Genomic DNA, 56,220 nt, shown 5'->3' on the forward strand with positions numbered 1-56,220 from the left:
GAGCGCCAGCGAGGGGGTGCGCCTCACCCCCTCGCTGGCGCTCAGGGTTCGCCACCAAGTCCGGTTGGGCTAGCCCGGATCGCCGATTTGTGCGAAGGGAGAGGCTCGGGCGGTTTACGCAGTCGGCCAGGATGCCACCATGAAGCTGTTCTTGAGCGCCGGCGAACCCAGCGGCGACCTGCACGGGGCGAACCTCATCCGCGCGCTCCGCCGGCGCGACCCGGAGATCGAGGTGGCCGGGTTCGGCGGCCCCAAGATGGCCGCCGCGGGCGCGAGCCTGCACTACCCGCTCACCGAGCTGTCGGTGATGGGCCTCCGCCGCGTGCTGGAGCACCTGCCCACGTTCTTCCGCCTCGCCGCCGACTCCGAGCGGTTGTTCCGCGACGACCGGCCCGACGCGGTCGTGCTCATCGATTACCCCGGGTTCAACTTCGAGCTGGCCAAGCGCGCCCGCGCCGCCGGCATCCCCGTGTACTACTTCGTCCCCCCGCAGCTCTGGGCGTGGCGACGCGGCCGGGCGCGGCAGGTCCGCAAGTGGTGCGCCGGCGTGCTCTCGGCGCTGCCGTTCGAGGACGACTGGTACCGCGCCCGCGGGGTCCGCACGCACTACGTCGGGCACCCGTACTTCGACGAACTCGCGAACCAGCGGCTCGACCCCGCGTTCCTCGCCGACGAGCGGGTGAAGGGCGGGGCGGTCGTCGCGTTGCTCCCCGGGTCGCGGAACCAGGAGGTCGCCGCGAACTTCGAGATGATGCTCGCCGCGGCCAGGAAGGTGAAGGCCGCACGGCCCGACGCCCGGTTCCTCGTCGCGGCGTTCAACGACCGCCACGCGGCCCAGGTCCGCGAGGCCGCCGCGCGGGCCGCGTTCCCCGTCTCGGTCCACGTCGGCCGCACCCCCGAGGTCATCGAACTGGCCGACGCGTGCGTCGCCGTGTCCGGGTCGGTGAGCCTCGAACTCATGTACCGGGCCAAGCCGTCGGTGGTCGTGTACCGCATGGCCCCGCTCTCGCTGTGGCTGGCCCGGCGGCTCGTGAAGCTCCCGTACTTCACCCTCGTGAACCTGCTCGCCGGCGAGGCGCTGTTCCCCGAGATCGCCACCGCCCGCGACGAGTCGGAGCGGATCGCCGGGCACGTCCTGGGGTGGCTGAACAACCCCGCCGCCCGCGACGCCGCGGTGGCCCGCCTGGCGGCCCTCCGGGACCGCGTCGCCGTTCCCGGCGCGTGCGAGCGGGCCGCGGACTTTCTCCTCGGCGAGCCGGCGGCCCTTCGCCGCGCGGCCTGACCGCCTCTTGGCGTCCGCGTCGAGCGTCTCGGTCGCGGCGGCGACCAGCGCCAGCGCGGCCGCGGTGCGGGCGGCGACCGTGTCGGCGCTCCGCATCCGCCCCCGCAGCGTGCGGAACGCCCGCGCCTCTTCCTCTTCTTCCCGCTCCTTCACCAGAACCTTGACCCGCCGCTTGAAGGACTTGCCCGCGGCGCGGACCTGCGCCGCGAGGTCCCCGGGGTCGCACCCCAGGTGCGCGGCGACGACGGCCCACGCGCAGCCGATCGCACGGTACTCCGCGGCGCTGGTGAGCAGTTCGGCGGTGTCGGCGGGGGCGGGCATGGGAAACTCACGGGGAGGTGTCGGGGCGGACCGCGAAATTGCAGGTACCGCGATTTGACTCGCGGTCCGCGGTCGCCATATATACAGATGTGCATCAGTCGGCGGGAAGTCAAATCGCGGCGCGCGAAAATCTTGCCGGATTCACACGGCGTGGCGCTTCTGGAGGTAGGCGGCGAGGTCGCGGCCGAGGTCGGCGTCGGTGCGGAGCCGGACGCAGTCGATCTCCATCGCCCGGCACCCGGCCTCGATCGCCGCGACGTGGTCGTTGAACGCCTTCAGGTAGCTGTCGCGGATGCCGGGCGGGTCGGTGAGGATCTCGGGCAGCCCCTCTAGGCCGCGGAACAGCGTCGTGTTGCGGAACGGGAAGTCGATCTCGGCCGCGTCGAGCGTGTGGAACAGCACGACCTCGTGCTTCTGGTACCGCAGGTGCTGCAGCCCGGCGAGGATGTCGGGCACGTCGTCGAGCAGGTCGCTGAACACGAACGCGACCCCGCGGCGGCCGGTGCGGCCGGCGAGTTCGTTCAGCACGGTGCCGAGTTCCGCGGGTCCGGCGAACGGGCCATCGGTCATCACCCGGCACGCCTCGCGGAGCTGCGTGATCTGCCCGGACGGCCGCAGGAACCCGCGGGTGCCGCCCGCGAGCGTGGCGACGCCGACGCTGTCGGTCTGCGTCAGCACGAGGTACGCCATCGCGGCGGCCGCCCCGCACGCCAGGTCGTACTTCGTGCGGGCGCCCGAGCCGTACCCCATCGACTCGCTCGCGTCGATGAGCAGCCACGCGACGAGGTTCGTTTCCTGCTCGTACTGCTTGAGGTGGTACCGCTCGGTGCGGCCGTACACCTTCCAGTCGATGTGCTTGATGTCGTCGCCGGGGGCGTACTCGCGGTGCTGGGCGAACTCGACCGCGAACCCGTGCCGCGGGCTCCGGTGCCGCCCGGACAGGTAACCCTCGACGACCTGCCGGGCCTCCAGTTCGAGGCGGTCGATGCGGGCGAGAACGGCGGGATCGGGAAGGGGGGGCATGGCGCTCGGTGGCCGTGATGGTTAATGGCGTTCGGGGTAGGGTGCGCCGAGTGGCGCTTCGCCACGAGTCGCACCGTGGGGCGAGAGCGTATCCTGGGTCTTTCGAGCCACGGGGCTTGTCCCCGTGATGCTCGAGAACGCGGCAGCCCACGGGGACAAGCCCCGTGGCTCGAAAACGCGGCGCACACCGCACCACAACCCCGCGACGCTCTCACGGTGCGGATCGGCCGCAGAGCCGGCCTCGACGCACCCTACCGCCGACGCGGATTCACACCTCTCGGGCCGGGATTTCCTTCACCAAGCGGCGGACGATCTCGTCGGGGGTGACGTTGTCGGCCTTTGCGGCGTAGTTGGTGATGACGCGGTGCCGCAGGACCGGCAGGGCGACGGCCTTCACGTCCTCGACGGCGACGTAGGCGCGGCCGCGGAGCAGGGCGCGGGCTTTTGCCGCGAGGATCAGGTTCTGCCCGGCCCGCGGCCCGGCCCCCCAGGTGACGTACTTCTTCACGAAGTCGGGGACGTTCGGGTCGGCCGGCTCGCCGTCCTGGGCGTGCGGCCGGGTGTACCGCGACAGCCGCAGTGCGTACCGGATGATGTACCCCGCGGCCGGCACCTTCCGCACCAGCGCCTGCATCGCCATGAGCTCGTCGCCGGTCACCACGCGGTCCACCCGCGGCCGCGCCGCCGAGGTGGTCGACTCGATGATGCGGTACTCGTCTTCCTCGTTGGGGTAGCCGACCGTGATCGTGAACATGAACCGGTCCTGCTGCGCTTCCGGCAGCGGGTAGGTTCCCTCCTGCTCGATCGGGTTCTGCGTGGCGAGGACGAAGAACGGGTCGGGGAGCTTGTGCCGCGTGCCGGCGACCGTGACCTGCCGCTCCTGCATCGCTTCGAGGAGCGCCGCCTGCGTCTTCGGCGGGGTGCGGTTGATCTCGTCGGCGAGGACGACGTTGGCGAAGATCGGCCCGTGGAGGAACCGGAACGCCCGCTGCCCGGTCGCGCGGTCCTCTTGCAGCATCTCGGTGCCGGTGATGTCCGAGGGCATCAGGTCCGGGGTGAACTGCACCCGGTTGAACGTGAGCGCCATGCTGTCCGCGAGCGTGCGGATCATGAGCGTCTTGGCGAGCCCGGGGACGCCGACGAGCAGCGCGTGCCCCTGGCCCAGGAGCGCGATGAGGAGCAGTTCGAGAACGTCCTGCTGGCCGACGATGGCCTTGCCGCACTCGGCCAGGATGCGGTCGCTGGCGACGCGGAGGAGTTCCGCCGCGTGGGCCTCGTCCTCGGTCAAGCTCGCTGGTTCACCACGCACGGCCACGGGGGGACTCCGGAGTCGGGGATCGGGGGTCGGGAGCCGGGGATCAGGGATCGGCAGTCACGGGGGCGCGTTCGGGATGCTTCGTGCCGGACTCCTGATTCCCGACTCCCGATCCCCGGCTAACGCAGCCAGCACACGCGGTCGCCGGTCGCGACGACGGCGAGGTCGCGCTCGAACCACGCGGTCACGGTCGGCCCGAGCGCCGGCACGTCGAAGCGGTTCAGCCGCCGGCCCGTCTCCGGGTCGAACAGGAGCACCGGGACCGACCGCGCGACCCACGCATCATACAGCGTCGCGAACAGTCCGGGGAGGCGCGTCGCGTCGGGGCTGTTGCGGAACGAGCGGGCGACGCGGGCGAGGACGGTCGCGACCGGCTCCCGGGGGACGGCGTTCGCGGGGTACGCGATGACGCACTGCTGCCCGGCCCGCACGACCCACCCACCGGCCGCCCGCGTGTCGGGGAGTTCCGCCTCCCACGCGGACTTGCCGTCCTTGAGGCACACGGCCGTCAGGTGCTTCCCCGCGGGAACGTAGACCCGCACGTCGTCCGCGTCGGCGTTCTCGAGGCTGACGGTTGGGGCGTCGATGAACGCGGCGTCGCCGCCCCACGCCGAGCGACCGGTAGTTGGGTCGAGGCGATCGAGTTCGATGCCGTGGTTGCGGCTCACCGCGACGAGGAGCGCCGGCCCCCAGGCGCGGACCTGCGGGGGCGTGCCGCTCAGGCTGGTGTCGCGGCCCTCGTGGTGGGTCCAGCGCACGCGGCCGCTGCCCAGGTTGAGGAGCCGCACGGTGCCGGGGCCGTCGGACACCGCGAGCCGGTTGCCTTCGACCTCGGCGGGCGGCACCGGCCACCACGACTTCGCGGTTGGCTGGTCGAACCCGGGAACGTCGAGCACCTTGCCGCTTTCGAGCCGCACGAACCACCGCCGGCCGTCCGAGAGTTGTGCCACGACCAGCCCGCTCGCGAGCGCGAACGACGGGCCGAGCCGCACCGCGTCTTGGAGTGCGTGCGGCGTGTAGCCCAGGCGCCCGCTCGTGCCGAGCACCCACGCGACGCGGCGGCACTTCAGGTCGAACGCGATGAGGTGCCGGTCGCCGAGCCGCGCGACGAGCCACGCGCCGCTGAGCCGAAACGCGGTCATCTCCGGCGGTGCGAGGAACGCGGCGGGGCTCACGCGGTACTGGCCGGGCTCGCGGGGCAGCGGTTCGGTCGCGGGGACGCGGAACACCCATACGGGGGCGCGCTCGCTGCCGTACACCGCGACCGCGAGCGGCCCCGCGACCACGAACCCGTCCGCGAGGTCGGCGGCGTGCGTGAAGTGGTCGGTGGCGTCGTGCCGCGAGTCGCCGCCGTCGCCGAGTGCGAGCGTGAAGAGGTGCTCAGCGGTCGCGGTATAGACCCGCTTCGGCACGCCCGGCGTTCCGGGGAGCCACCGCAGCGGGACCGAGTTCGGCGGGAGCCGCGCCGTGCGGGTGATCTCGGCGTCGGGCGCGAGCCACGCCTGCTCGGCCGTTCGCGGTTCGCACGCCGCCGGTGCAGGCGACGGCCGAACGGTCGGCTCGCGGTTCGTGTGCCGCGCCACGAGCGCGCCGAGCGTCGCGAGCCCGCCGTCGGGGGTGAAGACCCACTCGCCGCGGAGTTCCGGCGCGAGCGCCGCACGAACCGTCGCGGAGAGGTTCGCCTCGCCGTCAACGACTGGGGACATGAGCAGCACCCGAGCGGCCGCCCACGCTCGTAGGGGGGCCGGGAACTCCGGTCGCGTTGCCGCGAGCAGCGCCTCGCTTGCGTCAACTGTGTGGCTCGAAGCGAGCGCGTCGTCGGCCCGCTCGACGAGCGCCTCGTACCTCGCCCGCACCGGGTCACGGTTCGAGCGCTCTTTCGGGAGGCCGAACTGCCGCGATTCGGTGACGTAGCCCCAGACTTGCATGGGCGTGACGACCACCAGCACGCCGTCGGCGAAGGCCAGGTTGCCGAAGAAGCCCCGCTGGTCGCCCGCGAGGTGGTTCAGGAACGGCGGCGCGAGCAGAGCCCCTGTCCGCGGGTTCACGAGGCACAGCCCGTGGCGCGTCGGCCACGCGACGGCCCCCTCGGTGACGAACCCGCGGCCGTAGCCGAGCAGGCCGCCGGTGTCGCTCAGCACCCAGCCGTCCGGCTCGCGGCTCGACCCGTTCGCGACGCTCAGCCCCCGCAGCCCGCGGACCGGGCCGGTCACGCTTACGACGAGTTTGCCGGCCGCGACGCCCAGAACCTGCGCGCCCTCGGCGGTGCCGGACTCCCACACGACGCTGCCGGTTTCGGGGTCGAGGGCGTACACGCGGTCCGCGTCGGTTGGGGCGACGAACAGGCGACCGCCCGCGTACACCGCAGGGGCCGGGTCGGGCGAGCGAGTCGCATCGGCCTTCCGCGAGCGGGGGTAGCGGAACCCCCAGGCCCGCCGGCCGGTGACCGCGTCGAGCGCGACGACCGCACCGGTGTTCGAGCAGAACACGACGTTCCGCCCGGCGAGCGTGAGCAACTCCTGCCGCGACCGCGGGTCGCCGCTCGTTGACAGCGGGCTGTCACAGACGTCGCTCGCCCAGGCGAGCCGCGGGGCGGTCGCGGCGTCGGCCGGGTCGTAGCAGTCGATCCCGTGGACGACGCGGCCGCCCTCGAACCGGGCGTGTGCCGCCCACAGCCGCCGCCCGGCGACTAGAGGCGCGCCCTCCCACGCGGTCGGCGTCTTCCCGTCGCCCGGTGCCGGGAGTCGCCACCGCACCCTGAGCCGCCCCGTCGCGGCGTCCGGCCCGATGCAGACGAGTGAAGTCTCCTCGGGAGCCTTCCCGGTCTTCGAGCCGTCCGCCGGGCGAACGAGCGGCGGGCCGGTGCGGACGTAGAGCCGGTCGCCCGCGGCGGTGAGGGTCGGGCTCGGGTCGGGCGGCGGCGGCTTGGTCGGGTCGAAGGACGCGGGCTCCCCGAACACCCGCGGCACCGCGACCGCCTTGCCGGTGAGCAGGTCGAACCCGTGGAGACTGGTGCCGTCGCTGACGAACACGCACCCTGCGGCGATCACCGGGTGGCCGAACGGGGGCCGCGCCGGCGGGCCGAGCGGCGCGGCCGGGTGCCGGGGCGCGACCGAGAGCAGCGGCTCGGCCCAGCTCGGGCGGCCCGTCGGCCAGAACTTCGGGAGCCGCGCCCCGACGCGACCGGAGCGGTCGGGGCCGCCGCCGAACGTGGGCCAGTCGGCGCTGCGGCCCGGGGGCGGCACCGCCGGCGGTCGCTCGAGGACGGCCTGGAGCGTCGCGGCGAGGTTCCCGTCGCGGCCGGCGAGCGCGCCCTTCGCGTCCGGGTGCTTCGCCTTGAACAGGGCGAGCGCCGCTCGGGCGCGTTCGAGGTCGCCCGCGAACGCCGCCGCGAGCACCAGCCGCGCCCGCACGCTCGCGGGGTCGGTCCTCGGGTTCGGGTACACGAGGTCGGCCCCGGCGTCGGGGAGGAGCCGCCGCCAGGCGTGCTCGGCCGCGAGGAACTCGCCGTCCTCGAACAGCAGGTCGCCGAGGAGGAGCAGGCCCTCTTCGGCCGGCCGCGAAACGAAGTAGCGGTCGAGGAGCTGCCACAGCGGGGCCGGGTCGCGGGCCTGCTTCGCGGCGTCGAGGAGCTTGCGGGCCGGGCCGTCGAGCCGGTCCTGGTAGCCCTTCAGCGCGTCGGCCGGGAGCCGCGCGAGGATCTGGTGAACGAACCGGCGGGCGGGCTGGTACTGCTTGCCGTCGGCGGTCACGAGGTCGTCGCCCGCGTCGTCGAGGACGCGCTGGAGCGCGTCGATCGCGTCGGCCGGCTGGTTGTTCGCGAGCCGCTGCTCGGCCTCGGTGAGCCGCTTGCGGGTCTGGGCCGAGTCGCCGCGCAGGTTCGCGGGCTCCGGGGCCGGCGGCTGGGCCGGCGCTCGGAGGGGCAGGGCGAGGATCAGCAGTGCGGCGGCGCGACCGGCCGAAGTCATGAGGTGCTGCTCGTCGGGTCGGCGGTGCCCTGGTGCGGTGTTGTGGCGCGGCGGGCGCACCGGTTCTTATTCTTGACGATCCCGGGCCGGACACAAGCGCCAGGCGCATAAAATGAGTAACAACCCGCCCGAACTGGGCACCCGAACCACGGTCCCCCGCCGCACGGCGCCACCCATGCGAACCACCGCACGATTGTTCCCGGTTCTGGCCCTCGTCGCGGTCGGGTGCGGCCGCGCCACGCCCGCGGTGCCGGCCGCGATCACGCCCTCGGCCGGCACCGCGGGCGAGTACGCCCCCCGCACCGACTTCCTGGCCGTCAAGCTCCTCGACGGCGCTCCGAAGACGTGGCCCGCGGCCGGGTTCCCGCCCATGCGGAGCGCCCGCAACCCCGCGGCGACCCCCGACCGCGAGATCGCCGAGGACCTCCGCAAGCAACTCGGCAAGAACATCCTCGACCCCAGCGACCTGAACCCGGCGGCCGCGGCGCAACTCGCCCGCCTCCTCGGGTCGGGCTTCGGCACCCCGGCCGAGCCGCGGGTCCGCGTCCCCGACTGGAACGAGGTGACCATCGCCGCGAACGTGCGGTTGAACCCCGAGAAGGGCGTGTTCGCCAACCTCGGGGCCGCGGCGGCCGCGATCAAGAAGTGGAAGCCGTCTGCGGCGCAGGCGACGCGCGCCGACTGGGACGCCGCGAACGCCGCGAAGGACGAACTGAAGCTCGACGACGCCTCGCTGGCCCGCGGCTCGGTCGTGTACCGCCGGTGGTGCCTCCAGTGCCACGGGCCGACCGGGGCCGGCGACGGTTCGCACGCCATCGAACTCGCCGCCATGCCCCGGGACTACCGGCAGGGGGTGTTCAAGTTCGTCACCGCGTTCGCCCAGCCGGACCCGAAGCAGCCGAAGAAGGGGCTCGGGGCCGCCGGGAAGCCGCGCCGCGCCGACCTCGCCCGCACGATCCGCAAGGGGCTCGACGGGTCCATGATGCCCGCGTTCCCGACCCTCACGGGCGCGGAACTCGAAGACCTCGTGAGCTACGTCATCCACCTCTCGGTGCGCGGCGAGACCGAGTATTCGACGATCGCCCGGGCGATGCAGCCGACCGAGGACGACCCGGACTTCACCGGCGGCGAACTCACCTGGCTGTTCGACCAGAACCTGATGTTCGTGCTGTACAACTGGGGGCTCGCGGCGAGGAGCCCGATCCCGGTCCCGCCCGAGTACACCCGGACCGACGACGACCGGCTGCTCTCGGCGGTGCGGGGGTACAAGCTGTACAACTCGGCCGAGTTCGGGTGCGCCGCGTGCCACGTGAACTACGGCCGCGAGCCGCAACTGAAGTGGGACGTGTGGGGCGGGGCGGTGCAGCCGCGGAACCTGCCGATCGGCGTGTTCCGCGGGGGCCGCCGCGGCGAGGACCTGTACGCCCGGCTGTACGGCGGCATCCACCCGAGCGGCATGACCGCGTTCTTCCCGACGCTGGCGACCGGCCCGGCGTACCTGGAGCGGCCGGACAAGATCTGGAACATCGTCCACTTCCTGCAAGCGCTGGCCGACCCCTACGCCCGGCAGCAGCTCCAGAACCCCGCGACCCTCGCCCGCTTCAAGGAGCGGCTGAGGGCCGACAACGACACGTCCCTCGACGACCTCAACGGCGTGAAGATCGACCCGTAACACCCGCGGCTGCCTCACCCGAGGAAGCCGACCGCGTCTCCGAAGCGCGCCGTCAATCTCTCCTTGCCCTGGGCGCCGATCCGCTCCTCGGTCACCCACAGCCGCGTGAGCTTCGGGAGGGTCGCGGCACAGAGTGCCGCGACCCCGACCGGCCCGACCTCGACCCCAGTCAGGTGAAGTTCTTCCAGCGCCGGCATCTCGGACGCCGCGAGGGCCTTGACTCCGTCCGGTCCGAACGGGTGCCCCGACAGGTCCAAAACTGCGACCTTGTTCAGGGCCTTCGATCCGGCGAGTGCGACCACGCCGGTGTCCGTGATGTGGCCCGTGGCAACCCGGAACTGGCGGAGGGACGTGAACCCGGCGGCGGCAACCGCTGTGGCGAACCCGTCGCCGGCGTCGCATCCGCTCGCGTGCAGGTCTTCGAGCGTGTGGAAGTACGGGGCTGTTGCGAGTTGGGCCAGGGCGTCGCCGGCGTCGGCCCCGCTGACGTTCAACGCCCTGAGCGGGGCGAACGGGGCCGAGAACAAGGTTCGCATCGCGTCCGGGCCGGCGTGTGAGTTTTCGATGGCGAGGGAGCGAAGCTGCGGCACGAACGCCGCGCCCGCAAGCGCGCGGACCCCTTCCGCACCGAACGCATTGTCCCCCAGGTTCAAGGTCGTCAACCGGCCCAGGTGCGGTGACCTCGCAACAGCCGCGACGCCGGCGTCCCCGAGGCTGTTGTCGCCGAGGTGGAGGGTGACCACGTTCGACACCGAGGGCGACGCGGCCAGTGCCTCCATCCCCCCGTCGCCGAGGTCGCAGGACTGCAGGTTGAGGTACCGGAGCCCGTCGAGCCACCGCGCGTTGGCGAGTGTCGCGGCCCCGTCGGGGCCGATGCGGTTCCGCGAGACGTCGAGTTCTCGCAACCCGCTGAGGTGCGGTGACTCGGCAAACGTCAGGAGGTCCCTCGGCGACGGGCTCCCGCCCGTCGCGTGCAGCACCTCGATGTGGGCCATTTCCGGCGCCGTGCCCAGCGCCACCGCTGTCGCATCGAGCCCCCCCACCTTCAAGACCCGAAGGAACGGCGCGGCGGCAAGGAGGTGGGGGAGGTGGTCGGGGAAGACGCGGGAGTCCCCGGGAACGTCGAGTTCTTCGATCACCCCCTTGGATGTAAACCACATGTCCGGGAGAAAGCCGTCGAGGTCGTCCATGTAGACGCCGGGGAACAGCCCGAGGTCGGTCAGAGTTCGAACCCACGTGGCTCCGTGCCGGTTAACCAGGGTCTGCTGCTGGTGGTAGAGGTGGTCCCTCCGGGGGCTGCCCTCCGGGGCCGCTTCCAGATCCCACGTCAAGCGGATGTAGTCGCCGTAGGTGTCCCCCCGTCGCGTGAGGGCCGCCGCGTACTCGCGGTACGCGCGCTCGTTCGCGCGGTCGGCGCAGGCGGCCTCCACGAGCCGCCGCTCCTCGGCCGTGCGGGCGGGCGGCGCGGCGCTCACCTTCAGGTCCCGACAGACCTCGTGCAGCCTCCGCGCTTCGATCTGCTCTTCGGCGGTCGCGGGGTGCCAGGAGGAGGTCTTGTACCCGCCCTCGGGCTTGGCCTCGACCCAGTAGAGGAAAAAGTAATCGCCGAAGTCGACCATCTCCGGGCGGATCAGGAAGTCGCGGGACGGCGTGTCGGGGTTCGGCAGGAAGTCGGCCGGTGGGAGGTGGAAGCGCCCGACGGGCTTGCCCGCCACCATCACCCGGTACCACTTGCGCCGTTGGTGCGGGAGAAGCCCGGCCCATCCGGCGACCGTGACCAAGATCGTTTTGAAGATGCCCACGTTCGCTCCAGCCACGGGACAAATCGTGCGAAGCGATTGTATCCACCCGTGTGACGCCCACCGCAACCGCGGGTCGCGAAGAGAAGCACCCACTACGGCAGCGGGACGTTCTTCAGCACGAACGGCACCGTCACCTCGGTGAGGGGGCCGGGGGTGTCGCACACCAGCGACCAGCCCTGTTCGAGCGGGTTAGCGGCGGCCGGGAGCTTGAAGCGGTAGGTCGCGGACACGCGGCGGCCGGCGGCGGTCACGTCGTCGTTGTCGGGCTCGAACGCGGCCGCCTTCGGGTCGATCAGTCGGAGCCGGGTGTCCCGGAGCCACTTCTGCTCCTCGAAGCTCTCGAACGCCGGGTGCCCCTCGGGGTAGGTCAGTTCGAGCTGCGCCTCCCACAGGCCGCCGACCTTCTCGAAGGACCGCAGCGCGACCGACACGCCGCCCTCGTTCTGAACGATCGGGTACTTGGCCGCGAGGTTCTTGAACGGCACCGCCAGCATCCGCTCGGCGGCGGTCGCGCGGAACTCGCCGGCGAGCGTCGCGATCTGCTTGCTGTCGCGCGTCAGTCCCGTGATCCGGACCTTCAGATCTGTAAGCGAGCCGGTGGGGTAGTGCCGCGAGCCGGCCGCCTCGGCGGTCAGGACGGTCCCGCGGTCGTCCTCGGCTCGGGTGATCCGCGGCGCGCTGTCGATGCGGTACACCCGCGCCCGCGGCTCCCAGTGAACGTCGAGGTCGATCTCGTGGACCGCCGTGCCCTGGTCGAGCAGCAACCGGCCGGTCACCGTTCGCGGCACGATGCGGAACGCGCCCGACACCGCCGACACCTCGCGGGGACCGGGGCGGGGGGCGAGGACCACGGTCCGGCCGCCGTCGCGGACCGTGAGCCGCGACTTCGACTGGTCCGCGACCGCTTCGAGGGCGTCCCAGAACGGCACCTGATCGGCCCCGGCCGCGAGCCTTGCCTTTGCTCGGTCGCCGGGTTCGACCCCCACCGCCGCGCCGGCGGGGGACTTGCTCAGCTCCGCGGCGGCGTCGGCGAGGGCGGCGTCCTTGGCGACCGACACAATCGTCGGTTTGATTGCCGGGGCGGCCGGTCGTGCGGCGACCGCGGCGTATAGAATGAGAGCAAGCAAGGGGCGCATGCGACGCTCACCGAAAGGTTGGTTCGTTCGCGGCTAAACGGGCGTCCTGTACTCGTATAGACGAGCCCGAAGCCCGGAACTATCCTAACCCTGCGACCCGGGTGGAACCACGCCTGAGCCCCCGCCCCGTTACCGCCCGCGGCCCCGCTCCCGGAGATGTCGATGCACGCGACCCCCGACGTGTTGGCCAACCGGAACTCCCGACTGCCCGAGGACGTCGACCCGCAAGAGACCGGCGAGTGGCTCGACGCGATGGAGGCGGTGGTCAAGTACGGCGGGCCGGACCGGGCCCGGTTCCTGCTCGAGTCGCTCGTCGCCAAGGTGGCCAAGCTCGGCCAGTCCCGCATCCCGACCGGCATCACCACCCCCTACGTCAACACGATCCCGATCGAGGACCAGCCGCTGTTCCCGGGCGAGCGGGGCATCGAGCGGAAGATCAAGAGCATCGTCCGCTGGAACGCGATGGCGATGGTCCTGAAGGCGAACAAGGACACGAACGTCGGCGGCCACATCTCGACGTTCGCCAGCGCCGCCACCCTCTACGAGATCGGGTTCAACCACTTCTTCCACGGGCGGTCCGACGGGCACCCCGGCGACGTGGTGTTCTTCCAGGGCCACGCCAGCCCCGGCATGTACTCGCGGGCGTTCGTCGAGGGCCGGCTCTCTGAGGAGAAGCTCGCGAACTTCCGCCAGGAGCTGAAGCCGGGCGGCGGCCTGAGCAGCTACCCGCACCCGTGGCTCATGCCGGACTTCTGGCAGTACCCGACCGTGAGCATGGGCCTCGGCCCGATCATGAGCATCTACCACGCGAGGTACAACCGCTACCTCCGCGACCGCAAGTTGTCGGTGCCCGCGAACGAGGCCCGCGTGTGGGCGTTCCTCGGCGACGGCGAGTGCGACGAGCCCGAGAGCCTCGGGGCCATCAGCCTCGCGGGCCGCGAGAAGCTCGACAACCTCACCTGGGTCATCAACTGCAACCTCCAGCGGCTCGACGGCCCGGTCCGCGGCAACGGCAAGATCATCCAGGAACTCGAGGGCGTGTTCCGCGGGGCCGGGTGGAACGTCATCAAGGTCATCTGGGGCACCGACTGGGACCGCATCCTCAAGAACGACCACACCGGCGCGCTCGCCCGCCGCATGATGGAGGTCGTCGACGGCGAGTACACCGAGTACATCGGCCGCGACCTGCGGACGAAGGACGAGATCGGCGCCAAGAAGCTCCTGAGCGAGGAGGAGGACCGCGAGCGCCGCGGCCAGTTCATCCGCGACACGTTCTTCAACACGCCGGAACTCAAGTCGCTCGTCGAGGACCTGTCGAACCACCAGATCGCGGCGCTCAAGCGCGGCGGGCACGACCCGCTCAAGGTGTACGCCGGGTACAAGGCGGCCGTCGAGCACAAGGGCCAGCCGACGGTCATCCTCGTCAAGACGGTCAAGGGGTACGGCATCCCGGGCGACGGCGGGCAGGGCAAGTTCACCACGCACCAGTTGAAGAAGCTCACCGTCCAGATCGAGGCCGAGCCGAACCTCAGCCCCGAGGAGTACGCCAAGAAGCAGACGCTCGCCGGCCTCCGCCAGTTCCGCGACCGGTTCGAGTTGCCCTTCACCGACGCCCAGCTCAGTGACATCCCGTTCTACCGCCCGGCCGAAGACAGCCCCGAGATGAAGTACATCCGCGAGCGCCGCAAGGCGCTCGGCGGGCCGCAGCCGTTCCGCAACAACAAGTTCGTGCCCTGCACGCCGCCGGACCGGAACAACTTCGAGCGGCTGTACTCCGCGACCGTGCCCGGGAAGGGTGCGTCGACCACACTGATGTGGGTCAACCTGATGTACCAGGTGATGCGGGACGCGAACGTCGGCAAACTGATCGTCCCGATCGTCCCCGACGAGGGGCAAACGTTCGGTATGCCGCCGTTGTATGGGAAGTACGGCATGTACTCGTCGGTCGGGCAGACCTACACCCCGGTCGACAAGGGGTCGGCGACCGAGTACCGCGAGAGCACCACCGGCCAGATCCTCCAGGAGGGGATCAACGAAGCGGGCAGCATGTGCAGCTTCATCGCCGCCGGCACCGCGTACAGCACCCACGGCGTCAACACGATCCCGTTCTACATCTACTACTCGATGTTCGGGTTCCAGCGGATCGGCGACCTGGCCTGGGCCGCCGCCGACGCCCGGTGCCGCGGGTTCATGATGGGCGCGACCGCCGGCCGCACCACCATCAACGGCGAGGGGCTCCAGCACGAGGACGGGCACAGCCCCCTGATCGCGATGACGATCCCGACGTGCCGGGCCTACGACCCCGCGTTCGGGTACGAACTCGCCGTCATCATCGAAGAGGGCATCAACGCGATGTACGTGCGCGGCGAGGAGTGCTTCTACTACCTCACCGTTTACAACGAGAGCTACGACATGCCGGCGATGCCCGGCGAGCAGGTCCGCGACGGCATCATCAAGGGGCTGTACGCGGTCAAAACCGTCAAGCCCGACGGCGCGAAGCACGAGGTCCAGCTGCTCGGTAGCGGGGTGATCCTCAACGAGGCGCTGCGGGCGCAGAAGATCCTCGCCGAGAAGTACGGGATCGCCAGCACCGTCTACAGCGCCACCAGCTATCAGATGCTCCGCAAGGACGCCATCGAGTGCGAGCGGCACAACCGCCTGCACCCCGACGCCGCCCCGAAGGTGCCGTACGTCACGCAGGTGCTCGGCAAGACCGCCGGGCCGATCGTCGCGACCAGCGACTACATGCGGACGCTCGCCGAGCAGGTGGGCCCGTACCTCGGCGGCCGGTTGCTCGCCCTCGGCACCGACGGCTTCGGCCGCTCCGAGACCCGCAAGGCGCTACGGCGGTTCTTCGAGATCGACGCCGAGCACGTCGCCGTCGCGGCCCTGTACGCACTGGCCGAGCGGAAGGAACTCGACCGCGGGGTGGTCGCGAAGGCGGTGAAGGATCTGGGCATCAACCCCGACGCGCCGCACCCGTGGACCGTCTGACCGCGTTGCGGTCGCCGCTTTTGGATTTCACCTCCCCCCTTGTGGGGGAGGTCGCCGCGAGTCTTCGAGCGGCGGGTGGGGGGTAAGCTGTGCCGACCGTCGCCGCTGACCCCCCACCCGGCTCGCAGGGCCTCGCCACCCTCCCCCACAAGGGGGGAGGGCAAGATAAGAAGACTGGCGCGCGGCGGAGCGCGTGACACGAGGTACGCATGGAATTTCGTCTTCAGAATCTCGGCGAGGGGATCGACTCGGCCACCATCACGAACGTCCTCGTGAAGGCCGGCGACGTGGTGAAGGCCGGGCAACCCGTGGTGTCGGTCGAGACCGACAAGGCCGGGATGGAGATTGAGGCCGAGGCCGCCGGCACCGTCGGGCAGGTCCACGTCAAGCCCGGTGACAAGGTGCCCGTCGGCGGCTTGATCCTGACGCTCAGCGGCGAGAAGGCCGCCCCCGCCGCGGCCCCGCAGCAGCCGAAGGCGCACGTGCCGGCAGCGGCCCAACCGAAGGCCGCCGCAAGTCCGCCCGCCCCGGCCCCGCAAGCGGCCGCCGCGCCGACCGGCGGCAGCGTCGAGATGACGCTCGCCAACCTCGGCGAGGGGATCGAGGGCGGCACCGTTACCGGCGTGCTCGTCAAGGTCGGCGACGCGATCAAGGTCGGGCAGCCGCTCGTGTCGGTCGAGACCGACAAGGCCGGTGTCGAACTCGAAGCCGAGACCGAGGGCGTCGTCGAGGCGGTCCACGTCAAGCCCGGCGACAAGGTGACCATCGGCGGCAAGCTCCTCACGATCAAGGGGGCCGGGGCACCCGCTCCTTCCGCGCCCGCGGCACCGCAACCGGCCGCGCCCCAGAACCAACAGGCCGCGGCGCCCGTGAAGCGCCCGTCCGAGAACGGCTCGCTGGCCCCCACGACCACGGCCGTCGCGACCAAGGCGGGCGCGATCGTCGCCGCCGGTCCCGCGACCCGGCGGCTCGCCCGCAAGCTCGGCGTCGCGCTCAACGAGGTGAAGGGCTCGGGCCGCGGCGACCGCGTCACCCTCGAAGACGTGATGGGGTTCGTGAAGACCGAGCGCGACCGGGCCAAGCAGGGCGGCGGAGGTGGTGCCGCGTTCACCGGCAGCATCGTCAACACCTTCACCCTGCCGCCGCTCCCGGACTTCACCAAGTTCGGCGCGGTCGAGATCAAGGACGTCGCCACGATCCGGCAGACGATCGCGAAGAACCTAACCGCCGGCTGGCGGACCATGCCGATGGTCACCCAGCACGACCTCGCCGACATCACCGACCTGGAAGCCGGCCGCAAGCGCATCGTCGACGCGCTGCCCAAGGGGTCGCCGAAGATCACGATGACGGTGCTGGCCGTCAAGGCGTGCGTCGCGGCGCTGAAGGAGTTCCCGACCTTCAACAGCAGCTACGACATGAACGCCGGGAAGCTGATCCTGAAGAAGTACTTCGGCATCGGCATCGCGGTGGACACCGAGCGCGGGCTCGTCGTGCCGGTCATCAAGGACGCGGACAAGAAGAGCATCCGCGACCTGGCCGCGGAGGTCGCCGGGATGGCCGAGAAGGCCCGCACCAACAAGCTCACCATCGACGAGATGCGCGGCGGCACGTTCACCATCACCAACCTCGGCGGCATCGGTGGCACCGCGTTCACCCCGCTCGTGAACTACCCCGAGGTCGCGATCCTCGGCCTGTCGCGGTCGAGCCTGCAGCCGGTCGTGCGGGACGGCGCGATCGTCCCGCGGCTGATGATGCCGGTGAGCCTGACCTACGACCACCGGGTCATCGACGGGGCCGACGGGTGCCGGTTCACCGTGCGGCTCGCCCAACTCTTCAGCGACCCGCTCCGGCTGTTGATGGAAACGTGACACCGCTCTGGCCCACCCGACGCAACCGGGTGGGCCTTCTGCTTGGGGCCCACACATGTCGCCCGGAACCCGCTCCCTCTCCGCGGTCGTCCTGTCGGCCGCCGCGTTCGCGCTGGCCCTCTCCGTGCGGACCCCCGGCGGCGACGGCGCCGCGCCCCGCCCGGCGGCCGAGATCCCGGCCCCGTCCCCCGCCCCGGCGTACTGGAAGGGGAACCTCCACACGCACACGCTGTGGAGCGACGGCGACGACTTCCCCGAGATGGTCACCGACTGGTACAAGGCGCACGGCTACCACTTCCTGGCCCTCACCGAGCACAACGTCCTCGCCGAGGGCGAGAAGTGGAGCGACGCGGAGAGCACCCCCACCCGCACGCTCGCCGTCAAGAAGTACGCCGAGCGGTTCGGGCCGCGGTGGGCCGAGTTCCGCACGCTCGGCGACAAGAAGCAGGTCCGCCTCAAGCCGCTGTCCGAGTTCCGCAGCCACTTCGAGGAGCCCGGCAAGTTCCTGCTGGTCCCGAGCGAGGAGATCACGCACAGCTTCGCGAAGCGGCCGATCCACATGAACGGGATCAACATTCGCGACCCGCTCAAGCCGCTCGACGGGAAGGACGCCGTCGAGACGATCACCGTGAACCTGCGGCAGGTCGGCGACCAGCGGAAGCGGACGGCCCGGGCGATGATCGCGTTCCTGAACCACCCGAACTTCGGCTGGGGCGTGCGGGCCGAGGAGATGCTGACGGTCCCCGAACTCGGGTACTTCGAGGTGTTCAACGGGCACCCCGGGGTCCGCAACTACGGCGACGCGACGCACGCCTCGTGTGAGCGGGTGTGGGACGTCACCAACGCGCTGCGGCTCGGCAAGCACGGGCTCGGGGTCGTCTACGGCCTGGCGACCGACGACGCCCACGGGTACCACGAGTTCGGCGTCGGCAAGGTGAACCCCGGCCGCGGGTGGGTCATGGTCAAGAGCCCGCACCTCACCGGCGAGGGGGTCGTGAAGGGGATCGAGGCCGGCGACTTCTACGCCACTACCGGCGTCGTGCTCGACGAGGTGACCCGCGACGGGAACGCGCTGCGGCTCGCGATCCGGGCCGAACCGGGGGTGACGTACAAGACGCAGTTCGTCGCGACGATGACCGACGCCAAGTTCGGCGCCGCACCGAAGCTCGACAAGGACGGCAAGCCGCTCGCGGTCACTTCGGACTACTCGCCCGAAATTGGCAAGGTGGTCGCGGAGTCGAACGAGTTGCGGCCGAGCTACACGCTGACCGGGAAGGAGCTGTACGTCCGGGCGAAGGTGACCTCCAGCAAGCCGCACCCGAACCCGTACGAGAAGGGCGACGTCGAGGTCGCGTGGACGCAGCCGGTTCAGCCGTGACGGTGTAGGGCCGGCTGTGCCGGCCGAACCGGAGGTGACCGCGTTGCTTCGGCCGGCACAGCCGGCCCTACGATCGGTAGCGGAAGTTGCAGTGCGGCGCGCCGTCCATGATGGTCTGCGTGCGGGTGAAGGCGATGGCCGGGTTGAACCCCTCGATCATCGCCGCGTCGCGGTTGCACGACAGGACCGGCCCGAGGTCCGCCAGCCCGAGCCGGTGGTACATCTCCGCGAACCGGCACCGCGTCACGTCGAACTCGAACGCCTCGGCGTCGTCGCGCAGGACCGTGAGTTCGAGCGCGCCGTTCTCGGTCCACTTCTCGACGGCACCCTTCAGGTGAGCGAGGTCGTTCCCGCCCGCGGCCGCGGCGCACCCGCCGGTGCGGGCGAGGTCGCGGACGACGCCGGCCACGATCTCGCGTGCCCGCGGCTCGCCGACCTCCCGTGCGAAGGCGCGGAACAGCGGCGCGATGACCTCGGCCTCGACCTCCCGCTGCTGGAGCAGCGGGAGGGGTACGCGTGCGGGAGCGTCCATCAGAAGTGCCCGGGGTGCGAACGCGGTCAGTCGTCGACGTCGATCGGCCGCGGCTGGCGGGTCGGGAGGTCGAGTTCCGGCGGCCGGCACGCCAGCTTCACCTTGAAGGTCTTCCGCTCGCCGCCCCGCTGCACCTCGATCTCGACCACGGCCCCGGGCCGGAACGAGCAGATGTGCGACACGACCTGGTCGAACTCGCGGGGCTCCAGGGTGCCGACCCGCACAAGTACGTCGCCGCCCTGGAGCCCCGCCTTCGCGGCGGGCATCCCCGGCTGCACGCTCTCGATGGCCAGCGCGCCGCTCTGCACGGTGATCCCCATGTAGCCGCGGGCCATCGGGTCCGGCGCCGGCTCGGGCGGCACCGGGGCGAGGGTGAGCAGCAGGTTCCCGAACAGGCAGGCGGTGAGTCCCGTGATCGCGGTCATGGCCCGGCTCCTGGCGTTGCCGCCGCGGCCGCGAGGGGCGGCGGCCTACCGATCAGTCATTGCCGAAGTCGGTAGGTATTGCAAGAGAGAACTTCGCGCCCGTCGCGGTCGCGGCGCGCCGGTCACAGCCCGTAGAACGTCACCGCGTTGTCGTGGAACAGCTTCTTCTGCTGCTCCTCGGGGCGGTCCTTCACGACGGTCTTGAGGGCGGTGGGCCAGTCGGCGTACTTCTCGACGCCGAGCAGGCACACGGGCCAGTCGCCGCCGAACATGACGCGGTCCGGGCCGAACACGTCGAGGGTGTGGTTCACCACCGGGGCCAGGTCGTCGACCGTCCACTTCCCGCGGGCCGGGGCGCTGGCGATGAACCCGCTCACCTTGCCCACCACGTTCTTCTTCTTCGCGATCTCGGCCATGTCCCGCTTCCACTGGTCCCGCTCGGCCGGCGTGTGCTTCAGGTTCGCGTTCCCGCAGTGATCCAGGATGAACCGCGTGTTCGGGCACTGGTCCACGAGCTTCACGAAGTCCGGCAACTCGGCCGGCCGCACGCACAGGTCGAAGCTCAGCCCGAGGTCGCCCAGGAGCTTGATCCCCTTGACGAACTTCTCCTCGAGCGCGTACCCCGCGGGCGTCTCCTTGACGTGCAGCACCTGCCGGACGCCCTTCACGTACTTGTGGCCCTTGAACTGCTTCGCGTACTTCTCGAACCCGTCGGAGTTCGGGCGGCCGGAGACGACCGCGGCGCACGTCGGCGTCTTCTTGCTCTCGCACAGTTCGACGATGTAGTCGGCCTCGGCCTGCTGCTGCTCGGGGACGACGTCCACCTCCATGTACACGGCCTTCACGACGCCGACGCCCTTCGTCGCCTCGGCGTACTCCGTCGGGGTGAAGCTGTGGCCGAGGACCTTCCCCTCGGGGGTCTTCGGGTCGAACCACGCGAGCTTGAGCTTCTCGAGGTCCCAGAGGTGCTGGTGCGTGTCGACGATCGGGAGCATTGGCTTGTCCTCGGCAGAAGCGGGGGCGAGCGGGAGAGTGGCAGCGGCCGCGGAGGCGGCCAGGAAGTCGCGACGGTTCATGAATGCGTCCGGGGTGAGGGTTCGCCGCAGTATACCGGCCCGGCGGGGCCGGGGAAACCGTTCGTTGGCACGCGGGTGGCATACAACATCGGCATGAAAACCGCACAACGCATTCTGGTGACGGGGTCGGCGGGCCGCATCGGTCGGGCGGCCGTTGCGGCGCTCGTCGCCCGCGGGCACACGGTCGTCGGCTTCGACGTTCGCCCCACCCCGGGCGTGCCGGCGGAGCAGTCGGTCGTCGGGACGCTCACGGACGTTGCCGCGCTCCGGGCCGCCGCAACGGGGGCCGACGCGATCATCCACCTGGCCGCGACGCCCGACGACGCGCAGTACCCCCGCGGCACGCCGCCGAACGACGGCGACAACTTCGTTTCCGAACTGGTGCCGAACAACATCGTCGGGCCGTACCAGGTGATGGAGGCGGCCCGCACGCTGGGCGTTCGACGGGTCGTTCTCGCGAGCACCGGGCAGGTGATCGCCGGGCACCTGCTCGACGGGAACACGCCGGTGACCGTCGACTCGCCGCCGCGGCCGCGGTACCTCTACGCCTGCACCAAGGTGTTCCTCGAAGCGCTCGGGCAGGTGTACGCGAAGGAGCACGGGCTCGAGGTGCTGGCGGTGCGGATCGGGTGGTGCCCGCGGGACGCGGGTCAGGTCGCCGAGATCCGCGGGAGCGAGCTGTTCCAGGACGTGTTCATAAGCCCCGGCGACGCGGGCCGGTTCTTCGCGGCGACCGTCGAGACCGACGCGCTGCCGCCGTTCGCGGTGCTTTACGCGACGAGCCGGCACACGCACTCGCTGCGCTACGACCTGTCGGAAAGCACGCGGCTGCTCGGCTGGGAGCCGACCGAGAGCTGGCCGACCGGAGCGGAGTGAAAGAGGGGCACCGGCCTCCGGCCTGCGGCCGCGCAACACAGGCCGGAGGCCGGTGCCACCAGCCCTAAGGTGTCACGCCGGTGGCTTGTTGCGGGCCATCTCGATCGCCTTGGTGGTGATGTAGTACTTCCCGAGCGTGTTCGGGCGCTCCCACGCGGGGACCGCTCGGGGGTTGTGGAAGTACCGCACGAACTCGTCCATCACGGTCGCGAAGTGGTCCTCGTGCGTCGTCCGCAGCCGGTCCGGGATCTCCAGTTTCACCTCGGTGCCGCGGTCCGTCGCCGCGAGCCCCGGGAGGCGGCCCCGCATCAGCTCGCACTTCGCCGCCAACCTTCTGAACAGTTCGGCGTGATCGGCCGGGTTGGTCGCCGCGAGGTACACCTCGGGCACGCCGGTCGGGTCGTGCCGCACCTCGATCTTCGCGTGCGTCCCGAGTGCGGTCACGGCGTGCGTGTCGGCTCCGCCGGCGGGGGCCTCGAACTCCCAGGTCGTGGCCAGCTTGACGTGGACCCCCGCGAGGGCGAGCGTCACGGTGTTGTTGCCGGCGTAGTAGAGCTGTTCGTTCACCACCCGGGCCGCGAGCGCCTCGGGGTAGCGGGGGAGGCCGGTCAGCGCGCAGAACTCGTCCTCGGAGAGCAGCAGCGGCCACGCCTCGGCCGCGAGGTGGTGGACGTCGGACCGGTAGTTGATCATGCGGTCCGGCGAGACGAACCACAGCGCCAGGTCCGCGAGGTGGGTGCCGACGTCGGCGAGCGACTCGCCGGCAACTTTTGGGTCGAACCACCACCAGGGCCGCACCAGCGGCCGGCTCGCCACGGTCTTCCGCAGGAAGTGCCGGCTCTCAAGGTTGAGGGCCGGCTGCGAAGCGGTGCCCGCCTGCCACTTCCCGAAGATGTACCCGTCGCGGATGAACTCGCGAACGAGCTGGTTCGTGACCTCGTGCCGCTCGGTCATCACGTCCCACACCAGCACGTCCCGCAAGTCGGTCTCGCGGTACAGTTCCTCGACCTTCGGGAAGTCGGCGTACTCGATCACCCACGGCTTGTCGGCGATCACGTGGAGGTTGTTCCGGACCGCGAGCCGCATCAGGTCGATCTTCGGTCTGTTCCGGCCCGAGAGGAACACGACGTTCCCCGGCTGCTCCCGCTCGAACCTCTCCCGCCAGCCGTCGCTCGCGCGGAGGTCCACCTCCCACGCCGTCGGGTTCTCGGCCCGGGCGTTGAACGCCGCGAGCCGCTCCAGGTACGCGACCGTGTCCGCGTCGAGCGGGGCGTACACGTAGTTCCGGGCTGTGACCCCGGGGACCATGCGCTTCTGCACGAGCGCGGCGTGGAAGTGCCCCGGTGCCAGGGTCATCAGGCGAATCGGCTTCATGTCGGTGACCACCGTGAGCCGCGGGGCTAGACTGACTCCCCACCGGAACGTTCGGAGATTCTACACATGGCGGTACGATTCGTAATGATCGGCGGGTTCCTGGGGGCCGGGAAGACCACCACGCTCGGCCGGCTCGCGCGCCACTATGCGGCCCAGGGCAAGCGGGTCGGCGTCGTCACCAACGACCAGGCGCACGACCTCGTGGACACGAACACGTTCCGGAACCAGGGGCTCGCGGTCGAGGAGGTGCCCGGCGCGTGCTTCTGCTGCCGGTTCGACGACCTCGTGTCGCGGGTCGGGGCGCTGCAGGCGTCCGAGCGGCCCGACGTGATCCTCGCCGAGCCGGTCGGGAGCTGCACCGACCTCGTCGCCACCGTCGTGCAGCCGCTGAAGGACCTGTACGCGGGGCAGTTCGAGGTCGCGCCGTATGCGGTGCTGTTCAAGCCGAGCCACGGCACCCGCATCCTCAAGAACCAGCAGGCCGGCGGGTTCAGCCCGAAGGCCGCGTACATCTTCAAGAAGCAACTCGAAGAGGCCGACGCGATCCTCATCAACCGGGCCGACGAACTCACCCCGCAGCAACAAACCGACCTGCTGAAGCTCGTGGGCGAGCAGTTCCCCGGCACGCCGGTGCTGAAGGTGAGTGCCGCGACCGGCGAGGGCTTCGATGCGCTCACGGAACTCTTGTCGCAGACCGGCGGGTTCGGCCGCAAGATCCTCGACATCGACTACGACACCTACGCCGAAGGCGAGGCCGAACTCGGTTGGCTCAACGCGACCGCCCGGCTCACCGCCGCCGCGCCGTTCGACCTCGACGCGCTCCTGGCCGCAGTTCTGGCCGACCTCGCGAGCGTGTGCCGCGACCTCGGCGGGGAGGTGGCGCACCTCAAGCTCATCGGGATGGACGACGCGGGCGCGTTCGCCGTCGGGAACGTCGTGAGCAACGACACCGCGGCGAAGCTCTCGCTGCCGTCGAACATCTCCCCGCGGGAAGCCGACCTGATCGTGAACGCCCGCGTGGCGATCGACCCCGCGGTGCTCGAAGCCGAGGTGCAGAAGGTGGTGACCGCGGCGTGTTCGCATGCGGGCGTGAGCGCCGAGTTCCGCACGAGCCAGAGCCTCCGCCCCGGCCGCCCGGTCCCGACCCACCGCTACGCGAAGGCGAAGGATTAGCCGTACCGATTGCGAAGGCGAAGAACGAGCCGCACGATCGAAAACCGATCAGGCACGATCGGGACCGAAAGCCGTATTGAAGCGCGGCCTTCGGTCCCGATCGTGGCTTCAGCTTCTGAAATCGTGCGGCTACTTTGCTTCTTGGTTGGGCAGCGGGTTGCGGGCGAAGACCCAGTCCTCGATCGGCTTGCCGTCGACGAGGTGCTCTTGCACGAAGCGGGGGATGCGGTCAGCGGTCATCCCCATGTACCACGTCCCCTCGGGGTACACGACCAGGATCGGCCCGCCGGCGCACACGCGCAGGCACCCGACCTTGGTGCGGTAGCACGCTGCGGGGCCGGTTGCGAGCGACAGGTTCCGGGCCTTCAACTCTGTCTTGAGCACCTCCCAGGCGGCGGTCCCGACCGCGCCCGAGCAGCACTCCTCGCCGATGCACAGGAAGACGTGGCGGTGGAACTGCCCGATGAGCAACTTCCCCGCCACCGCCGCGAGCTTGTCCTTGGTCGCGTCTACTGGAGACATGTTTGGTAGGGCCGGCTGTGCCGGCCGCTCCTGAAGTGCGAACCTCGGCCGGCACAGCCGGCCCTACGATTCGACACTACTCCATCACTTCCTTTTCCTTCGCGTTCGCCAGCGCGTCGACCTTGTTCTCGTAGGTCTTGAGTAGGTCCTGCATCTTGGCCTTGCCCTTGTCGCGGTCGTCCTCGGTCATCGTCTTGGCCTTCTCGGCGTCGTCGTAGTGCTTGTTGCCGTCGCGGCGGATGTTGCGGCACGACACCTTCGCGGCCTCGGCCGACTTCTTCACCTGCGCGACGATCTTCTTCCGCTGGTCGCCGCTCATCGGCGGCACGCTCAGGCGGATCACCTTGCCGTCGTTGTTGGGCGCGAGGCCGAGGTCGCTCGACCGGATCGCCTTCTCGATCTCCTTGAGGCTGTCGGCCGCGTACGGCTTGATGACGATGCTCGCCGCGTCCGGGCACGTCACGGAGGCGACGTCGCGGATCGGGGACATGGTGCCGTAGTTGTCGACCCGCAGCGCGTCGAGCATCTGCGGCGACGCGCGGCCGGTCCGGGCCGACTTCAGGTCGTTGCGGAACACGTCGAGCGCCTTCTCCATCCGGGCCTCGGCGTCCTTCAAAATTTCTTGAGCGTTCATGCGTCGTCACGGGTTAGGGGTCCGGGGTCACCGACACCCAGATTCTAGCGAATGACACCGGAAGTCTCGACCGGAACCCGGTCACCCGCGGTCGCCGACCACGGTGCCGATCGAGTGCCCGGCGATGGCCTTCTCGATGGCGTTCTCCCGCTTGTAGTCGAACACCATGATCGGGAGCCGGGCCTGCTTGCACATCTCGAACGCGCCGATGTCCATGACCCGGAGCCCGTCGCGGATCACCTGGTCGTAGGTGAGCCGGTCGTACCGCACCGCGTGGGCGTTCCGCTCCGGGTCCGAGTCGTACACGCCGTCCACCTTGGTGGCCTTCAGCACCACCTCGACCTCGAGTTCGGTGCCGCGGAGCGCGGCGGCGGTGTCGGTCGTCACGAACGGGTTCCCGGTGCCGCCGGCGAGGATCACGACCCGGCCCTTTTCCAGGTGCCGGATCGCGCGGCGGCGGATGTACGGCTCGGCGACCGTCTCCATGCGGACGGCCGACTGGAGCCGGGTCTCGACGCCAAGCGTCTCCAGCGTGTCCTGGAGGGCCAGGCCGTTCATGACCGTCGCGAGCATCCCCATGTAGTCGGCCGTGGCCGGCTTGATCCGCTCGTCCCCGCCGCTGAACTGCGCCCCGCGGAGGATGTTCCCGCCGCCGATCACCACCGCGAGCTGCACCCCGCGGGCGTGGACCCGCTTGAGCTGCTCGGCGATGGCCTTGGTCTCGTCGAGGCTGATGCCCGACTTGCCGCCGTGCCCGAGCGACTCGCCGCTCAGCTTCAACAGGACGCGGCGGTACTTCGGGGCGAGCGGGTCGGGGGCTGAAGGCATGCGGGGCACTCCTGCGGGCGGTCAACGGGTCCGGGTCAGAGTACGGACCCGCCGCCCCCGCGGCGCGGTCACCCGCGGCACCCGCTGAACTTCCCGAAGATGACCAGGAACAGCAGCGTCAGGATGGTCCCGGCCACGATCCGGAGGACGAGGTTGCCCTCGCCCCGCACGTACGCGGTGCAGCCGAACGCCAGGAACAGGAACCCGAACATGAGCCCGTACTGGTCCCACCACTGGCCCTTGGCGCTGCTGATCTGGGTGCGGGCGTAGTCGTCGTTCGCGTCGTTGAGCTTCGGCTTGTACTTCTTCTCGATCTCCTTGCGCTTCTTCAGCGCGCCCTTGTCGAACTCGCGCTTCTTGTTCGCGTAGTCCTCCATGGCCTTCGCGTCCTCGCCCTCGGGCTGCTCGGGCGCGCCGTCCTCGAGCTTGCGGACCTCCTGGTCCATGTCCAGTTTGACGCGAGCCGCGCTCGCCTTCGCGCTGTTGTCCGACGCGCCGTTCGGCGCCGAGATCGACTGCTGGAAGAAGAACCAGATGGTGAGGAACACGCCCAGGCCGAACAGCGCCGCGGGCACGCCCCCGATCCTGTCGAGCAGCCCGGCGAGCTTCGCCCGGTCCTCGGGGGTGAACCGCCGCTTCTTGGCCCGCGGGGCGGCCTCGTCGGCTTCATTCTCGGCCGCAGCGGCCTCGTCCTCGACCAGGCCGGTGTCGTCGACCCGCAGCCCGGCGCTGCACTTCTTGCACCGGATCGTTCGGCCGATGTCTTTGGCGGCGACGGCGTACACCGCGCCGCAACTCGGGCAGGCGTTGTTCATGTCTCGTGCGTCCGAAAATGCGATTGGGCGACTCAAGCGGGATTATGGGAGTTTGGTGCGGGAGCGGAAAGTGAAAAGCCGCCGATCCGTGCGGACCCGTTACGACCGGGGCAGCGCCTGCGGGTGCGCGATCCGCCACCGCAGCTCCGCGGCCTCGGCCACGCCCTGGAACACGTCCGCCACCACGTCGCCGACCGCGACCGGCACCTCGCCCCGGGCCGACGCCTGCACGTTGTTGGACACGTCGAGCACCACCCCGGACTCGCCCCGGGCCGCGTGGAGGAGCCCGATCCCGTGGCGGGTGAGCCGGTTCCCGGAGAGGTCGAGGAGGTCGAGTTGCTTCAGCAACGCGGGGAGCCGGCCGCGAACGGCCGCGAGGCCCGCGTCCGTGATCCGGTTCCGCGCGAACCGCACGGTCCGCAGGCCGCCCGGGGCCGGGGCGGTCACGAACCGCGCGAACCCGGAATCGCCGAAGTCGTTCCCCGACAGGTCGAGCGCCGCGCACCGCGCGACCGCGGGCGAGCCGGCGAGCGCCGCCGCGCCCGCGAGCCCGATCTCCGCGTCGCGGAGGTCCAGCGCCAGCGCCCGGGCCACCACCCGGGCCAGCAGCGGGGACCGGGCGAGGTGTTCCGCCCCCTCGTCGCCGAGCGGGTTCCCCCGGAGCCGGAGCGCGCGCAGGTGCGGGAACGCGGCGGGTGCGGTCAGCGCGGCGGCCCCGGCGGCCCCGACGGCGTTGCCCGACAGGTCCAGCGCCCGCAGGCCCGCGTAGAACGGCGACGCGGCCAGTTCCCGGACCCCGGCGCAGGTGATCGCGTCGTTGTCGTTCAGCGCCAGGTCGGTGAGGTTCACCAGGGCGCTCGACCGGGCGAGCGCGGCGGCCGCGCGGTCGTCGAGGCCGTTGAACCCGAGGTCGAGGGCCGCGAGCGCGCCGAGGTGCGGCGAGCGGACGAGCCGCGCGACCCCGGCGTGGCCCAGCTCGTTCCCGCACAGGTCGAGTTCGCGGACCCCCGCGAGGAGCGGCGAGCCCGCGACCTTCTCCACCGCGTCGGCGGCGTCGAGGAGCCGGAGCCGCCGCACCCGGGCCGTGCGGAACAGCTCCGCCCCGCGGTCGAGGAACGCGCCCGCGGTCACGGTCACCGAGTCCGGGACGCCGCGGCGGAACTCGACCGCGGTGACCAGCCCGGCGAGGCGCTCGGTCCAGCGGGCCGAGTGCGCGTCGCGGAGTTCGGCCTCGCGGTTCACGAGTTCCGCCCGCCGCGGGTGCCCGTCGGCGATGCGGGCCAGGGCGAGTTGCACCCGCACGAGTTCGGCGCGCTCGGGCTCGCCGGCCTCGTCGAGGAAGTCGGCGTACACGAGCCGCGGCCCGTCGTCGGAGTACCGGGCGAAGATGGCGTCCAGAAATGGTTGTTCGTCCGTGAAGTGCATCGCTGGAGTATACCCGCGTGACCCGCGGCGACACCAGAGGGGCCGGAGATTTCGGCCGGCGGGGCGGAGAATTGGTGAAACGGGCGCGCCCGGCGGGCGTCACCTCTCCGGCGCGACCGGCGCAGGCCGCACAACCACCGCCGACTCGGCGGCCGGCCCGGCCTTTCCGAATTGACTGGGCCGCGCGCTCGTTTATGCTCAAGTGTGTGGGGGCCGGTGTATAATTGCACGTCCCCAGCAAATCTCCCGGGTCCACACCAGTCGTCGAGGAACCCATGGCCAAGAAATCCGCGAGCGGGAAAGAGACCAGCATGCCGCTGGTGTTCGCCCTGGTGTTCTTCGTCCTGTCTACGATCACCTTCGGGGTGCTGTGGTACATGCAGTACGCGGACCGTGAGGCGGGCATCGCCAGCGTCGCGGATGCGACAAAGACGACCGCCGCCGCTCGCCTCCAGGCGAAGGAGTACGAGCTCCAGACCAAGCTGTACAAGATCTACCTCGGGGTCGATGACCCCGAGGACCGCACCCTGCTCCTCGGCGAGCACAAGGCCGGCGACAAGCTCTCGACCGAGCTGAAGCAGATCAACGACCGGCTCGCCACCAAGCTCGGCAAGGCCGACGGCAGCGCCCTCCCGAACGAGCTGCAGGTGTGGACCGTGGAGGAGAGCGGGAAGCTCGGCGAGGCCCCGACCAAAACTTTCGTGGAGGCCGTCACCGAGGCGATGAAGGAGCGGGACGCGGCCAAGGGCGAGGAGAAGAAGACGTCGGACCTCTACAAGGCCGCCGTGTCCGACTACAAGAAGGCACAGGAAGAGAACGAAAAGGCCCGCCAGATCTTCGCCGAGGTCGCCGCCTCGCTCCCGAAGGACTACAAGGCGAAGCTCGACGCGCAGGTCAAGCTGTTCGAGGACCGCAAGCAGAAGTTCATCGCCGACGAGGCGGCCGGCCGCAAGGAACTCGACGCGACGATGGACGCGAGGGGCCAGCTCGAGCGCGAGACCAAGCGGCAGAAGGACCTGATGTCGCAGCTCCAGGAGCAGATCGGCGTGCTCATCAAGGAGCGGGCCAAGAACCAGGTCAACCAGTTCGCGTTCGAGGAGCCGCAGGGCAAGATCCTCCGCCGCCCGGAGCAGGGGGTCGTCGAGATCAACCTCGGCTCGGCCGACCTCGTCCGCCCCGGGCTCACGTTCACCGTGCTGCCCAACGACTACCAGGAGAAGGGCCGCCAGTCCCGGGTCCGCACCATGCGGGTGCCCGACGAGCGGGGCGTGTACAAGAACGTCGAGCGGTTCGTCGAGAAGGCCACCATCGAGGTCATCGAGGTCATCGGCCCGCACCTGGCCCGGGCCCGCGTGACCCAGGAGTTCGACCCGATCCGCGACGGGTCCGCCCCGGGCGACCTGCTGTACAACTCGGTGTGGCGCAAGGGGACCGCCGACCACATCGCCCTCGTCGGCATCTTCGACGTGAACGGGGACGGGAGCGACGACATCGAGGCCGTGATCCGCGACCTGAACCGCATGGGCGTCCCGGTCGACGCGTACTTCGACATGCGGACCCGCAAGTGGGTGGGCCAGATCAACGAGCAGACCCGGTACGTCGTCGAGGGCTGGTACCCGGCGAACTCGGCCAACGACCCGAACCGCGACGACAAGACCAAGCTCATCGCCGCCATGACGGGCGCCGTGCAGTCCGGCCGCGACAAGGGCGTGGCCATCGTGAAGTTCCAGGACTTCTTCCCGCGGATGGGCTACCGCATGAAGCTCGACATGAACGTCGACAAGCTCAACCAGGCGGCCGCCCCGTACCTGAACCGCGTGAACGCGATCGAGGCCCCGCCGGTGAAGGATTAGTCCCGACGGGAACGAGGTCTTCGAGCGGCGCGACGTGAGCCCGCCGGTGGCGCAATCCACCGGCGGGCTCACGCCGCGCCGCTCGCTTCACAACATTTCAACTGCCACCGCGGCCGCGAACCCCGGCACCGGCTCCCAGGCCGTGAGGCCCCAGCGCCGGCCCGCCAGTTCCGGGTGCCGGGCGGCCAACAGCGCCGCGGGCCGCGTCGGGTCGAGGTCCACGTCGAAGGTCTCCAGGCACGTCACGCTCAGCCCGGCGGCCTTGATCACCGCCTCCTTGCACGTCCAGGCGTGGAAGAACCCGGTGCGCTTCAACTCCGGCGGCAGGTTCCGGTACGCCTCGCACTCCGCGGCCGAGAAGAACCGTTGCACCAACCCGTCGGGGTTGGCGAGGTCGCGGACCTGCTCGGTGTCGATCCCGACGGCCCGGGTCGCGAGCGCGAGCAGCGCGACGGCGTCGGTGTGCGTGACGTTGAAGTGCAGCCCGCCGCCGTCGAGAACCGGCTTGCCCGCCCCGGTGTAGGTGACCGGCACGTCCGGCGGCCGCAGGCCCAGGCACTGGCCGAGGATCTGCCGCACGAGCCCGCGGCCGGTCACGAACTGGTGCCGCGGCCGCGCGACCTTGTACCGGGCGGCCCGCTCGTGCTCCTCGGTCGTGAGGCACGCGAGCAGCGAAGCCTCGTTCGCGGGGGGGTACTCGAGCGGCACGACCCAGACGCGGACCTCGCCGTCGTTGGGGCGGCCGCCCAGTTCGGACAGCGGGACGGTGACGAGGTGCGGGCCGGGAACGGGGGCGGGCGGCATGGGCCTCTCGGAGTCAGTCCAGATCGTCGCGGGAGACGAACCGCTCAACTTCCGCGGCCGACGTGACGGCCGCCGTCCCGGGGAGCGTCAACCCGATCGAGTTGATGATACGCCGCGCCGCCGGGTCCGGGGCGTCGATCACCGCCTTGTGCAGCACGCCGAGCGGGTTCGTTCCGTCCGGTCCCGGCAACAAGCTGTTGTTGATCGCGACGAGGTACGACTCGCCGTGGGGCAGGGGCACTTCCGTTACGAATCGAAGGTAGTGCGCCTCGCCGGCGGGGAACATGGGGTTGTGCCGCGCGACGAACTCCGGGAGCGGCACCACCGCTGCTGCGGCGGCCCGGCTGGCGTCGGCGATCAACAGCCGACTCCGCACCGTGGTCGCCTCGTACCCGAGCACCAGGAGAGACGCGGGCGGCGCGCCGTCGCGGTGGAACTTCGAGCTGACCTGCTGATCGAACCGGCCGAGGCGCTCGACTTCGAACCGGACCGGGAGGACGTCGATCAGGCCGATCATCGCGCCGCGGAGGGCGCGGGAGCCGAGCGGGTGCGGGAACCGCAACAGTGCGAACCCCGGCTGGTCGAGGGTCGTGCGCCGCACCATTGCAGCCACTTCCGCGGCCGCGGCGGCGTCCGGGGCGAACAGGATCATCTCCGAACCTCTGGTGGCGGCCCGCGGGGGTCACAACCCTTCGTCGCCGGCCGCGGAGGTGTGCCCGGCCCGTGCGTCCTGCTTCCCGAGTTGGTGCTCCAGGACGCGCAGGACTTTTTCAATTGCGCCGTCAACCGCGGTGTCCACGTCCGAGGCGTCGTCGTGCGCGGCCGCCGCCGGCCGGCCCGCGAGGTGAACCTCGATCGAGCACCGGGTGTCGATCCCGCCCTTCAGGGCGTTCATGTCTTCGAGGTACACCTCGACGCGGCGGAGCCGGTCGCCGAACCGCGGGGCGATGGACGCCTCGACCGTCGCCCGGATCGACTCGCCGAGTTCGGCGCTGTTCTTGATGTGGTTATCGGTACGGACCTGGAAGATCATCTGCGACCCTCGGAGAGTGTAACCGGCGATGGGGAACACCGAAGAACAGCAGACGGCGTGCCGGGCGAAGAGCCTCGAACGTGCCCCCCGGGATTGGCAAAAATCGTGGCGGCGCGCGGCCGCGTGTGGCGCGCGAAGTGCTGTACTGATCGTTGCGAAACGGGTCGCAACCACCGCGGCACCGGCGCTAAACGAACACAAACAAAGGGTACGCCATGTTGTCGCTACTGAGCTGGATCGTGACGGGGTTGGTTGTCGGTCTGATCGCCCGGGCTCTCGTGCCCGGCAAGCAGAACCTCGGGATGCTCATGACGATCGCGCTGGGCGTCGTCGGTGCGTGCGTCGGCGGGCTCATCTCCTCGGCCATCTGGCCGACGTGGACGGACACTCCGGACGTCAACCGCATGTGGCCGGGGTGGCTGATGTCCGTCGCCGGCGGTGTGCTGGTGCTGTGGGGCTACGTCGCGGCGACCGGCGGCAACCGGGACGTCACCTACAGCCCGAACAGCCGCTAAACGGCTCCCGACTCCCCCAAGGGGCGGCGCGGATTCGCGCCGCCCCTTCGCGTTGATACCGCCCGCAGTCAGGGCTTGGGCTCGACGGGCGGCGGCATCGGCTTCACCGGCGGCACGGGCTCCGGCTCGGTGCGGGGCAGGACCGCTCCGCCGGCGGCCGCCTCGATCCCGATGACCGCCCGGTAGTTGGCGACGGCCGCCTGGTACGCCCCCAGCACGTTCACCACCTTGGCGCGGGCCTCCGCGGCCGCGATTTCCTGAAGGTTCAGGTCCACGAGGCTCGTCTGCCGCGCCCGGAACGACTCGGTGTCGAGTTCCAGCACCCGAACGGCCAGCCGCAACTCTTCGCGGGCCTTTTCGATCCGCAGGTAGGTCTGCACCAACTCCGACACGGCGTCCTGTACCTGGGAGGTGATCTCGTCGCGGGCGTACCGCTCCTGCGCGAGCAGCTGCGCAAGTTGCGCGCGGGCGGTCAGCGACAGGCCCCGGGCGTTCCGGAACGGGAGCGGCATCTCGAACGTCGCCCCCACTTCCGACGTCGTCCGGTCGAACGCGAACGACCCGGTGCCGGTGAGCGTCTTCTTCCCCGCCCCGACGTCCTGCGCGACCTGGGCGTAGGCGTTGAGCACCGGAGCGAGCTGGTTGGTGGCGAGCTTGAGTTCGACCGCGCGGCGCTCCTTCTCCAGTTGGAACCGCACCAACTCCGGCCGCTGCACCAGGGCGGCGGCGACGTCGGCCTCCAGTTGCCCGATGTCGGGCCGCGGCGGGGTCGCGTCGCCGAACGTGGGCAGGAGCCACTCGGACGACGGCACGACCGGGTTCCCGGCCGAGTCGCGGAGGTACAGCGAGAGCCGCACGGCCGCCTGCTGGAGCTGCCGCTCGGCCCCGAGCCGGGCCTCCTCGCGGCCGGCGATCAGCCGCTGGTTCAGGACCGGGACCGACTCGCCGACGAGCCCCTGCTTCCGCCGCTCGTCGAGGAGCGCCTGGCGCTCGCGGGCGAGCCGCACGAGGTCCTGGGTGACGAGGTACTGGGCGCCGGCGGCCTGCCACACCCAGTACGCCTGCGCCGCGGCCCGGAAGTAGTCGAGCCGCGCCCGGCGGACGATCGGGTCGGCCGCCTTCTCGGTGATCTGCGCCGCGAGGAGCCGTGCGCGGCGGACGTCGATGTCGCGGTTCTGGAGCAGCGGCACCACCACCCCGGTGCGGTACTCGCCGCCCTCGCCCGTCTTCCGCTCGCCGTAGTAGACGGGGAAGTTCCCGATCCCGAGCCGCCACCCGGCGAACGCCGAGGCGCCGCCGAACGGCGTCGCCTGTTCGACCACGGTGTCAAGAACCCCGTTGGCGAACGAGCCGGTCTGGTCCACGCCGCGGGACCGCACCACGGGGTCGAACTGCCCCTCGGCGGACAGCCGCTGCCCCGCGGTGATCTGCCGCTCCTGCTCGACGGCGTAGAGGAGCGGGAACGCGGCCTCGACGCTGGACAGGACCTCGCGCAGGGCGAGAGGGGCGTCCTGGGCGGAGCCGGGGCGGAGGGCGGCCCCGGGCTTCGGGTCGGCGGCCGGCGGCTCCGGGAGGTGGGGCGGGGGCGCGGGGGCGGGGATCTGCGGGACCTCGACCGGGCCGCGCACGAACGCGCCGGGGGGCAGGGGGGACTGCGTGGCGCAACCGAGCCCGGCGAGGACCACCCCGCCGCACGCGAACCGCCAGGCCGTCCGTGGCCGCACCGTCATGAGTGCTCCCCCAACTGTCACTTCCGCTGGACCGGCCCGAGCGGCTGCCGCGGTTCCTTGGTCTTCACCTCGCGGGCCGGCGGGAACCCGTTGAGCAGCCGCCAGACCTCGTACCCCAGGCGCACCTGGCCCAGGAGGACCCACCCCTGCGAGCGGACCCCCTGCCGCAGGAACGCCTCGTCGGGCCACGCCGCCCCCGGGGTCGGCTCGACCAGGATGCGGAACGACCCCTGGCCGTCGGCCGTCGGGTCCACGAGGTACACGCGGCCCTCGAACGTGCCCACGGCGGCCTCGGGGTACGCGGCGAACTGCACCGCCGCCCACCCCTCGAACTGGAGGAGGACGCGGTCGCCCACGCGGACCAGCGGGAGGTCGTTCCCATCGATGTAGAGTTCGGCGACAATACCGGGGTGGGGGTCCGGGGTCAAGCCCTCGCCCTCGCCCTTGATGTCGGGCACGAGTACGGCCAGCCGCTCGCCGGGGCGGACCAGTTGCCCGCCCGCCTCGGCGTTGGCGAGGACGCGGAAGATGGTCCCGTCGACCGTCGCGTACACCCGCTGGTTCGCCTGCCGCTCGACCTGGGTCCGGATCGTGTTGTACTGCTGCCGCACGGACGCCTGCTCGCTCCGGGCCGACTTGACCGCCGCCTCCTCGGTCTGGATCGTGGCGCTGGTCCGCTGCTCGGTTGCCGCCCGCTGGGCCTTCGACCCGTCGAGGGTCTTCTCGGCCAGCTTGATCCGCGCCTCGACGAGCGGCACCTGGGCGCCGGCCAGGTCCCGCTTCCGCTCCGCCTCCTCCACCTGGTCCCGGGACACGACCTCGCCGACCTTGCTGGTGGACAGGCGGCTCAGCCGGTCGAAGGCCTGTTCCTCCCGCTTCAGGTCGAACCGCGCGCGGAGCAGTTCCTGGCGGGCGACGAGAACCTGTGCCTCGGCCTGCTCGATCCGGAACCCGGCCTCGGCGACGAGCACCTCCTGCTCCCCCTTGATGAACGCGAGCCGGCTCTCGTGATCGGCCACCCGGCCCTCGGCCAGGGTGAGCCGCTGGAGCGCGAGGGTCTCCTGTTCCCGGAGCCGCTCCAGGATCATCGGGTCGTTGTCCACCAGCTCGACGAGGAGCTGGCCGGCCCGGACCCGGTCCCCCTCGACGACGTGCCACTTCTTCACCCGGCCCTCGATCGGGGACGCGACGTACTGCGGCCGCTCGGACGGCTTGAACGCGATCGCCCGACCGGTCCCGTGGACCGTCTGCACCCACGGGGTGAGCCCCAGCGACGGGACCAGGACGAGCAACAGGGTGAGCAGCGACCAGGCCCCGCGGCGCAGGAACCGCGGGGTGCGGGCGAGGGTCATCGCCGGGAGCGTGGCGGGGGCGGGGGTCGCGGCCATTAGTGGTCCTTCCCTGTCGGGCGGTCGAGGTGGACGACCCGGTCGCACAGCTTCGCGACCTCGTCCGAGTGGGTGACGATAAGGAGGGTCCACCCGGCGTCCGCCCCCAGAACGGTCGGGAGGACGGTGTCGCGGATGTCGGCGTCCATGTGGTCGAGGGCCTCGTCGAGGATCAGGAGCCGCGGCCGCCCGACGACGGCCCGGGCCAGCATCAGGCGGTTCGCCTGCCCCAAGGACAGGGGGGACCCGCCGGTCCACAGCTGCGTGTGCAGCCCGCCCGGGAGCCGGAGGACGACGTCCAGGAGCCCGACGTTCCGCAGCGCCGCCCGCACGTCGGCCTCGGTGACGCCGTCGCGGCCGAGGCGCACGTTCTCGAGGACCGTCCCCTCGATGACTTCGATCCCCTTGACGATGGCGACGTGCTCGCGGAGCGTGTCCAGGCGCACGGTCCGCAGGTCGACCCCGTCGACCTCGACCCACCCGTTGTCCGGGGACCGGAGCCCGTAGAGCAGGTCGGCGAGGGTGCTCTTCCCGGCCCCGTTGGCCCCCACGAGGGCGACCCGCTCGCCGGGCCGCAGCGCCAGCGACAGGTGCGACAGGGACCGGACGTGCTGCCCGGCGTAGCTGAGCGTCACGTCGTGGACGGTCACGCTCGCGCCGGCCCCGCGGGCCTGGTGCCGCTCACCCCCGCCGCGCTCCAGCGGCAGGTCGAGGAGGTGCCCGAGCTTGTCGACCGCCGCCAGCAGGTCGTAGTACGCCTCCAGTTGCTTCCCGAGCTTGGAGAACGTCGCCACCACGAGGGTGACGATGATCTCGGCCGCGACGAGTTCGCCGAGGGTCAGCTCGCCGCGGCCCACGAGGATGCCGCCGACGGCCAGGAGCCCGGCGTTCGCCGCCACCTGAAGGAACAGGGCGAACCCGATCTGGCGCATCAGGACGCGCCAGTGGGCGGACCGGGCGAGGAGGTACTCGCGGGTCAGGCCGTCGGTCTGCTCGACGGCCAGCCGCGGCCCACCGGCCATCTTGAACGCGATCGGGTGCCGGGCGACCTCTTCCATCCACCCCGCGACCTTGTACTTGGCGATCGACTCCCGGACCGCCGTGCCCACCGCCCCGCGGCCCAGGGCCGCGAACAGCACCACGAGTGCCGCGACGAGGATGACGTCGAACGCGAGCAGGTACGGGTGGTAGAACCCGAGCAGGAGGAGGCCCATGAGTACCTGGAGCGCGATCGTGATCCCGTCGAGGAGCAGGGTCGCGGCGGACTTCTGGACGGTCAGCACGTCGAAGAACCGGTTCACCAGCTCGGGGCCGTGCTGCCGGTCGAACGCCCGCAGGTCCACCCGCGGCAGGCGGTGCGCGAGGTCGGCCGCGACCCGGACGAACACCCGCCGCTGGATGAACTCGACCACGACCACCTGGAGGAACGTGAGCGCCCCCGCGAGGGACAGGGCCACCGCGAGTGCCAGGCACAGGACCAGGAGTTGCTGGACCAGCGTCCCGAGCGCGACGGTGTTCACCACGGCCATCGCGACCACGGGCGTGGCGAGCGAGAACGCCCCGACCCCGACGGCGAACAGGAGCACCAGCCACATCTCGCCCACTTCGGGCCGGAGCAGGCCGAGCAGCCTCCGGAACGGGGGCATGTGGTGCCCGGCGTGCCCGGCGTGGTCGTCGTGCGGTGTGGCACCGTGCGGCGCGTCCGCGGCGGCCCGCGCCGCGGCGGCCATCGGGGCGGCGGGGCGGGCGAGGAGCCACTCGATGACCGCGTCCGGCCCGGCCGCGCCCAGGGCCGCCGCCAGCTCCTCCGCGGTCCGCCACCCGCTGTCCTCGGGCCGCCCGAGATCGGCCAGGCGGCCGGACCCGCCCTTCGCCTCGACGAGCACGAACCACTTCGCCGACCCGTCCGCCGTCACCGTGAAGACGGCGAGCGCCCCCTCGTGCTCGATGTACCGGATCGCGTCCGTGACCGACAACGGGCAGCCGGCCAGTTGCACCCCGAACGCCCCGGCCGCGTCGGTGAGTCGGAGCCGGGCGGCCCGCGGCGTGGTCGGGGGGATCTCGCGGGCCGCGGTGCGGAGCGCCTGGGCGGCCCGTGTCGTATCGAACGTGCCGCCCGCCGCGGCGACCAGCGCTTCGAGCACGGCCATGGCGCCGGTCTCGGCGGGTGTGTCGGGGGTCGCGATTCCCATTCCGGCCTCCGCGAGTCAGCGAGCAGCACTCCCGTCATGTTAGACTGCGTACCACCCGGGCGACGAGCCCGGAACCACGAGGAACCGCTCGGTCGGGTGGCCAGAACGTGGACACGCCGCCCTCGACCACCGGTTGCGCTGCCGTGGGTCCGCGAGCCTGCGTGCAGCAGTCGCGGTGCGTAAAATACGGTAATGCGGCTCGTTACGGAGAGTGAAGCGGTGGACCGACCCGGCGCACCAGACAGTCCCCACCCGGCGGCACACGCGGCTCAAGGAGTCACGCGGCGGAAGGTCGTGCGGGGTATAGCGCTCGCGCTCGGGGCGGCCGGGGTGGTCGCGGCGGTCGTGCTGGGGCCGTCTCAAGCGACCGCGTGGGACGCGGTGCAGGCCCACCTCGCCGGGTGGCGCGCCCGGGTCGATCGCAACCTGTTCGCGGCACTGACGACGTTCTACCTCGTGTTCGGTTGCGCCGCGTCGCTCCCGTTTCCGGTCCTGACGGTGATGACGCTCCTCGGCGGCGCGCTGTTCGGTGTCCCGCTCGGGTTGCTCGCGTCGTGCCTGGCGTACACGACCGGGGTCACGGTCTCGTTCCTGGCGACCCGCGTGCTGTTCCGCGACCGTGTGCGGCGGACGGAAGGGAAGTGGCTCTCGCGCGTCCAGCGGGGCGTGGAGCGCGACGGTGCGTACTACCTGTTCACCCTGCGGATGATGCCCACGGTGCCGTTCTTCCTCGTGAACGTCCTCATGGCACTGACGCCGATCCGCACCCGCACCTTCGCGGCGGTCAGTTGCCTGGGGGTGCTGCCGTACGCGTTCCTCTCCACGCGGGTCGGGGCCGAGCTGGCCTCGGTCGAATCGCCGGACGACATCGTCTCGCCGCAGGTTCTGGCCGCGCTCGCGGCCCTGGCCGTCGTTCCGCTTCTCATCCGACGAGCGTTTTCGCGCCGCGAGGCGGCGGGAGTTGGGGAGCCGAAGTGACAAGACCGGTGCCGGGCACGTGGTGCCCCGGCCCCGGTCGCGCGTGTGAGGCGTGGTCGTGTCAGGACTTGTGGATCCGGTCCGAGCCGGCGACCTTCACGATCTTGTTGTAGATGCCGAGGAGCAGGAAGGTGGGTGCCCACTGGCCGACGAACAGTGCGCCGTGGCGGTTCCCCGTGGCCATGAGGGTCAGCGAGCCGGCGATCGACGCGCCGGCGGCCCACAGGAACGTGTCGGACGGCAACTGGGCCGTGTACTCTTCGATGCCCCGGGCGACCGGGCCCTCCGAGTGCTTGACGGCTTCGCTCGTGCCGCCGGTGCGTTCGGTCGCTCCCCCAGGCATTCCGGTTCGCGTCATGGTCGGGTTCATTGTGCTCTCCGTTCGTAAATGGGCCGGCGGTCACAGTGCCGGTCCGGGAACGGAGTCGCAGATTCAGTACCAAAGACCGGAGGGAATTCGCGACCGCACCCGAAGGGGACCGGAACCGGCCTCAACCGGTCGGTGCGCCCGTCAGTTCCCCCTCGGCTTCGAGCCAGAACGCGACCCCGTCGCCCTCGGGCCGCCCGGCCCGCTCCCAGTTCTGGTACGCCCGAACGCGGATCGCTTCTTCAAGGGAGACGCCGCCCCGGGTGCCGTGATCGGCCCCGTTTGCGCTCTCGACCGGAGGCGCGTGGTTCGGTTCGGCCGTCTCGGGAGCGGGCCGGGCCACCGCGGCGGGGCCCCTGTGGTGCTTGCTCATCGACACCTCTCCAGTGCTGTGCTGTGGTCCCGTGTCGGGGTAAAGGGAATCGTCCGCGTTCGGAACGGTGCGTTGCGGGGGTCGTGCAAGCGGAGTGCCGGGGCGCTGAGTTCTGGCGTTTATCGGGAATCCGCCCGATTGGTGGTCCGGTTTCGGGCGGTGCTGCGGGAAGTGAGTGACCACCGGGGGACACGATGGCGTCCGACGTTGCCAAAGCCGCACAGCTCTTCCTCGCCCACTCCGGGTTCGTCCGCGGGGTGGCGCTCCGGCACGCGCCGTACCCCGGGCTGGCCGACGACGTCGCCCAGCAGGTCCTCGTGGAGTTCCTGGCCCGTGCCGGCGAGCGCGACCTCACGACCGACGTGCGCCCGCTGCTCGCCGCGATGACGCGGACCGTCGCGCTCCGCCTGTGGCGCGAGCGGACCCGCGAGATGCCGGACGTTCTGAGGCGGCTCGCCGAGCACGTCCACCGGCTCGCCGAGCAGCGCGACGCCGAGCCCCAGTACGACGACGAACTCGCCGCGCTGAGGCGGTGCCTCGACCGGCTCCCGGACAAGAGCCGCGAGCTGATCGACCAGTACTACTTCGCGGACCGGTCCGCCGCGGCGATCGGCGAGCACCTGGGCACGCGGGCCGACACCGTGTGCCGGGCCATCAGCCGCGTCCGCGAGAAGCTCCGCGACTGCATCAGCCGGTCCCTCAACCGGGAGGCCCCCGATGCCTGACCCGCGACCGGGGTTCGACGAACTCCTCGCCCGCTACCTCGCCGGCTCGCTCACCGAGGACGAGGCCGCGCGCCTCCTGTCCCTCCTCGAATCGCACCCGGACCTTGGGTCCGAGCTCCTCGACCAGTTTGCCGTCGACGCGAAGCTCCGCGACCTCGCCGGGCGAGCCGCGTCGGTCGCTCCCGCGGCCCCCGCGCCGGTCGCGGTGCGGGCCGGGCGCGGCGCGCGGCGCCTCCCGTGGCTGGTGACGGGCGTCGCCGTCGCGGCGTCCATCGCACTCGTCGTCTTTCGGCTCGCGCCCCCGACCGGTGGGCCGCTTCCCGTCGCCGCCGCCGAGGAGCAGACCACCGCGGCCGTCGCCGTGCTCACGCGCACCGTCGGGGCGAAGTGGGACCAACCGGCCGGCGGCCCGACCGTCGGCGCGGCGCTCGAACCCGGGTGGCTCAGGCTCACGGGCGGGCTCGCCGAGGTCGAGTTCTTCAGCGGCGCGCGGGTGGTCCTCGAAGGCCCGGCCGAGTTCCGGCTCGTATCGGCCGACGAGGCGTACTGCAAGTCGGGCAGGCTCACCGCCGAGGTGCCGCCGCACGCCGCGGGGTTCCGCGTCGGCACCCCGCAGGGCGCGCTCGTGGACCGCGGCACCGCGTTCGGCCTGTCCGTTACTCCGGGGGGGGCCGAGGTCCACGTGTTCCAGGGGAAGGTCGAACTCCACGGCACCGCCGGGCAGCGCGACCTGACGACCGGCGAGGGAGTGGCCGTGGCCGCGAACGCCCCGGAGCAGCGCATCCCGGCCGACGCGACCGGGTTCGTGACCCGCCCCGACCTCGACCGCCGCGAGGTCAACGCCGCCGTGCTGGAGCGGGGCCGGTGGGAGGCCGCGGCCCGGGCGTGGAACGCGGACCCGGCGCTCATCGTCCGCTTCGACTTCGAGGGGCCGAACGCCGGCCGGAGCCTCGCCAACGTCGCGACCAACGGCTCGACCGTCGGGGCCGGGACGGTCGTCGGGTGCGAGCGGGCCGAGGGCCACTGGCCGGGGAAGGGGGCGCTTGAGTTCGGCCGCGTCGCCGACCGGGTCCGGCTCGCGTACCCCGGCGAGGTCCGGTCGCTGACGCTGCTCGCCCGCGTGCGGGTCGGCGGGCTCGACCGCACGTTCAACTCACTGATGATGAGCGACGCCTTCGCGCCCGGCGCCGTCCACTGGCAGGTGCTGTCCGACGGCCGGGTCCGGCTCGGGGTCGCCGCCCGCCCCCGCCACACGGACTACGACAGCCCGCGGGTGTTCACCCCGAACACCCTGGGCCAGTGGGTCCACCTCGCCGTGGTGTACGATGCCGACGCGCGCCGGGTGACGCACTACGCGGACGGCCTCCCCCTGAGCCGCGGGGAGATCAGGGCCGAGGTGCCGCTCAAGCCCGGCCGCGCCGAACTGGGCAACTGGAACGCGGCGACCCGGGCCGACAACGTCCCGGTCCGCCACTTCAGCGGCCGGATGGACGAGTTCGCCGCGTACTCCCGCGCGCTGTCCGACGAGGAGGTCCGGCGGCACGCCCTGGGCCACTGACCCGACCGACCACTGACCCGCTCTCAACCTCCCAACGATTCCCTCTTCCGAGGAACCCTGATGACTCTCTCCCGACCCGGATGGGCCGGCGTGCTGGCCGCGGCGGCGCTATCCGTCGCCTGGTTCGCCGTTGCCGCCCCGCTGCAACAGCCCAAGACGAAGCCCAAGGGTGAGGCCGAGGAGCTGTTGAAGCTCCCGCCGCGGCCCAAGAAGGCCGCTCTGCCCGAGAGCAAGCTCCCGCTCGAACTCGTCCCGAACGAGCGGGTCGCGCTCGTCGGCGGCAGCACGGCCGAGCGGTTCAACCTGTTCGGGCACTTCGAGGCGCTGCTGCACGCCCGGTTCCCGAGCAAGGAGCTGGTGGTCCGCAACTTTGCCCGCCCGGCCGACGAGGTGGCGCTCCGCCAGCGGCCGAGCGACTACGCCAAGCTCGGCGACCCGATGCTCGCGTTCAACCCGGACACCATCGTGTGCCTCTTCGGGTTCAACGAGTCGTTCGCCGGCCCCGAGGGGGTCGCGAAGTTCAAGGCCGACTACGAGAAGCTCCTCGACGAGTACGCGGCCAAGTACCCGCGGGACGACGCCGGCAGCAAGCCCCGGTTCGTGATCGTCTCGCCGATGGCGTTCGAGCCGACCGGCGACCCGAACCTGCCCGAGGGGACCAAGGAGAACGCGAACCTGAAGCTGTACGCCGCTGCCGCTAAGGACGTCGCCGCGAAGGTGGGCGCCGCCTTCGTGGACGTGTACGAGCCGACGCTGAAGGAGTTCACCGCCAAGCCCGGGATGCAGTACACGATCAACGGGTGCCACGCCAACGAGGCCGGCGACGCGGTCGCCGCGGCCGCGCTCGACGCGGGGCTGTTCGGCGGGGCGAACCCGGCCAAGCCGGGCACGTCCGAGTTCGAGAAGCTCCGCGCCGCGGTCAACGACAAGTCGTGGGTCCACCAGCAGGACTACCGCATGGTGAACGGGTGGTACGTGTACGGCGGCCGCCGCACGTTCGACACCGAGACGTTTCCGCGGGAGTTCGTCAAGCTCCGCAACATGGCCGCGGTCCGCGACCGGTACGTGTGGGACCTGGCGCAGGGCAAGCAAGTCGCCGCGAAGCCCGACGACAGCAAGACGGGCGAGCTGTTCACCCCGCCCACGCGGTTCGGCGAGCCGCGGCAGAAGTACAGTGAGGACCAGGAGGCCGGCCCCCGCATCCTGCCGCCCGACGAGTTCGTCAAGACGTGCAAGGTGCCCGACGGGTTCGAGGTCAAGCTGTTCGCCGACGAGAAGCGGTTCCCGGAACTCGCCAAGCCGGTGCAGCTCGGGTTCGACAACAAGGGCCGGCTGTGGGTCTCGACGATGCCGTCGTACCCGATGTGGAGGCCCGGCGACCCGCGGCCCAGTGACAAGCTGCTGACACTCGAAGACACCGACGGCGACGGCCGGGCGGACAAGTCCACGGTCTTCTACGACAAGCTCCACTGCCCGACCGGGTTCGAGTTCTGGAACGGCGGCGTCCTCGTCGTCGACCAGCCGCGGCTGCTGTTCCTCAAGGACACCGACGGCGACGGCAAGGCCGACCTCGTGGTCCACCTGATCGACGGGTGGGCGACCGAGGACACGCACCACACGATCAACGCCTGGGAGTTCAGCCCCGGCGGACTGCTGCACATGCTTGAGGGCGTGTCGATGAGCACCGCGGTCGAGACCCCGTGGGGGCCGTTCCGCAACTTCGGCAGCTCGGGCAGCTACGTCCTCGACCCGCGGTCGCTCAAGATCCGGCACTTCAACACGCCGGGGTACGGGAACCCGTGGTGCTACGTGTTCAACGAGTGGGGCCAGGGGTTCTGCGGCGACGGCACCGGCGCGAGCCAGCACTGGGACACGCCGCTGTCCGGCGCGCAGTTCACCGGCCGCAAGGGGATCAACGCGGTGTTCAACACCGAGGGGATGCGGCCGGTCGTCGGGAGCGAGTTCCTGGTGAGCCGGCACCTGCCGAAGGACGTGCAGGGCCAGTTCATCTACGCCTGCGTCATCAACACGAACGGCATCCCGCGGTGGACGTTCGAGGACGACGGGGGCGGGTACAAGGGCACCCGCGTCCGCACCGACCCGAAGGACCCGAAGACCGCGTTCGACCTGCTGAAGTCCACCGACAAGCACTTCCGCCCGGTGGACCCGCTGGTCGGCCCGGACGGCGCGCTGTGGTTCGGCGACTGGGCCAACCCGCTCATCGGCCACATGCAGTACAGCCAGCGGGACCCGAACCGGGACCACGCCGCGGGCCGCATCTACCGGCTCGTGTACAAGGAGAACCCGCTCCTCAAGCCGGTGACGCAGTTCGGCAAGCCGGTCGGCGAGTTGCTCGACCAGCTCAAGGAGTACGAGTGGCGGACCCGGTACCGGGCGCGGGCCGAGCTGCGCGACCGGCCGACCGCCGAGGTCGTTGCCGCCGTGAAGGCGTGGGTCGGCAAGCTCGACGCCGCCGACAAGGAGTACGACCGCCTGCGGTGCGAGGCGCTGTGGGTGCTCCAGGGGCACCACGCGATCGACGCCGACCTGCTGAAGCAGGTGCTGGCCGCGAAGACGCACGACGCGCGGGCCGCCGCCGTGCGGGTCGCCGCCGACGGCCGCGAGGGCGTCGCGGGGGCGTTCGAGTTGCTCAGGGCCGCCGCGACCGACGAGAACCCGCGGGTGCGGACCGAGGCGGTCCGCGGGCTCAGCTTCTTCGCCAGCGCCGACTCGGCGGCCGCCGTCCTCGCCGCGACGAAGGTGAAGCCGGCCGACAACTACGTGCAGTACACCGCCGACGCGGCCCTCGCGGCGACGATCGGCGGGTGGCGGCAGGCGTTCATCAAGGGCGAACTCGCGAAGGACGACGCCACCAAGAAGTTCCTCGACGGCGTCCTCGCCACGGACAAGAAGGGCGCGCAGGCGATCCCGTACCTCCAGGTGCTGCTCGGCAAGGACCAGAAGTCGGCCGAGGAGCGCAACAAGGCCATGCAGGCGCTCGCCGACATGAAGGGCGGCAGCGCCGAGAACGGCAAGGCCGTGTTCCGCCGCAACTGCACCGCGTGCCACCAGGTGTTCGGCGAGGGCGCGAACTACGGCCCGGCGATGGACGTGGACCTCGAAGGGAAGGGCAAGGTCGGCAAGCGGCTGTCGCGGTTCAAGCTCGTCGAGTCGATCATCGACCCGAACGCCGACGTGGACCCGAAGTTCTCGACGACGAAGGTGATCACCGTCGAGGAGAAGACCGTCAGCGGCCTGCTCGTGAGCGAGACGAAGGAGGAGCTGGTGATCTTCGACGGCAAGGAGAAGCGCACGGTGAAGGTCAAGGACATCGAGTCGCGGCAGACGCTCAAGCAGAGCAGCATGCCCGAGGGGCTCGGGGCCGCGATGTCGCCGGTCGAGTTCCTCGACGTGGTCGAGTTCCTCGCGTCGCTCAAGTAGCACGCGGGCCGCGTCGCGGTCGAGCGGGGCGGGCCGGTGCGGCCGCCCCGCGTTCGTTCGTAGTTCGTAGTTCGTTCGAACCCCGGGGCCGGCCGTGCGGCCGGCCCCGCCCCTTCCGGAGCCCGTTCATGGCGGCCACCCGTTCCGCTCGCCTCGTTCTCGCCGCGCTGGCCGCGGCGCTCGTGCTCCCGGCCCCGGCCCCGGCCCCGGCCGCGGAGGGCGACGCACTGTTCCCCAAAGATGACCTGGCCGGGTGGGTCGAGGAGCAGCACTCCTTCTTCAAGGCCAAGCACCCGGACGTCAAGACGTGGTCGGTCAAGGGCGGGGTCGTGACGTGCGACGGGTCGAAGGGGAACTGCGGGTTCCTGCGGTACGACAAGAAGTTGGGCGACTTCACCCTCCGGCTCGAGTACCGGGTGTCGAAGGGGTGCAACAGCGGCGTCTGCGTCCGCGTTCCGAACCCGTACAACGGCCGGCCCGACGAGACGCTCCCGTCGAAAACGGGGTACGAGGTCCAGATCCAGGACGACGCCGGTGCCGAGCCGTCGACGACCTCGAGCGGGGCGTTCTACGGCGTGCTGGCGCCCGCCGAGAACGCGGCGAAGGCGGCCGGGGAGTGGAACGTGCTGGAGGTCGAGTGCCGCGGGCCGCGGCTCAAGGTCACGCTGAACGGCCGGGTCGTGCAGGACGTGGAGCAGGTGGCCGTGGGGGCGATCAAGGACCGCCCCCGCACCGGGTACCTGCTCCTCCAGAACCACGGCCACGCGATCGAGTTCCGGAACGTGACGCTGAAGGAGGACCCCCCCGGCACGAAGCAGCCGTGAGCGGCGGGCGCGGTCACCACTCGCCCGGAACTTCGCCCCCGCCGCGGGTGCCGCCGACCTGCCACCCCGCGGCGGCGTTCGTGACGAACCGCACCGAGGCGTCGGCCATCGCCGCGTTCACGCCCCCGGTGTGGGCGCTGCGGGCCGACGAGTTCTGGTTGTTGTCCGACTTGGTACACGGTGCGGTCGCGGTGCTCTGGCAGTGGTTAATCACATCGGGGGTCGGGCTGTTCGGCGCGTTGAGCGTCGTGAACAGCGAGCCCCCGCTCCGGGCTTGGTTCCAGTACCGGCCGCGGACGTCGTGGGCGGTCACGTCCGGCGAGAGCAGGATCTCGCTCACCATCAGCGTGTTGCTCGTGCCGTCGGTCACCCCGAGGAGCTGGAGCCGGGACGCGGAGTAGAACATTCCGTTCAGCCCCGTCCCGCCCGCGGTCGTGCCATTGTACGCCGTCGAGCCGGCGCACGCGGCGTAGTTCCCGTGGACCCCCTGGTTGCCCGCGAACGTCGTACTCTTCCCCCCGTTCGGGTCCGACGGGCACTGCCACGTCGGAACCATGACCGCCTGCGGGTTGCCGGGCAGGAACCACATCCCGTTCATGGTGTTGCCCGCTTGCCGGGCGGACTCGATCGCGTTCCACAGGGCGTTCTGCTCGATGTACGGGAGCAGGTAGTGCGCCCACAAGCGGCGGTCCTCGGTCGCCACCCCGTCCGGTCCGATCAGCGCGGTGGCGATGCCCGGGGGCAGGTGGCCGGTGGCGTCGTGGTAGTTGTGCATCGCCAGGGCGTGCTGCTTGAGGTTGTTCGAGCACTTCATCCGGGCCGCCGCCTCGCGGACCTTCTGGACCGCCGGGAGCAACAGGCCGATGAGGATCGCGATGATCGCGATGACGACGAGCAGTTCGATGAGCGTGAACCCCGGGCGGGCGGGGCGTCGGGCGGGGCGGGTGCGCATAACGCCTTCTGGGTTGGAAGGTGCGTGGGTGTCTCCGTGCCAGTACGTGCGTAATCGCCCGCGGAGGCCCGCCAACTTTTTTTCACACGCCCGGCGCGGGGCGCCCGGCACGCACCCGTCGCCCGGGGCGGCGCCGGGACATAGGATCACTCTCACCCACCCCGTGCCCCCCGGAGGCTCACATGCTCCTCGACCGCCTCGTGCGGTTCCTGATCCCGCGCCAGACGCAGTTCTTCGACCTGCTTGAAGAACTCGCGGACAAGATCGAGGCCGGGGCGGCGGTGTTCGCGGAGCTGGAGGGCGCGACCGGCCGCGACCGCATCGAGGCGGTCGCCACCCGCCTGAAGCCGATCGAGACCGAGGCCGACGGCGTGTGCCAGCGGCTGTACATGGAGATCGACCGCACGTTCGTGACCCCGATCGACCGCGAGGACCTGGCCCGGCTCACCAAGGTCCTCGACAACGTCGTGGACGGCATGGAGCACACCGCGGCGTTCGCGGCCCTGTTCCGGTTCGACGCGCTCACCGACCCGATGAACCACCTGGTCCGCATCATGGTCGCCTGCGCCCGGGAGGTGGCCCGGGCCGCCCGCGGGCTGCGGAAGTTCGCCGACCCGGACTCGGTGAGGGGGCCGACGCTCGCGCTGCACGCGCTCGAGAACGAGGCCGACGCGGTGTACCGCAGGGCCATCGCGGCGCTGTTCGACGGGAACACCCCGCCGGTCGAACTGGTCCGCCAGAAGGACATGCTGTTCGGCCTCGAAGAGGGCGTGGACCAGTGCGAGGACGCGATGGACCTGATCCGATCGGTGGTGGTGAAGAATGGGTAGCACGTTCACCATCCTCGTGGTCGTCGTCGTCCTCGCCCTCGTGTTCGACTACATCAACGGGTTCCACGACACCGCGAACGCGGTGGCCACGGTCGTGTCCACGAACGTCCTCCCGGGCCGCACGGCGGTGCTGCTCGCGGCGGGGTGCAACTTCGTCGGCGCGTTCGTCGGCGTGGGGGTGGCCAAGACCATCGGCGGCGACATCGCCGACCCGGCGTCGATCACCCAGCTCGTCGTCGCGGGGGCGCTGCTCGGCGCGATCCTGTGGAACCTGCTGACGTGGTACTACGGCATCCCGTCCAGCTCCTCGCACGCGCTCATCGGCGGCCTGGTCGGGGCCGTGTGGTGCCACCGGGTCGTCCACGGCGACGGGGCCGGCGACGCGCTGTGGGGGCTCCTCACCTCGAAGGGCGTGGTGCTGACCCTCAAGGCGCTAGTGCTGTCGCCGCTGTGCGGGATGGTGGGCGGGTTCGTCCTGATGGTGCTGCTGCTCTGGGTCGTGCGGCGGTGGCGGCCGTCCACGGTGAACCGCAACTTCCGCTCGCTGCAACTGCTCTCGGCCGGCTTCATGGCGTTCGCCCACGGGTCGAACGACGCCCAGAAGTCGATGGGCATCATCACGCTGGCGCTGGTGGCGTACGCGGCGGGTCAGGGGCACGCGGCGGACCTGTCGGTGCCGGTGTGGGTGATCGTGTCGTGCGCGGCGGCGATGGCCCTGGGGACCGCGTCCGGCGGGTGGCGGATCATGAAGACGATGGGGCACCGCATCATCAAGCTGCGGCCGATCAACGGGTTCGCGGCCGAGACCTCGGCGGCGATCGTCATCATGCTCGCGACGTGGCTCAAGTCGCCGGTGAGCACGACGCACGTGATCTCGTCGAGCATCATGGGGGTCGGGGCGTCGAAGCGGGTGTCGGCCGTGCGGTGGGGCGTCGCTCAGAGCATGCTCTGGGCGTGGGTGCTGACCATCCCGATCTCGGCGGCCGTTTCGGCGGCGACGTACTTCGTCCTGCACTGGCTCTTCGACTGACCAGCGGCCCGGGGGCCGGGCGCGGCCCGATCACCCGCGCGAACTGATCTGCGGGACGACGCACCACGCGACCGCCGCGGCGCACCCGCTCCCGAGCATGGCCCCGAGCGAGCCGGCCGCGGTGGTGTAGTACCCGCCCGCCAGTGAGGCCGCGGCCGCGCCGCCCACCGCACCGAAAACGGCCCCTGCGACCGCGGCAACCGTGGTCACCCGTTCCGCGAAGGCTGAGGACCGGTCGCCGGTCCCGGAGCCCTCACATCGCACCCATTCGAGCCCAACCATCTCGTGCCCCTTTCAGTCGTTCTTCGTTTCGACCAGTGGTCGGTTCGACTCACTCGCACTCCCGGGAGAGGGACTTCATCGAGTCTATCTACCCTGTTTCGACATCTACACTTCATTAAATCTACACATTCGGTTTTTCTCCACAAGGGGAATTTGCGGTGCAGCACCGGTGGGGCCACGCGGGGAGAACACTGAAACAGAAGGAGAGAGATCGATAGTTCTGTCTCAAAAATAGATGAAGTAATTTCTAACTATTCGTTCGTTCGACATGGTGGAGATCCCGAAGAACGTGGCGTTCGCTTTGCGCCGCAGCAGTACAGAGTTCGCAAGTGGCGCGAAGTCATCAAAAATCCCTGGCTCACGGGAGAACTCCCGGTGGCCCGCCTAACATCGGGTTGTGACGCTCCTCCCCGCACCACCCCGGCGTCAGGAGTTTTCTGACACCGCGGACCCAGCTTGTGGCTCGCACAGAGCAAGATCGATGCCCCCGACGGACTACCTGCTCGACCTACTCTCATCCAGCAGACACCTCGACGCCCCGGGCCGGGACCAGGTCGTGCGGTGGGCTGCGTCACGAAGGGAAGACGGCGATGTCGTGAGCGCTCTGGTGCAGGTCGGCGTGTTCCACGCGGCCGCGGTTCGCACGCTCGAGTTGATGAGCAAGGGGTTCATCGCGTCGGCCGACCCGGCCGCGCTGTTCGCGCCGGGGGGGCTCGCTCGGCTCCGCGCCGGGGACCTCCCCGGTCTCGCGTCAACCTCGAGTGCGGCGGTGCGGCCGGCAGCGCCAACGGCACCGGTCCGCGACGCGAGTGCCTCGACCGCGCCCCGCACCCGGCGCGGGGCGACCGAGTTGCCCTCGACCGGACCGACCGGTGGGACCGCACGACTCGCGACCCCGCCCGCGTCGAAGTCGTGGGACATGCCGGACGTCGGGGCGACGCTCGGGAAGTGCCTCCTCACCGGGGTTCTTGGACGGGGCGGCCGCGGCACCGTGTTCTCGGCGCTACATACGACCCTCAACGTGCCCGTGGCGGTCAAGGTGCTGCAGACCGACGACGGGGGCGACGACGGCCAGCACCGCGAGTTGCGGAACGAGGCGCAACTGCTCGCCCGGTTGAACCACCCCAACGTGGTCCGCGTCCTCGACTTCGACTGCTCCGGGCGGCCGTACGCGGTGCTCGAACTGGTCGAGGGTCCGAGCCTCGCCGAACTGATCGTCCAGACCGGGGGCCTCCGGACCGAGCGCGCCCTGGAGGTCGTCACCCAGGCGGCCCGGGGGCTGGCCGCGGCCTGGGAGCTGTCGATCGTCCACCGCGACATCAAGCCCGCGAACATCCTCCTCACCCGGTCCGGGGTGGTGAAGGTCGCGGACCTCGGGCTCGCGATGGACTTCGACCGGCCCGAGGGTGCCGCCGGCCCGATCGGCACGTGCGCGTACATGTCCCCCGAGCAGGCCCGGGGGGGGGACGCGGTCGACTTCCGCTCCGACATCTACTCGCTCGGGGCCACGCTGTACCACGCGGTCACCGGGGTGATGCCGTTCACCGCCCGGAACTCGCGGGAGATGCTGCTCAAGCACGCGACCGCGCCCCTGACGCCCGCACACGAGGCCGCGCCCGGGCAGGTCGACCTCGACCTCTCGGAGGTCGTCACCCGGATGATGGCGAAGGACCCCGCGGCCCGGTACGGCTCGTACGGCGAGTTGCTCGCGGAACTGGAGGGGCTCGCCCGCCCCGGGGCGGCCCCGTCGCGGGCCGAGGTGCTTCCGGTACCGGGATTGACCACCCAGCGGCCGTCGTCCCTCATGAGTTGGTTGTTCCGCAAGACCGGCGGCTGACGCTGCCACCACGAGCCAAGGAGACCGAGGCGTGACGCTCCCCGACAGAATTCGCCAGGCGATTGCGACCGACCACACCGCGATTGAGGACACCCCGTTCGCGCGGGCCATGACCATGGGCGCGATCGACCGCGACGCCTACGCCGATGGGCTCCGCGAGTTGTACCACCTGCACGCGGCGGTGGAGGCCGCGCTCGGCATCGCCGCGGCCGAGTGCCGCGAGGTCGCCGCGTTGTTCCACCCCGGGCACATGACGCGCAGCACGCTCATCGCCGCGGACCTCGTCGCGCTCGGGAGCCTCCCGGCGGTCGAGCCCGGTGCCGCGGTTGCGGCGTTCGCCGGGGAACTGGCCGGGTGGGCCGCCGATCGGCCGTGGGCGCTACTCGGGCCGCTGTACGTGCTGGAGGGGTCGCGAATGGGCTCGATGGTCCTCGTGCGGTCGCTCGCGCCGGCCCTGCGCGTGGACCGCCGCCCGGGCGCGGGGCTCGACTACCACCTCGACGGCATCCCGACCCGGCCGCAGGAGTGGCAGCGGTTCCGCGCGGCCCTCGCCGCCGCGCCGCTCACCGACGAGCAGCAGGCGGACGCCCTCGCGGCCGCGGTCGCCACGATGCGGACCCTCGTGGCGCTGTACGCCGGGCTGCCCGCCGGTGCGGCCGCGCCCGCCGCCGTGGCCTGACCCCGCACCCCCGCACCCGAGCCGCGCCCATGAAAACGCTGACCCTCGAGCCGATCCACGAGTCGCTCGCCGTCCCCACCAACACCGACGTCCTGAAGGCGCTGCTCGCCAAGGACCTGAAGGTGCTGATGTCGTGCGGGGGGAAGGGCGTGTGCGCGACGTGCCACGTCAAGGTCAAGTCCGGGATGGACCGGGTGACGCCGCGGACCCAGCGGGAGCTGCGGACCCTCGCGTTCATCACCGGGGCCGACCCGTCGAGCCGCCTCGCGTGCCAGTGCCGGGTACTCGGCGACGGCGTCGTGGTGGAGCTCCCCGAGGGGATGTACGTCGAGCGGGCGGAGGACCTCATGAGCCTGCTCGGCACCCGGGCCGCCAAGAACCTGCTCCACCCGATCACCGGGGCGGTGCTGATCGCGCAGGGGAAGATCATCACCCGCGGCCGGCTCGAAGAGCTGAAGCACCTGCAAGCCGAAGTGTCCCGCCTCAAGGACGCCGACTGAACCGCGTCCCGCACCGAACCACCAGCGCCACCGTTCCGAGGAGTTCCACCGTGCCGACGACCGCCACGCCCGCGGCCCCCGAGAAGCCCGCCGACCAGCGCCTCGCGGTGGTCTGGGGGAAGGGGGCCGATGCCCAGCAGCTCACGCTCCTACGCACCCCGCGGGCCGACGAGGAGCGGGTCGACGGCGGGGTCCGCGAGAGCATCCGCGTCATCCCCGGGCAGCAGGTGTACAGGCACAACCACTTCACCGACGACCAGTTCTTCAAGCACGACCCGGCGGCCGGCGTGGTGACGAACGCCTACGGCCAGCGGGTGGTCCGGGTGACCGAGGACTTCGTCGTCGCGGTCCTCGGCGGGCTCGAGGACGAACTCGGCGACGCGGCCGGCGAGGTGATGTACAAGTGCGGGTACGAGTGGGGCGTCCAGGACATGGATTCGTTCGTGCCGCGGGTCCAGGCCGAGTTCGAGCAGGCCGTCAACAAGATGCGGATGGGGCTGCTGCTGGAAACCTGGTGGTGGCCGCTGAAGCTCGAAGGGTGGGGCGACTGGAACTACGACCTCCGCCAGGGCAAGCAGGGGCTCATCTTCGTGGACCTCTACGAGTCGGCCGTCGCGCAGACGATCGGCAACGTCGGCAAGGTGGTGTGCTACTTCTACGCCGGCCTGTTCGCGGGCGTGTTCAGCGTGCTGGCCCGCCGCCGGCTCTCGGCCATCGAGATCCAGTGCTACTCGATGGGCGAGGACCACTGCAAGTTCCTGATCGCCACCGAGAAGCGGGTGAATGCGGCCGCGTTCTGGCGGCAGGAGGGGGCCACGTTCAAGGACATCCTCCGCAAGCTGAACGGCGCGGTGACCGCCTGACCCCTCCCCGACGCGAGGTCTTGCAATGCCGACGGAGATCGCCTTCGACGCCCCCGAGTTCCGCCCCGCGGTCGCCCCGCCACCGGCCCCGCGCCGCGGGCCGCGCATCGGCGCGACCACCCTCGCGGGGTTCGCGGCCGGGGCGAACTGGGCGAACGCCCAGCGGTTCGCCTCGCCCCTCGCGCCGGCCCGCGGCCCGCGGCTGGGGGCGGTCACCCTCGCCGCGTTCGCGAGCGGCACGAACTGGGCCAACGCCTGGGACGGCCCGCGGCTGGCCGCCGCCCCGCGGGACCAGCCGGTCGACCCGCCGACGATGTCCGTCGACGCGTTCCTCGATGAGTTCAACTGGGACTGAGAGCCAGGGGTCAGAGCGCCAGAAGCCCAGACGCCAGAGGCGCGCAACGGGGCCACATCGGCTCCTGGCCGACTGTCCTCTGGGGTTCTCTCGGTCCTGAGCCACCACGGGAGGTTGCGGTGCTGTACTCGTTACCGATCAAGACACTGGCGGCCTGCGACGGCCGGTACCCGGGCCCGGAGGAGGAGCGCGCCGTCCTCGAGTGGGCCGCGAGTGTGCCCAAGCGGCTCCAGGCCGCGAACCTGCTCGCCCAGAAAGAGGTGCAGATCGTCCGCGAGGCGATCGAGCAGGTGAAGCCGCGGTACGCGCGGTTCGCCCCGCAGCACGACCGGGCCTGGGAGAAGGCCGCCCGCGACATGGCCCTGGCGCTGCGGTACGCGGTCCACGGGATGGTGCTCGGCGACGCGGACGCGCCGAACGAGAAGCTGTTCGTGTGGCTGTGCACCATCGTCCGCGGCACCGGCCACACGCCCCAGTTGTTCCGCGACGTGTACGGCGCGGTGCTCGCCGCCGCCGGGCGCCACTTGCCCCCCGACCTGTTCGATCGCGCCCGGCCGCACCTGGAGCGGATGGCCGCCGACCTGTCGAACTTCGCCGAACCGGTGCTCCAGGCGGTGAACTGACCGCCACCTCCCGTCCACCGCCCCTCGAACCCGGAGCCGAGCGTGAGTTCCCGAATCGTGCAGACGGTCAACCAGGCCGACAGCCAGTACCTGAACCCGAACCAGCAGAAGGACGTGCTGGACTACGCGCGGTCCCTGCCCGCGCGGTTCACCGCGGCCCGTGCGGTTCAGGAGGCCGAGGGCGAGATCGCGTCCCGGGTGCTCAAGGAGTGGGAGCAGAGCCACCCCGAACTCGGGCCGGCCGCCGACCTCGGGTGGCCCGAAGCGGCCGCCGACCTGCGGGTCGTGGTCCGCGCCGCGGCGCTCGGGGTGCTCATGGACGACCCGGACTACGCCGAGGCGCGGGCCGCGGGCACCCTCCGCCGGACGCTCGAATTCCTGGACGTTCCCACCGGGGCGAGCAACGACCTGTTCGCGCTCCTCGCGGCGACCGCCCGCGAGGCGCTCCCGGCCGCGGCCGCGGACCTGTTGGTCCCGCACCTCACGCGGCTGACGGCGGTGTCCCGCCCGGCCCCCGTTTAACCACCCCGCACCCCGAGGACGAGTCGATGCCCGCACCCAGCGCCGAGCCGGCCGGTGGAAACTTCTACGCCGAGGGCCTGTACTGCCGGACCGACGTCCGCCGCGGCGTGACCCGCACGCGCACCGGGGCCCGCCTGGTCGCCCTGACCAGCGACTTCCTCATCGGGTTCCGCCGCGCGATCGTGGACGAGTGCGGCCCGGCGGCCGACACCGTGTTCGCCGCGTGCGGCCGCAAGTGGGGCGGGTTCCTCGCCCGCCGGTTCGAGGAGGAGATGTCCGCGTTCCACGGCCGGCCGCTCCGCGAGATGCCGCTCGCGCGGGTCCAGGCGTGCCTCGCCGACCTGTTCAGCCACCACGGCTGGGGGAACGTCCGCCTCGACCTGACCCGCCACGAGCAGGGGCTGGTCGTGGCGACGGTGGACGAGCCGATTTTCGCGGCCCTCTCGGGGGCCAGCGACCGGCCCGTCGACTCGCTCCTCGCGGGCGTCCTCGCGGGGTTCCTGTCGGGCCTCTTCGCCCAGGAGTTGGACTGCGTGCAGACGTCGTGCAAGGCGTGCGGCGAGCCCGCGAGCCGGTTCGTCGCCGGGCTGGCACCGCGCCTCGCCGGGGCGCGGGCGTGGGTCGCCAACGGGAAGAACCACGACCAGGTGGTCGCCGAACTCGCCGCGGTGCGGGCGTAACCCACGGGCCGGGGCCGCACCATGCCCGTCACGCCGCCCACTGAAGTCTTCACCGGGTTCGCCCCGCCGGACCCCGTCGCCGTCGCGCGGGAGGGCGCGCTGGTCGAGCGTGACCTCGGCACGCGGTACGCGCTGCGGAGGTTCCTGGCCCGCGGCGGGTTCGCGACCGTGTGGTCGGTGACCGACCGCGTGAGCGGCGAGGAACTCGCGGTGAAGCGGCTCGACCCGCAGCTCGGCCGGCGGCGCGACTTCTACCGCGAGCTGCGGGCCATGTTCGGCGTCGAGCACCCGAACGTCGTCCGCATCGTGAACCTGCTCGAAGCCGGCGGCACGCGGTACCTCATCCTGGAACTGTGCCGCGGCGGGGCGCTGCGGGCGGCGCTCAGTCGCGCGCGGCGGGCCGGCCACCACGCCACCCCGGACGAGGCGCGGCGGCTCGTCGCCGAGGTGGCGCGCGGGCTCGCCGCGCTGCACGAGCGGGGGTTCACCCACCGCGACTTGAAGCCCGAGAACGTCCTCTTCGCCACCCGCCCGCACACGTTCTTCGGTGCGCCCGTCAAGCTCGCGGACTTCGGGCTGACGGACACCGTCGCGATGGGCGGCGGGGTGCTCCGCGGGCTGACCGGTTCCCCCGCGTACATGGCCCCGGAGCAGTTCAGTGGGGTCGCGGTCCCGGCGAGCGACGTGTACGCGCTGGGCGTGGTTGCCGTGGAGTTGCTCACGGGGGACGTGCCGTTCCTGGGGACGGCCGAGGAGCTGGCGGCCCACCACCTGTGGACCGCGCCGCCGCTGCCGGGCGGTCTCCCGTCGGCGGTAGCGGGGCTGCTCCAGGCGATGCTCGCGAAGG

Annotated in this window: 49 protein-coding genes (1 of these 49 only partly in view); 25 read left to right on the forward strand and 24 right to left on the reverse strand. The window is 71.2% G+C overall.

What is annotated here, in order from left to right:
- The first annotated feature begins 139 nt into the window (after positions 1–139).
- Positions 140–1,282, forward strand: coding sequence for a lipid-A-disaccharide synthase (lpxB, locus tag ACTIGN_RS20460; RefSeq protein ID WP_439627242.1), 1,143 nt, complete (start codon positions 140–142; stop codon positions 1,280–1,282).
- A gap of 462 nt (positions 1,283–1,744) precedes the next feature.
- Here the strand turns inward: lpxB and ACTIGN_RS20465 are convergent, their stop codons facing one another.
- From ACTIGN_RS20465 to ACTIGN_RS20475, 3 genes are all read right to left on the reverse strand, one after another.
- Complete coding sequence (locus tag ACTIGN_RS20465; RefSeq protein ID WP_439627244.1) at positions 1,745–2,626, reverse strand: DUF58 domain-containing protein; 882 nt, start codon at positions 2,624–2,626, stop codon at positions 1,745–1,747.
- 268 nt (positions 2,627–2,894) lie between these two features.
- Positions 2,895–3,914 (reverse strand): AAA family ATPase, encoded by a 1,020-nt coding sequence (locus ACTIGN_RS20470; RefSeq protein WP_439627246.1) that lies wholly within the window; start codon positions 3,912–3,914, stop codon positions 2,895–2,897.
- Between the two features lie 146 nt (positions 3,915–4,060).
- Entirely contained in the window at positions 4,061–7,909 is a 3,849-nt protein-coding gene (locus ACTIGN_RS20475; protein WP_439627248.1) for an outer membrane protein assembly factor BamB family protein, read from the reverse strand.
- A 175-nt stretch (positions 7,910–8,084) separates the two neighbouring features.
- Between ACTIGN_RS20475 and ACTIGN_RS20480 the strand changes: the two genes are divergently transcribed.
- Positions 8,085–9,581 (forward strand): c-type cytochrome, encoded by a 1,497-nt coding sequence (locus ACTIGN_RS20480; RefSeq protein ID WP_439627250.1) that lies wholly within the window; start codon positions 8,085–8,087, stop codon positions 9,579–9,581.
- A 14-nt stretch (positions 9,582–9,595) separates the two neighbouring features.
- Here ACTIGN_RS20480 and ACTIGN_RS20485 read toward each other — a convergent pair whose 3' ends face one another.
- Both ACTIGN_RS20485 and ACTIGN_RS20490 read right to left on the reverse strand, forming a co-directional pair.
- Positions 9,596–11,383, reverse strand: coding sequence for a hypothetical protein (locus tag ACTIGN_RS20485; RefSeq protein ID WP_439627252.1), 1,788 nt, complete (start codon positions 11,381–11,383; stop codon positions 9,596–9,598).
- A 92-nt stretch (positions 11,384–11,475) separates the two neighbouring features.
- Positions 11,476–12,519, reverse strand: coding sequence for a hypothetical protein (locus ACTIGN_RS20490; RefSeq protein ID WP_439627254.1), 1,044 nt, complete (start codon positions 12,517–12,519; stop codon positions 11,476–11,478).
- Positions 12,520–12,681: 162 nt separating this feature from the next.
- Between ACTIGN_RS20490 and aceE the strand changes: the two genes are divergently transcribed.
- The 3 genes from aceE (at position 12,682) to ACTIGN_RS20505 (ending at position 18,759) form a co-directional block, all read left to right on the forward strand.
- Positions 12,682–15,513 (forward strand): pyruvate dehydrogenase (acetyl-transferring), homodimeric type, encoded by a 2,832-nt coding sequence (gene aceE, locus ACTIGN_RS20495; protein WP_439627256.1) that lies wholly within the window; start codon positions 12,682–12,684, stop codon positions 15,511–15,513.
- A 209-nt stretch (positions 15,514–15,722) separates the two neighbouring features.
- Positions 15,723–17,381: a 2-oxo acid dehydrogenase subunit E2 gene (locus ACTIGN_RS20500; protein WP_439627258.1), complete on the forward strand. Its 1,659-nt coding sequence runs from the start codon at positions 15,723–15,725 to the stop codon at positions 17,379–17,381.
- A 55-nt stretch (positions 17,382–17,436) separates the two neighbouring features.
- Positions 17,437–18,759: a hypothetical protein gene (locus ACTIGN_RS20505; RefSeq protein ID WP_439627260.1), complete on the forward strand. Its 1,323-nt coding sequence runs from the start codon at positions 17,437–17,439 to the stop codon at positions 18,757–18,759.
- A gap of 67 nt (positions 18,760–18,826) precedes the next feature.
- On the opposite strand, the gene ACTIGN_RS20510 is transcribed toward ACTIGN_RS20505, so the two are convergent.
- The 3 genes from ACTIGN_RS20510 to ACTIGN_RS20520 form a co-directional block, all read right to left on the reverse strand.
- Entirely contained in the window at positions 18,827–19,291 is a 465-nt protein-coding gene (locus ACTIGN_RS20510) for an L-2-amino-thiazoline-4-carboxylic acid hydrolase (RefSeq protein WP_439627261.1), read from the reverse strand.
- 26 nt (positions 19,292–19,317) lie between these two features.
- On the reverse strand, positions 19,318–19,716 hold the full coding sequence (locus ACTIGN_RS20515; protein WP_439627263.1) for a PDZ domain-containing protein: 399 nt from the start codon (positions 19,714–19,716) through the stop codon (positions 19,318–19,320).
- A gap of 122 nt (positions 19,717–19,838) precedes the next feature.
- The gene (locus ACTIGN_RS20520) at positions 19,839–20,792 is read right to left on the reverse strand and encodes an amidohydrolase family protein (protein ID WP_439627265.1); all 954 of its coding nucleotides are present in this window, start codon (positions 20,790–20,792) and stop codon (positions 19,839–19,841) included.
- Between the two features lie 93 nt (positions 20,793–20,885).
- Between ACTIGN_RS20520 and ACTIGN_RS20525 the strand changes: the two genes are divergently transcribed.
- Positions 20,886–21,668 carry an NAD-dependent epimerase/dehydratase family protein gene (locus ACTIGN_RS20525; protein WP_439627267.1) on the forward strand — a complete coding sequence of 261 codons (783 nt, stop codon included), beginning with the start codon at positions 20,886–20,888 and terminating at the stop codon, positions 21,666–21,668.
- A gap of 72 nt (positions 21,669–21,740) precedes the next feature.
- Here the strand turns inward: ACTIGN_RS20525 and ACTIGN_RS20530 are convergent, their stop codons facing one another.
- The gene (locus tag ACTIGN_RS20530) at positions 21,741–23,042 is read right to left on the reverse strand and encodes a putative oxidoreductase C-terminal domain-containing protein (RefSeq protein ID WP_439627269.1); all 1,302 of its coding nucleotides are present in this window, start codon (positions 23,040–23,042) and stop codon (positions 21,741–21,743) included.
- Positions 23,043–23,108: 66 nt separating this feature from the next.
- Here ACTIGN_RS20530 and ACTIGN_RS20535 point away from each other — a divergent pair, with 66 nt between their 5' ends.
- Complete coding sequence (locus tag ACTIGN_RS20535) at positions 23,109–24,215, forward strand: GTP-binding protein (RefSeq protein ID WP_439627271.1); 1,107 nt, start codon at positions 23,109–23,111, stop codon at positions 24,213–24,215.
- A 129-nt stretch (positions 24,216–24,344) separates the two neighbouring features.
- Here the strand turns inward: ACTIGN_RS20535 and ACTIGN_RS20540 are convergent, their stop codons facing one another.
- From ACTIGN_RS20540 to ACTIGN_RS20560, 5 genes are all read right to left on the reverse strand, one after another.
- Positions 24,345–24,737, reverse strand: a complete 393-nt coding sequence (locus ACTIGN_RS20540; RefSeq protein ID WP_439627273.1) for a (2Fe-2S) ferredoxin domain-containing protein — start codon at positions 24,735–24,737, stop codon at positions 24,345–24,347.
- Positions 24,738–24,813: 76 nt separating this feature from the next.
- Positions 24,814–25,371, reverse strand: coding sequence for a ribosome recycling factor (gene frr, locus ACTIGN_RS20545; protein ID WP_439627275.1), 558 nt, complete (start codon positions 25,369–25,371; stop codon positions 24,814–24,816).
- Positions 25,372–25,452: 81 nt separating this feature from the next.
- Entirely contained in the window at positions 25,453–26,199 is a 747-nt protein-coding gene (pyrH, locus tag ACTIGN_RS20550) for a UMP kinase (RefSeq protein WP_439627277.1), read from the reverse strand.
- 68 nt (positions 26,200–26,267) lie between these two features.
- Entirely contained in the window at positions 26,268–27,014 is a 747-nt protein-coding gene (locus tag ACTIGN_RS20555) for an MJ0042-type zinc finger domain-containing protein (RefSeq protein WP_439627279.1), read from the reverse strand.
- Positions 27,015–27,113: 99 nt separating this feature from the next.
- Entirely contained in the window at positions 27,114–28,439 is a 1,326-nt protein-coding gene (locus ACTIGN_RS20560) for a TIGR02996 domain-containing protein (protein WP_439627281.1), read from the reverse strand.
- 275 nt (positions 28,440–28,714) lie between these two features.
- On the opposite strand from ACTIGN_RS20560, the gene ACTIGN_RS20565 reads away from it, so the two are divergent.
- Positions 28,715–30,292 (forward strand): hypothetical protein, encoded by a 1,578-nt coding sequence (locus ACTIGN_RS20565; protein WP_439627283.1) that lies wholly within the window; start codon positions 28,715–28,717, stop codon positions 30,290–30,292.
- 87 nt (positions 30,293–30,379) lie between these two features.
- Here the strand turns inward: ACTIGN_RS20565 and ACTIGN_RS20570 are convergent, their stop codons facing one another.
- The 3 genes from ACTIGN_RS20570 to ACTIGN_RS20580 are packed head-to-tail and all read right to left on the reverse strand — an operon-like array spanning position 30,380 to position 32,129.
- Positions 30,380–31,096, reverse strand: a complete 717-nt coding sequence (locus tag ACTIGN_RS20570; RefSeq protein WP_439627285.1) for a 4'-phosphopantetheinyl transferase family protein — start codon at positions 31,094–31,096, stop codon at positions 30,380–30,382.
- Between the two features lie 13 nt (positions 31,097–31,109).
- Positions 31,110–31,748, reverse strand: a complete 639-nt coding sequence (locus ACTIGN_RS20575) for a hypothetical protein (protein ID WP_439627287.1) — start codon at positions 31,746–31,748, stop codon at positions 31,110–31,112.
- A 30-nt stretch (positions 31,749–31,778) separates the two neighbouring features.
- Positions 31,779–32,129 (reverse strand): HPF/RaiA family ribosome-associated protein, encoded by a 351-nt coding sequence (locus tag ACTIGN_RS20580; RefSeq protein ID WP_439627289.1) that lies wholly within the window; start codon positions 32,127–32,129, stop codon positions 31,779–31,781.
- 215 nt (positions 32,130–32,344) lie between these two features.
- On the opposite strand from ACTIGN_RS20580, the gene ACTIGN_RS20585 reads away from it, so the two are divergent.
- Entirely contained in the window at positions 32,345–32,644 is a 300-nt protein-coding gene (locus ACTIGN_RS20585; RefSeq protein WP_439627291.1) for a GlsB/YeaQ/YmgE family stress response membrane protein, read from the forward strand.
- A gap of 68 nt (positions 32,645–32,712) precedes the next feature.
- Here the strand turns inward: ACTIGN_RS20585 and ACTIGN_RS20590 are convergent, their stop codons facing one another.
- The 3 genes from ACTIGN_RS20590 to ACTIGN_RS20600 are packed head-to-tail and all read right to left on the reverse strand — an operon-like array spanning position 32,713 to position 37,954.
- On the reverse strand, positions 32,713–34,374 hold the full coding sequence (locus ACTIGN_RS20590; protein ID WP_439627292.1) for a TolC family protein: 1,662 nt from the start codon (positions 34,372–34,374) through the stop codon (positions 32,713–32,715).
- 17 nt (positions 34,375–34,391) lie between these two features.
- Complete coding sequence (locus ACTIGN_RS20595) at positions 34,392–35,762, reverse strand: HlyD family secretion protein (protein WP_439627294.1); 1,371 nt, start codon at positions 35,760–35,762, stop codon at positions 34,392–34,394.
- On the reverse strand, positions 35,762–37,954 hold the full coding sequence (locus ACTIGN_RS20600; protein WP_439627296.1) for a peptidase domain-containing ABC transporter: 2,193 nt from the start codon (positions 37,952–37,954) through the stop codon (positions 35,762–35,764). Before ACTIGN_RS20600 ends, ACTIGN_RS20595 begins: the two co-directional genes overlap by 1 nt.
- Before the next feature lie 294 nt (positions 37,955–38,248).
- Here ACTIGN_RS20600 and ACTIGN_RS20605 point away from each other — a divergent pair, with 294 nt between their 5' ends.
- On the forward strand, positions 38,249–38,932 hold the full coding sequence (locus ACTIGN_RS20605) for a TVP38/TMEM64 family protein (RefSeq protein ID WP_439627298.1): 684 nt from the start codon (positions 38,249–38,251) through the stop codon (positions 38,930–38,932).
- 61 nt (positions 38,933–38,993) lie between these two features.
- Here ACTIGN_RS20605 and ACTIGN_RS20610 read toward each other — a convergent pair whose 3' ends face one another.
- Both ACTIGN_RS20610 and ACTIGN_RS20615 read right to left on the reverse strand, forming a co-directional pair.
- Positions 38,994–39,275 (reverse strand): hypothetical protein, encoded by a 282-nt coding sequence (locus ACTIGN_RS20610; RefSeq protein WP_439627336.1) that lies wholly within the window; start codon positions 39,273–39,275, stop codon positions 38,994–38,996.
- A gap of 148 nt (positions 39,276–39,423) precedes the next feature.
- A complete protein-coding gene (locus tag ACTIGN_RS20615) occupies positions 39,424–39,672 on the reverse strand; it encodes a DUF2934 domain-containing protein (RefSeq protein WP_439627300.1) in 249 nt (82 codons plus the stop codon).
- A gap of 194 nt (positions 39,673–39,866) precedes the next feature.
- On the opposite strand from ACTIGN_RS20615, the gene ACTIGN_RS20620 reads away from it, so the two are divergent.
- The 4 genes from ACTIGN_RS20620 (at position 39,867) to ACTIGN_RS20635 (ending at position 46,220) form a co-directional block, all read left to right on the forward strand.
- A complete protein-coding gene (locus tag ACTIGN_RS20620) occupies positions 39,867–40,397 on the forward strand; it encodes an RNA polymerase sigma factor (RefSeq protein WP_439627302.1) in 531 nt (176 codons plus the stop codon).
- Positions 40,390–41,955, forward strand: coding sequence for a LamG-like jellyroll fold domain-containing protein (locus ACTIGN_RS20625; protein WP_439627304.1), 1,566 nt, complete (start codon positions 40,390–40,392; stop codon positions 41,953–41,955). Before ACTIGN_RS20620 ends, ACTIGN_RS20625 begins: the two co-directional genes overlap by 8 nt.
- A gap of 60 nt (positions 41,956–42,015) precedes the next feature.
- Entirely contained in the window at positions 42,016–45,396 is a 3,381-nt protein-coding gene (locus tag ACTIGN_RS20630) for a PVC-type heme-binding CxxCH protein (RefSeq protein WP_439627306.1), read from the forward strand.
- A 128-nt stretch (positions 45,397–45,524) separates the two neighbouring features.
- Positions 45,525–46,220, forward strand: a complete 696-nt coding sequence (locus ACTIGN_RS20635) for a 3-keto-disaccharide hydrolase (protein ID WP_439627308.1) — start codon at positions 45,525–45,527, stop codon at positions 46,218–46,220.
- Between the two features lie 13 nt (positions 46,221–46,233).
- Here ACTIGN_RS20635 and ACTIGN_RS20640 read toward each other — a convergent pair whose 3' ends face one another.
- A complete protein-coding gene (locus ACTIGN_RS20640) occupies positions 46,234–47,172 on the reverse strand; it encodes a DUF1559 domain-containing protein (protein ID WP_439627310.1) in 939 nt (312 codons plus the stop codon).
- A 182-nt stretch (positions 47,173–47,354) separates the two neighbouring features.
- Here ACTIGN_RS20640 and ACTIGN_RS20645 point away from each other — a divergent pair, with 182 nt between their 5' ends.
- Positions 47,355–48,002 carry a DUF47 domain-containing protein gene (locus tag ACTIGN_RS20645; protein ID WP_439627312.1) on the forward strand — a complete coding sequence of 216 codons (648 nt, stop codon included), beginning with the start codon at positions 47,355–47,357 and terminating at the stop codon, positions 48,000–48,002.
- A complete protein-coding gene (locus ACTIGN_RS20650) occupies positions 47,995–49,032 on the forward strand; it encodes an inorganic phosphate transporter (RefSeq protein WP_439627314.1) in 1,038 nt (345 codons plus the stop codon). The genes ACTIGN_RS20645 and ACTIGN_RS20650 overlap by 8 nt, the downstream gene beginning before the upstream one ends.
- Before the next feature lie 30 nt (positions 49,033–49,062).
- On the opposite strand, the gene ACTIGN_RS20655 is transcribed toward ACTIGN_RS20650, so the two are convergent.
- Positions 49,063–49,242: a hypothetical protein gene (locus ACTIGN_RS20655; protein ID WP_439627316.1), complete on the reverse strand. Its 180-nt coding sequence runs from the start codon at positions 49,240–49,242 to the stop codon at positions 49,063–49,065.
- Between the two features lie 553 nt (positions 49,243–49,795).
- On the opposite strand from ACTIGN_RS20655, the gene ACTIGN_RS20660 reads away from it, so the two are divergent.
- The 9 genes from ACTIGN_RS20660 to ACTIGN_RS20700 form a co-directional block, all read left to right on the forward strand.
- The gene (locus tag ACTIGN_RS20660) at positions 49,796–51,151 is read left to right on the forward strand and encodes a serine/threonine-protein kinase (protein WP_439627318.1); all 1,356 of its coding nucleotides are present in this window, start codon (positions 49,796–49,798) and stop codon (positions 51,149–51,151) included.
- A gap of 31 nt (positions 51,152–51,182) precedes the next feature.
- A complete protein-coding gene (locus tag ACTIGN_RS20665; RefSeq protein ID WP_439627320.1) occupies positions 51,183–51,830 on the forward strand; it encodes a biliverdin-producing heme oxygenase in 648 nt (215 codons plus the stop codon).
- Between the two features lie 29 nt (positions 51,831–51,859).
- On the forward strand, positions 51,860–52,330 hold the full coding sequence (locus tag ACTIGN_RS20670) for a 2Fe-2S iron-sulfur cluster-binding protein (protein WP_439627322.1): 471 nt from the start codon (positions 51,860–51,862) through the stop codon (positions 52,328–52,330).
- A 50-nt stretch (positions 52,331–52,380) separates the two neighbouring features.
- Entirely contained in the window at positions 52,381–53,193 is an 813-nt protein-coding gene (locus tag ACTIGN_RS20675; protein WP_439627324.1) for a V4R domain-containing protein, read from the forward strand.
- Positions 53,194–53,218: 25 nt separating this feature from the next.
- Positions 53,219–53,548 carry a hypothetical protein gene (locus ACTIGN_RS20680; protein ID WP_439627326.1) on the forward strand — a complete coding sequence of 110 codons (330 nt, stop codon included), beginning with the start codon at positions 53,219–53,221 and terminating at the stop codon, positions 53,546–53,548.
- Between the two features lie 119 nt (positions 53,549–53,667).
- Entirely contained in the window at positions 53,668–54,171 is a 504-nt protein-coding gene (locus ACTIGN_RS20685; RefSeq protein WP_439627328.1) for a hypothetical protein, read from the forward strand.
- A gap of 42 nt (positions 54,172–54,213) precedes the next feature.
- A complete protein-coding gene (locus ACTIGN_RS20690; RefSeq protein ID WP_439627330.1) occupies positions 54,214–54,693 on the forward strand; it encodes a hypothetical protein in 480 nt (159 codons plus the stop codon).
- A 26-nt stretch (positions 54,694–54,719) separates the two neighbouring features.
- The gene (locus tag ACTIGN_RS20695) at positions 54,720–55,373 is read left to right on the forward strand and encodes a V4R domain-containing protein (RefSeq protein WP_439627332.1); all 654 of its coding nucleotides are present in this window, start codon (positions 54,720–54,722) and stop codon (positions 55,371–55,373) included.
- 21 nt (positions 55,374–55,394) lie between these two features.
- A protein-coding gene (locus ACTIGN_RS20700) for a serine/threonine-protein kinase (protein ID WP_439627334.1) crosses the window boundary here: on the forward strand, positions 55,395–56,220 show its 5' portion. It continues 164 nt past the right edge of the window; the window shows 826 of its 990 coding nt (coding positions 1–826); it begins with the start codon at positions 55,395–55,397; its stop codon lies off the right edge, out of view.

Origin of the sequence: Gemmata sp. (genome assembly GCF_051859125.1) — a bacterium.
Classification (GTDB): Bacteria; Planctomycetota; Planctomycetia; order Gemmatales; family Gemmataceae; genus Gemmata.

Excerpts from the sequence above, each read along its gene's own strand:
- lpxB (WP_439627242.1), top strand. The coding sequence starts at position 140 with ATGAAGCTGTTCTTGAGCGCCGGCGAACCCAGCGGCGACCTGCACGGG.
- ACTIGN_RS20465 (WP_439627244.1), bottom strand. The coding sequence starts at position 2,626 with ATGCCCCCCCTTCCCGATCCCGCCGTTCTCGCCCGCATCGACCGCCTC.
- ACTIGN_RS20475 (WP_439627248.1), bottom strand. The coding sequence starts at position 7,909 with ATGACTTCGGCCGGTCGCGCCGCCGCACTGCTGATCCTCGCCCTGCCC.
- ACTIGN_RS20480 (WP_439627250.1), top strand. The coding sequence starts at position 8,085 with ATGCGAACCACCGCACGATTGTTCCCGGTTCTGGCCCTCGTCGCGGTC.
- ACTIGN_RS20490 (WP_439627254.1), bottom strand. The coding sequence starts at position 12,519 with ATGCGCCCCTTGCTTGCTCTCATTCTATACGCCGCGGTCGCCGCACGA.
- aceE (WP_439627256.1), top strand. The coding sequence starts at position 12,682 with ATGCACGCGACCCCCGACGTGTTGGCCAACCGGAACTCCCGACTGCCC.
- ACTIGN_RS20500 (WP_439627258.1), top strand. The coding sequence starts at position 15,723 with ATGGAATTTCGTCTTCAGAATCTCGGCGAGGGGATCGACTCGGCCACC.
- ACTIGN_RS20505 (WP_439627260.1), top strand. The coding sequence starts at position 17,437 with ATGTCGCCCGGAACCCGCTCCCTCTCCGCGGTCGTCCTGTCGGCCGCC.
- ACTIGN_RS20510 (WP_439627261.1), bottom strand. The coding sequence starts at position 19,291 with ATGGACGCTCCCGCACGCGTACCCCTCCCGCTGCTCCAGCAGCGGGAG.
- ACTIGN_RS20515 (WP_439627263.1), bottom strand. The coding sequence starts at position 19,716 with ATGACCGCGATCACGGGACTCACCGCCTGCCTGTTCGGGAACCTGCTG.
- ACTIGN_RS20520 (WP_439627265.1), bottom strand. The coding sequence starts at position 20,792 with ATGAACCGTCGCGACTTCCTGGCCGCCTCCGCGGCCGCTGCCACTCTC.
- ACTIGN_RS20525 (WP_439627267.1), top strand. The coding sequence starts at position 20,886 with ATGAAAACCGCACAACGCATTCTGGTGACGGGGTCGGCGGGCCGCATC.
- ACTIGN_RS20530 (WP_439627269.1), bottom strand. The coding sequence starts at position 23,042 with ATGAAGCCGATTCGCCTGATGACCCTGGCACCGGGGCACTTCCACGCC.
- ACTIGN_RS20535 (WP_439627271.1), top strand. The coding sequence starts at position 23,109 with ATGGCGGTACGATTCGTAATGATCGGCGGGTTCCTGGGGGCCGGGAAG.
- ACTIGN_RS20540 (WP_439627273.1), bottom strand. The coding sequence starts at position 24,737 with ATGTCTCCAGTAGACGCGACCAAGGACAAGCTCGCGGCGGTGGCGGGG.
- frr (WP_439627275.1), bottom strand. The coding sequence starts at position 25,371 with ATGAACGCTCAAGAAATTTTGAAGGACGCCGAGGCCCGGATGGAGAAG.
- pyrH (WP_439627277.1), bottom strand. The coding sequence starts at position 26,199 with ATGCCTTCAGCCCCCGACCCGCTCGCCCCGAAGTACCGCCGCGTCCTG.
- ACTIGN_RS20555 (WP_439627279.1), bottom strand. The coding sequence starts at position 27,014 with ATGAACAACGCCTGCCCGAGTTGCGGCGCGGTGTACGCCGTCGCCGCC.
- ACTIGN_RS20560 (WP_439627281.1), bottom strand. The coding sequence starts at position 28,439 with ATGCACTTCACGGACGAACAACCATTTCTGGACGCCATCTTCGCCCGG.
- ACTIGN_RS20565 (WP_439627283.1), top strand. The coding sequence starts at position 28,715 with ATGGCCAAGAAATCCGCGAGCGGGAAAGAGACCAGCATGCCGCTGGTG.
- ACTIGN_RS20570 (WP_439627285.1), bottom strand. The coding sequence starts at position 31,096 with ATGCCGCCCGCCCCCGTTCCCGGCCCGCACCTCGTCACCGTCCCGCTG.
- ACTIGN_RS20575 (WP_439627287.1), bottom strand. The coding sequence starts at position 31,748 with ATGATCCTGTTCGCCCCGGACGCCGCCGCGGCCGCGGAAGTGGCTGCA.
- ACTIGN_RS20580 (WP_439627289.1), bottom strand. The coding sequence starts at position 32,129 with ATGATCTTCCAGGTCCGTACCGATAACCACATCAAGAACAGCGCCGAA.
- ACTIGN_RS20585 (WP_439627291.1), top strand. The coding sequence starts at position 32,345 with ATGTTGTCGCTACTGAGCTGGATCGTGACGGGGTTGGTTGTCGGTCTG.
- ACTIGN_RS20590 (WP_439627292.1), bottom strand. The coding sequence starts at position 34,374 with ATGACGGTGCGGCCACGGACGGCCTGGCGGTTCGCGTGCGGCGGGGTG.
- ACTIGN_RS20595 (WP_439627294.1), bottom strand. The coding sequence starts at position 35,762 with ATGGCCGCGACCCCCGCCCCCGCCACGCTCCCGGCGATGACCCTCGCC.
- ACTIGN_RS20600 (WP_439627296.1), bottom strand. The coding sequence starts at position 37,954 with ATGGGAATCGCGACCCCCGACACACCCGCCGAGACCGGCGCCATGGCC.
- ACTIGN_RS20610 (WP_439627336.1), bottom strand. The coding sequence starts at position 39,275 with ATGCCTGGGGGAGCGACCGAACGCACCGGCGGCACGAGCGAAGCCGTC.
- ACTIGN_RS20615 (WP_439627300.1), bottom strand. The coding sequence starts at position 39,672 with ATGAGCAAGCACCACAGGGGCCCCGCCGCGGTGGCCCGGCCCGCTCCC.
- ACTIGN_RS20620 (WP_439627302.1), top strand. The coding sequence starts at position 39,867 with ATGGCGTCCGACGTTGCCAAAGCCGCACAGCTCTTCCTCGCCCACTCC.
- ACTIGN_RS20625 (WP_439627304.1), top strand. The coding sequence starts at position 40,390 with ATGCCTGACCCGCGACCGGGGTTCGACGAACTCCTCGCCCGCTACCTC.
- ACTIGN_RS20630 (WP_439627306.1), top strand. The coding sequence starts at position 42,016 with ATGACTCTCTCCCGACCCGGATGGGCCGGCGTGCTGGCCGCGGCGGCG.
- ACTIGN_RS20635 (WP_439627308.1), top strand. The coding sequence starts at position 45,525 with ATGGCGGCCACCCGTTCCGCTCGCCTCGTTCTCGCCGCGCTGGCCGCG.
- ACTIGN_RS20640 (WP_439627310.1), bottom strand. The coding sequence starts at position 47,172 with ATGCGCACCCGCCCCGCCCGACGCCCCGCCCGCCCGGGGTTCACGCTC.
- ACTIGN_RS20645 (WP_439627312.1), top strand. The coding sequence starts at position 47,355 with ATGCTCCTCGACCGCCTCGTGCGGTTCCTGATCCCGCGCCAGACGCAG.
- ACTIGN_RS20650 (WP_439627314.1), top strand. The coding sequence starts at position 47,995 with ATGGGTAGCACGTTCACCATCCTCGTGGTCGTCGTCGTCCTCGCCCTC.
- ACTIGN_RS20660 (WP_439627318.1), top strand. The coding sequence starts at position 49,796 with ATGCCCCCGACGGACTACCTGCTCGACCTACTCTCATCCAGCAGACAC.
- ACTIGN_RS20670 (WP_439627322.1), top strand. The coding sequence starts at position 51,860 with ATGAAAACGCTGACCCTCGAGCCGATCCACGAGTCGCTCGCCGTCCCC.
- ACTIGN_RS20680 (WP_439627326.1), top strand. The coding sequence starts at position 53,219 with ATGCCGACGGAGATCGCCTTCGACGCCCCCGAGTTCCGCCCCGCGGTC.
- ACTIGN_RS20695 (WP_439627332.1), top strand. The coding sequence starts at position 54,720 with ATGCCCGCACCCAGCGCCGAGCCGGCCGGTGGAAACTTCTACGCCGAG.